We start from the raw sequence: 56,221 nt of genomic DNA on the forward strand, positions 1-56,221 counted from the left end.
GGCGGTCACCGATCGGTGACCGCCCCGCTTCGTCGCTACCGCTAGTCGTTCTGGAAGAAGCTCAGCAGCCGCAGGATCTCAACGTAGAGCCAGACCAGGGTGATGGTCAGGCCGAAGGCGACGCCCCAGGCCGCCTTCTCCGGCGCCTGCGCGCGGATCAGCTGGTCCGCGGCGTCGAAGTCGAGCAGGAAGCTGAACGCGGCGATCGCGATGCAGACCAGGCTGAAGATGATGGCGACCGGGCCGCCGTCGCGCAGGCCGAGGCCGCCGTCGATGAAGAAGCTCGCGACCAGGTTGCCCAGCGCCAGCACCACGACGCCGATCAGGGCGCCGACGATCATCCGGGTGAAGCGCGGCGTCACGCGGATGGCGCCGGTCTTGTAGACCACCAGCATGCCCGCGAAGACGCCGAAGGTGCCGAGCACCGCCTGCCCGATCAGCGCGCTACCGCCCGCACCGCCGAACTCGACATTGGTGAACATGAAGGACAGCGCGCCGAGGAAGAGCCCCTCCGCGACGGCGTAGGCCAGCACGATGGCCGGGTTGTCCATCTTGTTGCCGAAGGTCGCGACCAGCACCAGCACCAGCCCGACCAGGCCGCCGCCGATCACGAAGGCGGGCGCGAGCGCGGTGTTCGCATTGGTCAGGACGTAGGAGATGACGGCGGAGACGGCGAGCACGGCGAGCGTGATGCCGGTCTTGGTCACCACGTCGTCGATGGTCATCGAGCGGGTGGCCTGCGGCGCCTGGTACTGCGGTGCCTCGCCGTACTGCTGCGGCGGGTACTGCCCGTACTGCTGCTGCTGGCCGTACTGCTGCTGGCCGAACTGGCCGGCGCCGGCTACGCCGGAACCGAAGTTCGCGTAACCGCCAACACCCTCCTGCCGGGGCAGGCGCCGGAAAACTGGATTGGAGGAGGTACGCAAGGGATCCCTTTCTCGAGTCCGGATCGCGTCTACTGCTGTCCGTACAACGCCCGCCCCCCGGGAACAGTTCCCGGTCAGCGGACAAATCGGACTCTACCGTTCTACGTCCCGCAAACCACGTACCGATCTAGTCACCGTGAATTTCTGGTTGCGGGCGATGACTTCGGTCTGGCCGACCAGCCGCCCGGTGACGCCGCGGTGGTTGAGGTGGCTGTTGTACACGGTCCACAGTTCACCACCGGGGCGGAGCACCCGGCCCGCGGCGGCGAACATCTTGATGGCGGAGCCGGTGTGCACCGCCGCGCCGATGTGGAAGGGCGGGTTGCACAGCACCAGGTCGGCGCTCTGCGCGGGCAGCGAGGACATGGCGTCGTCGCGTACCACCCGCACCCGCTCGGCCACGCCGTTCGCCGCGGCGGTCGCCACCGCCGAGGCCACCGCGGCGGCGGACTGGTCGGTGCCGGTGACGGTGATCCGCGGCCGCGAGCGGGCCAGCGCCACCGCGAGGATGCCGGTGCCGCAGCCGAGGTCGATGGCGTCGCGGGCGTCCGGCTTCATCCGGTCCAGGTGTCGGAGCAGGAAGCGGGTGCCGATGTCGAGCTTGGGGCCGGAGAAGGCGGCGCCGTGCGCGACCACCTCCAGCCCCAGCTCGGCCAGGTGCTCGCGCACCGGGAAGCGCGGCTCGCCCACCGGCTTCGGCCCGGACGCCAGCAGCGCGCGCGACTTCTGCCGCCCCCGGCTGGCGCGGACGTCGGTGAAGAACTCGCCGAGCACCTCGTTCATGGCGGGGGTCAGGTACTTGTCCCGGCCCGCCGCGAAGACGCGGACGCCGGGGTCGGCGTAGCGGGCGATGGCGTCGGCGATCTCGGCCAGCCCGGCCAGCCCGCGCGGCAGCCGCAGCAGCACGACGGTGGCGCCGGTGAGCAGCGCGGCGTTCAGCGGGTGGCCGCGGTAGCGCCCGGCCAGGTCGAGCGCGCGGGCATTGGCGGCGAGCGCCAGTTCGCCGGTGAGCACGTCCTGGTGCACCCGGATGCCGTGCAGGTCGTGCGAGACGGCGGCGCCGAGGGTGAGCGCGCCGTAGCCGTCGTCGAGCACCGCGACCTGCCCGGCGCCCGCCCCTGCGAGCGCCTCCGCCGCCACGTCGAGCAGCAGGCGGTCCGCGGCGTCGACGGCGTAGAGATTCGCCGCCTCCACATCCGGATACCGGCGCAGCCTGCCCAGCACGTCGTCCACATCGCCCACGGCTCAAGTGTGCTGGATCGTTGCCCTCGCGTCGCACCGACCCCGCCCGCGCGCACCGCGACGCGCGCCCAAATCCCGGATTCGACCCGCTCGCGGGCATAGCATCGGCCGATGCGGACTCCGATGCTGCTGACGATCCTCGCCGCGGCCACCGTGCTCGCGGGCTGTGACGACAGCGGTTCGGCGGGGCTCGCCCCGTCGCCCAACGCCGTCACCAGCACGCTCGGCGCCGCCTCGACCACCGCCGACCCCGAGCCGGTCCCGGTCGACGCGGCACCGAAGCGGGGCGCGGAGAGCCGCGACGCCATGCTCACCGTCACCGGGGTCAGGATCGGCCACCACCCCGGCTTCGAGCGGGTCGTCTACGACCTCGGCGGCACCGGCGAGCCGGGCTGGGTGGTGGAGTACACCGACCGCGCGGTGCAGGACGGCAGCGGAACGGTGCTCGACGTCCAGGGCGGCTCGATCCTCGAGGTGCGAATCCTCGGCTCCGCCTACCCCTTCGACACCGGGGTGGTGCCGTTCGACAACTCCGAGCCCGCGCGGGACCCCGAGGCGCCCGGGGTGCTCGGGGTGTACCGCACCATCGTGTTCGAGGGCGAGACGCAGTCCTTCATCGGGGTGCGCGGCGACCGGCCGCCCTTCGAGGTGCGCACCGCGGCCGACCCGACCCGGCTGATCGTGGATATCGCCACCTCCTGACCGATATTGATCTTCACCGCCGGAGCGGCGCCGATCGGTTCCCCCCGCCGGGCGGGAGCCAGCACAGTACCCCGGGTGAAGATCATCGTCCGCCTGCTCGCGGCCGCGCTCGTCGCGGCGGCCGCGCTGGTCGCCACCGGGTGCGGTGGCGGCGATTCCGGCCCCGCCCCCGCCACCACCACCGCGCGGAACGGGTTGGAGCGCGGGGATATCGAGTTCCTGCACGGGATGGCGGCGCAGCAGGAGCAGTCGGCGCAGATCGCCGGGCTCGCGGTGGAGCGCGCGGCTGATCAGCGGGTTCGGGACCTCGCCGTCGCGCTGCGGGCGGAGCGGGCGGCCGAGTCGGAGCGGATCACCGCGCTGCTGAACGGTTTCGGGGCGCGGGCAGGCGCGGAGGCCGGGCAGCTCGCACTGCTCGACGCCGAGCGGATCAGCGCGGTGGGGGCGGCGGCAGGCGCGGAATTCGACCGGCAGTGGCTGGATCTCGTGCTCGAGCACCACGGCCGGGCGCTCGCGCTGGCGCAGTCCGAGCTGGCCGCGGGGATCGACCCGGAGACCCAGGCGCTGGCCAGGGATATCGTCGCCGCGCGGCAGGCGGGGATCGCCGCCGCGCGGGCGCTGGGCTGACGGGTCAGACCCGCGGCGGGACCCGCTGGCGCCACACCTCGCTGTTGAGCTCCTGGCTGCGTTCGCGCTGCCGCTGCTTCCTGCGCTGCTCGAAGACCAGGGCCGCGCCGGTCAGCACGGCGACCACCGCGATCACGACCAGGAACAGCGCGGTCTGGCCCCACCCCGCCAGCGAGGCGGCGGCGGCGAGGACGGCGGCGATCCCGCCGATGCCGAGCAGCCCGAAGCCCGCCCAGTTCCTGGAGTCCGCGAGCGTCGAGCCCGGCCCGCGGCCGCCGCGGGCGATGTCGGCGGCGCCGTCGAGCGGCGGGATCTCCCATTGCGCTTCGGTCATCACACACACCTTCGTTCGTCGAGCCGTACCGGCCGGGTGCCCGCGCCCGAGACGCCGAAACGGACGCCTTTCCCTTGACGAAATGCGCCCCGAACACCGTTCGGCACGCCCATTCGGAAATGTCCGAATAGCACGGCGAATTCCTGGCTACATATCGAACGGCTATGAGAATGATCATTGCCTCAGCAAACTGTCCGCGTCGGGGAATGCGGCACGCAGTGGCGGGCGCAGGTCGACGGCCGTAGTATTCGGCCCGTTTCCGCTTCGCTCGACAGGACGTTCATCGTGACCAGCAGTACCCGGCACACGCCACCGTCCGCGCGTCGCGCCCGGAGCAAGCGGGCGCCCGCCGCCCGCGCGGCCACGCTGACCGCCCTGCTCGCCGCCGCCGCCGAGCGCAATCCGGACGGCCTCGCCGTGGTCTGCGGGGACGAGTCGCTGACCTACCGCGCGCTCGACGACCGCTCCACCCGGCTCGGCCGGGTGCTGCTGGCCCGCGGCGCGGCACCGGAGGCCGCCGTCGCGGTGGCGCTGCCGCGCTCCGTCGACGCCGTCGTCACGCTGTGGGCGGTGGCCAAGACCGGCGCCGCCTACGTCCCGATCGACCCGGCGCTGCCCGCCGCCCGCCTCGACTACCAGGTACGGGACTGCGGCGCGCTGCTCGGCGTCACCGACCGGGCGCACGCCGCCGCGCTGCCGGACCACCTGCCCTGGCTCGCCGTCGACACCGCGGAGACCGCCGCGCTGGTCGCCGCCGAGCCCGCCGACCCCATCTCCTACCTGGACCGCCCGACCGTGCTCCGGGCCTCGAACGCGGCCTATGTGATCTACACCTCCGGCTCCACCGGGCAACCCAAAGGCGTCACCGTGACGCATGCCGGGCTCGCCGGGCTCTGTGTGGAGCAGGTCACCCGCTTCGGCCTCACCCCGACGGCGCGGACGCTGCACTTCGCCTCGCCCAGCTTCGACGCCTCCGTGCTGGAGCTGCTGCTCGCCGTTGGCGCCGCCGCGACCATGGTGATCGCGCCGCCGGCGGTGCTCGGCGGCGCCGACCTCGCCGCCCTGCTGGCCGGGCACGCCGTCACGCACGCCTTCCTCACGCCGTCCACGCTGGCCACGCTCGATCCGGCGAGCGTGCCCGAGCTGCGGGCGCTGGTGGTCGGCGGCGAGCCGTGCCCGCCCGCGCTCGCCGACCGCTGGGCGGCGCACACCGCCATGTTCAATGCCTACGGCCCCACCGAGGCCACCGTCGCCGCGACGCTCGCGGGGCCGATGGCGCCGGGCACCCCGGTGACCATCGGCGCCGCGCTGCCCGGCGTGCACTGCCGGGTGCTCGACGCCAAGCTGCGCCCGGCCGGGATCGGCGTCGCGGGCGAGCTCTACCTGGGCGGCCCCGGCTTGGCCAGGGGGTACCGCGGGCGGGCCGGGCTCACCGCGCAGCGCTTCGTCGCCGACGCGAACGGCGCGCTGCTCTACCGCACCGGAGACCTGGTGCGCCGCACCGGGACCGGCGACTTCGAGTACCTGGGCCGGTTGGACGGGCAGGTCCAGGTGCGCGGGTTCCGGGTCGAGCTGGGCGAGATCGAGGCGGCGCTCGGCGCGCAGCCGGGGGTGCGCGCGGCGGTGGTCGTCGACCGGCGCTCGACCGCGGGCGACACCGTGCTGGCCGGGTACGTCGAGCCCGCGCCCGGCAGCGTGCCGGAGCCGGCGGCGCTGGCCGACGCGGTCGCCAAGGTGTTGCCCCGGTACATGGTGCCGAACTCGATCACGCTGCTCGACCACATCCCGCTGACCACGTCGGGCAAGGCGGACCGCGCCGCGCTGCGCGCCCGCCCGGTGGACGAATCGCCCTACCGCCCGCCGTCCGGCGCGGGCGAGGAGCTGGTGGCGCAGGCCTTCCGCGCGGTGCTCGACCTGCCGCGGGTCGGCGCCGACGACGACTTCTTCGCGGTCGGCGGCAACTCGCTGCTCGCCACCCAGGTCGCGGCCCGGCTCGGCGACGCGCTGAGCGCGCAGGTCCCGCCGCGGCTGGTCTTCGACCACCCGACCGTGGCCGGGCTCGCGGTGGCGGTGCGCACCGAGCTCTTCGACCCGGCGCGCCCGCCGCTGCTGGCACGGGCGCGGCCGGATCGGATCCCGCTCTCCCCCGCGCAGCTGCGGTTCTGGCTGCGCAACCAGTTCGACACCGCCTCCGCGGTGGACAACCTCGGCTTCGCGCTCACCCTGACCGGCGCGCTCGACGTCCCCGCGCTGCACGCCGCCTTCGCCGACGCCGTGATCCGGCACGAATCGCTGCGCACCAGGTACCCGGCCGACGCCGACGGCCCGCACCAGGTGGTCATGGAGGCCGACGCCGCGCTCGCCGCGCTCCGGGTGCACGAGGCCACCGCCGAGCCGGACTCCCCCGCCGTCGCCGCCTGGGTGGACGAGATCCTGTGGCGCGGCTTCGATGTCGCGCGGGAGGTGCCGCTGCGGGTCGGGCTGCTGCGCACCGGGGACCGGCACGTGCTCGTCTGTGCCATGCACCACATCTGCGCGGACGGGTCGTCGCTGGCGCCGCTCGCCCGCGACATCGCGGCGGCCTACGCGGCGCGCAGCGCGGGCGCCCCGCCCGCCTGGACGCCGCCCGCCGTGCAGTACGCCGACTACGCGCTGTGGCAGCGCGAGGTGCTCGGCTCGCGCGACGACCCGGACTCCCCGCTCGCCCGCCAGCTCGCCTACTGGAAGCGGGAGCTCGCGGGTATCCCGGACGACCTCGAGCTGCCCGCCGACCGCCCACGCCCCCCGGTGGCCTCGCTGCGCGGCGCCTCGGTGCAGCGCGAGGCATCGGCCGCGCTGCACGGCGCGCTGCGCACGGTGGCGCGGCGGCACAACGCCACCGTCTTCATGGTCATGCGCACCGCGCTCGCGGTGCTCATGGCCCGGCTCTCCGGCGTCACCGACGTGACCATCGGCGTGCCGATGACGAACCGCGCCGAGGCCGCGCTGGACGACGTGGTCGGCATGTTCGTCAACACCACCGTCTCGCGCACCAGGGTCGACCCCGGCGAGAGCTTCGGCGCGCTGCTCGGCCGCACCAGGGAGCGCGACCTGGTCAACTTCGCGCACTCCGAGGCGCCGTTCGAGCACGTCGTCGATGCCGTCGACCCCCTCCGCTCGCCCGGCAGGCACCCGCTCTACCAGGTCGGCTTCGCCTTCCAGAACTTCTCCGACCCGCGGATGACCATGGCGGGGGTGGCGTTCTCCGGGTTCGACCTGGAGACCAGGACCTCCAAGACCGACCTGCACATCGCCGTGGTGGAGTCGCGCACCGAGGACGGGGCGCCGGGGCCGGTGATGATCCGGTTCACCTACGCCACCGACCTCTTCGACGCCGCGACGGTGGAGCGGTTCGTCGGCGGGTACCTGCGGGTGCTGGAGCAGGTCGCCGCCGATCCTGGCCGGGTGGTCGGGGAGCTCGACGTCATCGAGCCGGGCGAGCTGCGGCTGCTGCGGGCCTGGTCGACCGGGCCGGTGCGGCCGGTGCCCGCGGAGTCGCTGCTCGCCCCGCTGCACCGGTTCGCCGCGACCAGCCCGGAGGCCGTTGCGGTGACCGGGGCCGGTGGGTCGCTCAGCTACGCGGAGCTGTCCGGTGCGGTGAGCCGGCTGGCGCGCTGGCTGATCGGGCGCGGGGTGGGGCCGGAGGCGGTGGTCGCGGTGGCCATGCGGCGCTCGCTCGCGCAGTACGTCGCGCTCTGCGCGGTGGTCGAGGCGGGCGGGGCGTGGGTGCCGATCGACCCGGACCACCCGGCCGAGCGGATCGGCTACGTGCTGGAGTCGGCGCGGCCGGTCTGCACGCTCTCCACCAGCGCGGACGGGTTCACCGCCGCTCCGGCCGAGCTGGTCGACACCCTCGACCTCTCCGGCTTTTCCGCGAATCCGGTGACCGACGCCGAGCGAGCCCTGCACCCCGACAACCCCGCCTACCTCATCTACACCTCCGGCTCGACCGGGAAGCCCAAGGGCGTGGTGATCACGCACCGCGCGATCGTCAACCAGATCGAGTGGATGCGGCACGAGTACCGGGTGACCGCCGCCGACGTCTACCTGCAGAAGACGCCGGGCACCTTCGACGTCTCGCTGTGGGGGCACTTCCTGCCGCTGCGCTCCGGCGCCACGCTGGTGCTGGCCGGGCCGGACGAGCACCGCGACCCCGGCGCGCTCTCCCGCCTGATCGCCGAGTACCGCTGCACGCTCACCGATTTCGTGCCCTCCATGCTGGCCGCCTTCGCCGCGCACTGCGAACCGGCCGAGCTGGGCACGCTGCGCGACATCTTCGTCATCGGCGAGGCGCTGCCCCCGGAGACCGCCCGCGCCTTCGCGCAGCACAGCGCCGCCGGGATCCACAATGTGTACGGGCCGACCGAGGCGGCGGTGAGCATCACCCAGCACCGGGTCGGCCCCGGTGACGATGCCGCGCTGCGGGTGCCGATCGGGGTCCCGGAGTGGAACTCGCGGGTGCTGGTGCTGGATTCGCGGCTCTGCCCGGTGCCGGTCGGCGCCGTCGGCGAGCTGTACCTGGCCGGTGTGCAGCTGGCCCGCGGGTACCACGGGCGGGCGGCGCTGAGCGCGGACCGGTTCGTGGCGAACCCGTACGACCACGCCGGGACCAGGATGTACCGCACCGGCGACCTGGTGCGCTGGAGCCCGCAGGGCACGCTCGACTACCTCGGCCGCAGCGACTTCCAGGTCAAGCTGCGCGGGCACCGGATCGAGCTGGGCGAGATCGAGGCGGCGCTGCTGGCGCTGCCCGGGGTCGGCCAGGCCGCGGTGGTGGTGAAGACCGGCGGCACCGGCGACCACCTGGTCGGGTACGCCGTGCCGGTGCCGGGCGCCGCGCTCGACCCGGACGCGCTGCGCACCGCCGTCGGTGCCGCGCTGCCCTCGTACATGGTGCCGTCGGCGGTGCTCACGCTGGCCGAGCTGCCGGTGAACACCAGCGGCAAGCTGGACCGAGCCGCGCTGCCCAGCCCGGTCTTCGCCTCCCGCTCCCTGGTCGCCCCGCGCACCCCGCTGGAGGCGACCGTCGCCGCCGCCTTCGCCGACGTGCTCGGGCTGCCCGAGGTCGGGGTGACCGACGACTTCTACGAGCTCGGCGGCTCCTCGCTGCTCGCCTTCTCGCTGCACCAGCGGCTGACCAGGGACCTCGGGCGGCGGGTGCCGATGGCGGCGCTGCTCGGCGACCCGACCGCCGCGGGCGTGGCGCGCTCCGTCAGCGGCGCCGAGAGCGCGGCCACCGCGAGCCCCGCCGACGACGCCCTGCTCGACGACGACATCTCGCCGTTCACCATGACCCCGCGCGCGGTGCTGCTCACCGGCGCCACCGGCTTCCTCGGCGCGCACCTGCTGCGCGCGCTGCTCGACCGCACCCCCGCCACGGTGTACTGCCTGGTCCGGGCGGGTTCCGAGGCGCAGGCGGTCGAGCGGGTGCTCGACGCGCTGCGCCGGTACCGGCTGCGCGAGGACGGCTTCGAACGGGTCAGGCCGGTGGCCGGGGACCTCGCCGCGCCGCGGCTCGGGCTCGCCCCCGCCGAGTACGAGCGGCTCGCCGCCGAGATCGACGTGGTACACCACAACGGGGCCAGGGTGAACCACATCGAGCCGTACGCCCGGCTGCGCACGGCGAACGTCGACGGCACCCGCGAGGTGCTGCGCTTCGCCAGGACCGGGCGGATCAAGCCGCTGCACTTCGTCTCCACCATCAACACCGCCGTTCGCGGTGCCGACCGGCCGGTCACCGAGGACACCCGGCTCACCGCCGACGAGCTGCCGTCCAGCGGGTACATCGCCTCCAAGTGGGCGGCCGAGGAGCTGGTCCGGCAGGCCGCCGAGCGCGGGCTGCCCGCCCGGATCTACCGGCCCGGCACCATCAGCGGCACCGCCGACGCGGGCATCAACAGCACCTCGGACGCGCTGTGGAATCTCCTGCGCGCCACCGCTGTTCTCGGCATCGCCCCCGACCTCGGGGACGCCGCCGTCTCGCTGGTGCCGGTGGACTACGTCGCCGACGCCGTCGTCACCATGGCAGGCCGGGCGGGCACCCGGACCGTCTACCACCTGGTGAACCCGGAACCCGTTGCGGTGCAGACGATCTACGAGATCCTGCGGGAGCAGGGCATCCCCGTCGCCACCGTCCCCCTCGAACAGGTGCGCGACGCGCTGGAGCGGGAGTCCCGGCTCCGCGAAGCGGCGGGCGACGACACGCTCACCCGGGCCGCCCTGCTCGCAGGCGACTTCGCCGGGCTTCCGGTGCATCTCGACTGGCGCGACGAGCACACACAGGCGATGCTGGCAGGCACCGGCGTACGTCGCCGCCCCGTCGACCGGGAAGTTCTGGCAGGGTATGTCCGGGAATTCCTGGCGTCGGGGTTCATTCCGGCCCCGGCAGGGATACCCTCGTAGTCCACATACCGACCAGGTTTCTCACCCGGACGATACGGATACCCCGACGGTGTCACCGACTGCGAGCGCCGACGAGAAACGGAGTTCTACCCGATGTCCACCGGCAGGAACGCGCCCCGCGGGGTGACCAAGCGCGCTATCGCGGCCTTGATGTTCTGGAAGAAGGATTCTTCGGCGGGGGACGGTTCCCCTGGCACCGGATCGGTGGCCGCGGGGTCGGGCGGGACCGGCGCACCGGCCGGGGCACCCGTTGATACCGCGGGTGTCGGCGACGCGCCGGTGACCGAGTCCGCGAGTTCCGCGGGCGACCCGGCCGTCGTGGCCGAGACCAAGAACTCTGCCGCCGCGCCGACCGCAGCCGAGCCCGCGAGTCCCGCGGGCGAGCCTGCGAGTCCCGCAGCCGAGCCAGCAGCCGGCGTGGCCGAGTCGACCAGTTCCGCGGCCGAGCCGACTGCCGCCGCGAGCAAGTCGACCGTTTCTGCGGCCGAGCCGACTGCCGCCGCGACCGAATCGACCAGCTCTGCGGCCGAGCCGAGTGCTCCCGTCGACGCGCCCGTGACCACGGCCGAGCCCGCTGACGCCCCGGCTGCCGCTTCATCCTCGGTGCCGGTTGCGGCTGCTGGTACCGAAGCCACCGAGACCGCACCGGCAGAGGTCGCGCCGACGAAGTTGGCTGACAGCGCCGCCGAGACGGACAAGGTCACGTCGACCAACGGCTCCGGCGCGGCTGCCGAGCCCGCCGGTGACATCCCCGCAGCGGATGCGCCGAGCACCCCCGCGACCGCGTCGACCGAGGCCGACCGCACGCCTGCGGATACGACCCCTCCGGCCGAACAGGCCGAGCCGACTCCGCCCACGGCGGTCGAGCCCGCCCCCACCACCCCGGCCAAGAAGGCAGCTCCGCGCAAGAAGGCGGCGGCGAAGACGGCCGAGCCGAGCGCACCGGCCAAGAAGACAGCAGCCAAGAAGACGGCGGCCGCGAAGGCCACTGCGCAGGACACGGTGACCGCCCCCGAGGCGACCGCGGCGCCAAGCGAACCCGCCGCGACCAAGGCACCTGCGGCCAAGGCGGCAGCCAAGGCCCCGGCGAAGAAGGCACCGGCGAAGAAGACCGCGGCCGCGAAGTCCACCACCCCGCGCAACACAGCGCGCAAGACCGCCGCCCCCAAGGTCGAGGAGCGCACCCTCACCCCCCGCCGCCTGGCGGACAGCACCTACCGCGAAGAACAGTTCGCGGCCCGCTACGAGGGCCCGATCGCCCCGTTCAACCACCTGGTCGACAAGCTCATCGAGGAGAGCGGCGAACCCCTCCCCTACCTCGCCCCCATCTACGGCGGCACCGAAGCCCGAGTCCTCTCCCTGTTCCGCGACCCGGGCCCCAGGTCCCGCTCCGGCCAGGAGAGCAGCGGCCTCCTCTCCCTGGAGAACGACGACCAGGCCGCCGAGCGCTACCTGGAGTTCTTCCAGACCTCCGGCCTGCGCATCACCGACCTCATCACCTGGAACGCCTACCCCTGGTACACCACCCGCAAGCCCTCCACCGCCGACATCGACCGCGGCATCGCCCCCCTCGAGCAGGTCATCGCCCTGCTCCCCAAGCTGAAGGTGATCCTGGCCCACGGCCTCGACGCCCAAGCCGCCTGGCGCCGCTTCGAACGCCGGCACCCCGACATCGCGGGCAAACTCACCGTCATCCCCACCTACCACACCAGCAAGCAAGCCCTCTTCACCCAGGACGAAGCGGTCCGCGCCCAGCGCGAGGACAAGCTCCGCACCGACTTCGCGCAGGCCGCGGGGCATCTCGCCGAGTGACCGAGGATCTGATCGGTACCTGGAGCTCCGACTACGGGTACCACTCCTCCATGCAGGACGAAGAGCTGGTGTTCCACCCGGACGGTGCGGGTTCGGTGGCGTACGCGCGGCCCAGCTCCTCGGACTGCGTCCTGTTCCGCTGGTCGCCGAGCGGCCCGGACTCGGTGCTGCTCACCCCGCACCGCTGGTACCGCGACGAGAACGGCGAGATCACCGAGCAGGACACGCCCGTCGCCGCCGAACTCCGCTACCGCGTGGAGCAGGGCATCCGCCCCCTGCTCGACCACCCGCTGCCGGTACTGGTCGTGATCGAGCACCGAGGTTTTCTGGTCGCCGATTCTTATGCCAGGATCACCCGGCCGACTGTCCCGAGTTCTGCGAATACCCCGAACCGATGACAATTCCAGGACAGCCGAGGGCGTTGGCGAGCGGGAGCCTCCGCATGGCCCGCGCCCAAGAGGCTCGCACGGCAGGCCACGTCAAACCATTGAACGATTTGATTCAACGAATCGAGTCCGAGCAGGGGGTCGCGAATCTTCCGATGATCGATCCGACCTTCGGTGGAGTGAACGCGACGGTGCTCTTCGTTCTGAAGGCTCCCGAAGGTGACGCCACGCCGGATCCTTCTCGCCCTCAGCTGCTGAGCCTGGACAACGACGATCCGACCGCAGCCGACCTCTTTCAGGTGACCCAGGCCGCGGGCCTTGACCGAGCCCTCATTACACCGTGGAACATCTCCCCTTTCCCACCGAAAGCTGGGGGCGATCCCCGCGTGAGCGATGTACGGATCGCCAACCGGTACCACCGCGAACTGTTTGCTCTTCTACCTCGCCTGCGGACCATCGTTCTCCTGGGGAAACCCGCCCGCGAGCTATGGCCGGAAGTTCCCTTTCGGGGAGACGCGACGATACTCAGGTGCGGCATGCCTTCGTCGTGGAACAGGCCGAACAGCGCCGGCGTCTCCCGGCGGCCCGAAGCCTGGTCCGAGATCGTCGATACCATGCACGCCGCCGCACATTCGGCTCGAGGCTGATCCGCACAAGCGCTTCCGGCGAATCGACCTTCGCTACCGATGCCTGCGCGGCCGATCACACACATGCCGCGCAGGCCCCGGCGTGATCCCCGCGTAGGCCCGCAGCGCCTCCGCGATCCGCCCCGCCGCCCGCTCCAACTGCTCGGGCGAGAGCTGCTTGCCGAACGCGGCCGCGTCCAGCAGCTGCCGCTGCGTCTGCCGCAGGTTCTCGGTGGCCCGATCGAGTGGCGATGGCTCAGGCATGGCACGACGCTACACCCTGGCGAACATATGTTCGACTCGATCAGGTGATCAGTTTCGCAGGAGCCGACCTGTGTACCCCGCCGCGACCAGGGCGTCGAAAGCGCTCCGGACGCCGACGGGCACCTCCTGCTCGACCGCCAGCCCCCGCTCCGCGTACACCCAGACCCGCTGTGCCTCGCCGACCAGCGAGGTGAGCACCAGATCCGGGTCGCCGATCGACTCCACGTACTCGTCGAAGGGCAGCGCAACGAACGAACACACCGCCTCGACCTCCGGCCATACCTTGCGGCACGTGGCAAAACTCCGCCTGGCCTGCTGCGGTTTCGTGATCAGCGTGACCGATCGAATACCGCGCCCGACCAGCAATTGCCGAGAGAACTCGATGTTCTGCCCGGTATTCGTCGCCGCCGGCTCCACCAGAATCGCTTCGTCCGGCACACCGAGCCCCAGCGCGATCTCGCGATAGTGCACCGCCTCCCCGCGCGGGAACCTGCTCACGGTAATCGGCGTGGTCGCCCCGGTAAAGACGATCAGAGGGATCAGCCCGCGGTGGTACAGCTCCGCGGCATGACTCGCGACGCTCGGGTCATGGCTGCCCAGCCCGACCCCCACATCGGTCGCACGCGGTTCGTGCCGGAGCCGGTTGTACTCCCACAGCGTCTCCGCCGCCCGCCTGATCGACTCGGGACTACTGCTCACAAAATCCCTCACCTGCGCTTGACGGTCAGTCCGCTACGTCCTCGAGATCCTGCGGAGCGTCTTTGGGGGAGACCGGAGCCGGTGCGACGGGTGCACCCAAGCCGATATCTGCCAGGGCCTCGTGGAGTTTGCCTCGCAGCGCTGTGTTGGCGGCGACGAGTGCTTGCTGGTAGCCCAACTGCGCCGCTGCTCCGCCGGCATGACCTGCCATTCGATACCCTCCCCACCATTCGACGTACTTGTAGTCGCCTCCCGACGGGTCAATGCGCACAACCCAGTAGGTGCGGCCCTGCTTGCGGACGGTCCAGTACGTACCGTCTGCGGTGTAGTTCCGGTATCCGGTTGGACGTGGTTTCGCCGTCATGAGCCGCATTTTGTCAGCAATCATGTCGCGGCACTTGTTCATTCCGGATTGCGAAGCCCGAACCGTCTCTGACCACTCCTGGATGGCACGGCCGTGGCGCAAGATCCCGTCGGATTGTGTGTAGGAGTGCGTGGGTGTGCGCAGAAACATTGCAGCACAGAGGTTCTGAAGGAATTCCTGTGCATGCTGAACGTGCGCATACGGGGCCGATCATGTGGGGTACAGGGAGGTCTACGCGACGGTCGGCCGCGAGGGTGCCGCGGCGCGGTCACCGCCCCACAGCCCGACGGCGAGCAGCGCCAGGAGCAGCACGAGGACGGTCGCGAACAGGATCACCGGCGCTCCAGCGGCCACGGCACCGGCGGTTGTCCGTCGACCACCTCGGCGACCAGGTCGGCCCACTGACACGCCAGGAAGCCGACGTCGAACCAGGCGGCGTGCAACTGCTCTGGGCTCACCGGCGGCTCGGCGCGCAACATGCGCTCAGCGGTGACGTGCGCCGCCGCCATATCATCAATGGCCGCCGCGCAAGCCGCTGCAGCCGCGGGGCGGGCGCCGGTGTGGCTGGTGATCCACTCGGCAATCCGCGCCCGAAGCGCCGCGCGGCCGGCCTCGAAGACCGCTTCGCGGCCGGGGTGCAGCACACGCACCTGGTGTACCCCGGCCAGCATCCGGGCTCGCCGCAACAGAGCGGTGTCGTGCGGGCGGACCGGGGTGCGGAACACCGTGGTGAGCTCGCGCCAGTGCGGGAGGCTGGGGCGGGCAGTGGTCATGCCAGCGGAGTAGACAGACGGGCGAGTGCTGTCGAGTAGGGCAAGCAGCGCGCCGGGTCGTGGCCCGCGTGCCGGGTGAGTACCGCGGCGGCGTCCCAGCGCTCCAGCTCGCCGGGGTGCTTGTCGCACCCGCGAACGTGCGGTCTGTCGTCCTGATCCCGACGCCGCGCTCCGGCGGCACCGTCCAGCTGGCTTCCCATTGCTCTCCCCTGCGATCGAGCACCCCGGCGCCGGTGGCCCGGGAGGACGAACGGCGGGCCGCGCAGAACGGAAGCGGCATCGGCCGCGGCGGTCCGGCGCGGGGTGCGTTCTCAGGCAACCGCTGCCGGGTGCTTGCCGGAAAGGCGCGAGCGGCGGGCGGGTGTGTGCACAGGGGGTGTGCGCGGACCAGAATCCGTGGCCCATGCTCGATCTGCGTGCCACACTGCGGAAATGGGACGCCAGCCCAAGCAGCCGAACCAGCAGCTCGCTGACCTCGTGGCCGAAGCACGGCTGAGCCGAAAAGGGCTCGCGCGCCGGGTCGTCGAGCGCGGGAGCGCCGTCGGGGTAGAGCTCGCCTACGACCACACCTCGGTCGGCCGGTGGCTGGCCGGCGAGCAGCCGAACCCGCCGGGGCCGGAACTGATCGCCGAGGTACTGACCGAGGTAACGGGCCGCCGGGTCACCGCTGCCGATTGCGGCATGGTGGCCGGACAGGCTGCCGCGGATATCGGACTGGAGTTCTCGTTGAGCATCGCGGAGGCGACCACCGCCGCGACCACCCTGTGGAGGAGTGACGTGGAGCGCCGCCGGTTCCTCGTGGGTGCGTCGTACGCGGTCGCGGTCTACCCCGCGGCGTCCATGCGCTGGCTGACGATGCCCGGACCCGAGCACCCGGCGTCCGGGCAGGGATACCGGCGCATCGGGCAGACCGATGTCGATGCGGTGCGCACCATGACCGCGGCATTCCGCGACCTGGACAACCGGGTCGGCGGCGGGAAGGTCCGGCCGACCATCGTGCAGTACCTGCACAGCTCGGTCGCGCCGCTGCTGCAGAGCAGCTACCCCGAGCCGATCGGCCGCCAGCTCTTCGCCACCGCCGCCGAGCTGACCAAGCTCGCCGGGTGGGCCGCCTACGACCTCGAAGAGCACGGGCTCGCGCAGCGTTATCTGATCCAGGCGCTCCGACTCTCACGCGCCGCCGGAGACGCCGGACTCGGCGCGGAAATCCTCGCGGCCATGAGCCACCAGGCCACCTACGTAGGGCGGCCGGGTGACGCGGTCGACCTCGCCCGCGCCGCGCAGATCGCGGCGCGCACCGCCGGGCTGGCCGTGCTGGAGTCCGAGTGCCACATGGTGGAGGCACACGGGCACGCAGCCCGCGCGGACGGGGCGATGTGCGCCACCTCGCTCAACGCCGCCGAACGCGCCTACGACCGGGCCGGCAGCACACGCCCGCCGTGGCTGGACTACTTCGACGGCGCCTATCTGTCGGCGAAGACCGCGCACTGCTTCCGCGACCTCGGCGACGCCGCGCGTACCGCGCAGTTCGCCGAGGAGTCGTTGAACATGTCCGACGGCTACACCCGCGGCCGCGCGTTCAACCTCTGCCTGCTGGCATCGGCGCGCGCCGACGAGGACCCGCTCGAGGCGGTGCGGATCGGCGGGGAAGCGCTGGCGCTGGCGGCAGGGCTGGAATCCCGCCGCAGCCTGGCCTACCTGCGCGAAGTCCGCCACCGCCTGGCTGCGCACGCTAACCTGCCCGACGTCGCTGAGTTCCGGCACCGCGTGCTCGAGGTGGCTACGCGGGCAGACTGAGTGCCCGGTACACCGCGACGACCGTCGCCGCGCCGACGATATCGCCGCGGTCGATCATCCGGACCGCCTCGTCGAGCGGGATCCACCGGATGTCCTCGGCCTCGTTGATATCGGGCGCGGTCTCGGTAAGTTCGGCGCCACGCGCCAGGTAGATCTCCTGCGGCTGATCGAGCGTTCCGATGGCGGGCTGGTAGGTGACCAGGTGTTCCATGGTGCGCGGGCGCCAGCCGGTCTCTTCCTCTACCTCGCGGGCCGCGGCGGTGGCTACGTCCTCGGCGTGGTCGACGTAGCCGCCGGGCAGCTCCCAGACCCAGCGGTCGATGATGAACCGGTGCCGGTACATCAGCAGCGCTTCGCGGCGCTCGTTGAGTACCAGCGTCATCGCGCACCGGGGCATCCGTGCCACGTACTGGGTGAAGTGCACGCCGTCGGGCAGCTCGATATCGACGGTGGACAGCCGGATGTGTCGGTTCTCGTCCACCACGGTCTCACCGTGGACAGTCCACTGAGTTCGGCTCACGCACCGACCGTAGCGGCTCTCACTCGGCCGAGCGGACCGGCTCCGAACAACGCCACGTCGGCGCGAATGCACAGCGCCGCGGTGTCGCCGGTGCCGAACTCGGCGACGTTGTCGGCGGTGGCAAAGCCGGTCTACTCGCGGTCGTCGATCGGGCTGTCCCAGTAGGCGAGTAGACGGTGCCCCGGAAGACGTTGGCCGCACGTCAGCCCCTAGAACTCGGTGCCCCCAGTCGGACTCGAACCGACACTGGGCGGATTTTAAGTCCGCTGCCTCTGCCAATTGGGCTATGGGGGCGCCCGGAAGAAGGGTACCGGACCCGTACGCCTGTACCGGAATTCGACCGCTGGGTCCGATACCGAACTCACACCGCCGGGTCGGTGCGGATGAAGTAGCAGGAGTCGACGATGACGGCGGCGGCGGGGAGGCCGTACACGTCGGCGACCTCGCGGAGGTCGGGGCTGAGGCGGGGATCGGTGGTCAGGGCACATAAAGCGATCTGCAACGCTTCGCCGAGGCCGGAGAGGTGCTCGGCGATGCTCACCGCGTCGGCGGGGCCGAGTTCGTCCCAGCCGAGGGGGGTGCGGGTCTGGACGCGGTGGCGACGCAGGGTGTCCTCGCCGAGGAGCTTCATGAACTCGATGGCGCCGGTGAGGCAGCGCTGGTGCACGGCGCGGTACTCGGGGCACGGCTTGCCGCGCTCGACCATGACGGCGGCGACGGTGGCGGCGGTGAAGAGCGCGTCGCAGGCGCGGGCGGCGGCGGCCTCGGGTTCGCGGCGGCGGTCGCAGAGCCCTGCGGCGACGGCGTCGATCCAGTCGTTGACCTGCGTGACCCCGGGGAGACGGCGCACAGCGGGTTTCGGTTCGCGGGTGCGCCGTCGCCACAGGTTTCGCATGATGCCTCTATTCCGAAGCCGGACTCGATGTCGCCGTGCGGTTGAGCAGGGAATGCCGTCGTCCGTACGCAAAATACACCAGCACGCCGAGCGCCATCCAGACCAGGAACCGCACCCAGGTCTCCACCGAGAGGTTGACCATCAACCACAGGCAGGCGAGCACGCCGAGGATCGGGATGAACGGCACCAGCGGCACCCGGAAGCCGCGCTTCAGGTCGGGGCGGGTGCGGCGCAGCACCAGCACGCCGACGGAGACCAGCACGAACGCGAAGAGCGTTCCGATGTTCACCATCTCCTCCAGCGTGCCGAACTGCACGAAGCCGGCGAGCAGCATGCACACCACGCCGATCAGCACGGTGAGCCGGGCGGGCGTGCCGAAGCGGCCGGTCTTGGCGAGGCCGCGCGGCATGAGGCCGTCGCGGGACATGGCGAAGAGCACCCGGGTCTGACCCAGGAACATCACCATGACCACGGTGGTGAGCCCGGCCAGCGCGCCGATGGAGATCACCGTCTGCGCCCAGTCGGCGCCGCGCAGCGCGAAGGCGGTGGCGAGGGTGGAGTCCTCGCCTGAAAGCTCGGTGTAGGGGACCATGCCGGTGAGCACCAGCGAGACCGCCACGTACAGCACGGTGACGATGGCCAGCGAGCCGAGGATGCCGCGCGGGACGGCGCGCTGCGGGTCCTTGGTCTCCTCGGCGGTGGTGGCGACCACGTCGAAGCCGATGAAGGCGAAGAACACCAGGCTGGCCGCGGCGAGCAGCCCGTACCAGCCGAAGTTGCTGCTCCCGGCGCCGGTGACCCAGGAGAAGAGCGACTGGTGCAGGCCGCCCTCACCCTCGCCCGGCTGCGATGGCGGGATGTAGGGCGAGAGGTTGTCCCGGTCGAAGTAGGTCAGCCCGACCACGACCACCAGCGCGATCACGCCCAGCTTGATGGCGACCGCGATCGCCGAGACCCGGGACGAGATCTTGGTGCCGATCACCAGCAGCACGGTCAGCACCGCTAGCAGAACCACCGCGCCCCAGTCGAATTCGACCGAGCCGAGGTGGATCACCGGCTCGATCCCGGTGAACACCTCGCCCAGGTACTGCGACCACCCCTTGGCGACGACGGCGGCGGCGAGCGCGAACTCCAGGATCAGGTCCCAGCCGATGATCCAGGCGACCAGCTCGCCGAAGGTGGCGTAGGAGTAGGTGTAGGCGCTGCCCGCGACCGGGACGGTGGAGGCGAACTCGGCGTAGCAGAGCGCGGTCAGCCCGCAGGCGATGGCGGCGAAGACGAAGGCCAGCGAGGTCGACGGCCCGGCGACATTGCCCGCGGTGCGCGCGGTCAGCGTGAAGATGCCCGCGCCGACCACGACGGCGACGCCGAAGACGGTGAGGTCCCACGCGGTCAGGTCTTTGCGGAGTTTGGCGTCGGGGTCGTCGGTGTCGCGGATGGACTGCTCGACCGACTTGGTCCGGAACAGCCCGCCGGTGCGGGTCGTGGTCATGGTGACTCCCATCCTCGAATCAATGCACGCCCTCCATGTGCCTGCGCACCCACGGTGCGAGCGCGGCCATGATCAGGCCCGCGACGACGGCGACCGCGCCGATCAGCCCGAAGTACAGGAACTCGCGGTCGGTCTCGTAGTACCCCGCCAGCACGCCCGCCATCGAGGTGCCGAAGCCGACCGAGAAGAAGTAGAGCGCCATCATCTGCGCGCGGAACGCCTCGGGTGCCAGCTGCGTGGTGACCGCCAGCCCGATCGGCGAGATCAGCAGCTCGGAGACGGCGAACCCGGCCATGATGAGCAGCACGAACAGCGCCGGGGTGCTGCGCCCCTCCCCACCCGCGAACGGCAGGAAGAGCAGGAACGAGAGCCCCATGCCGATCACGCCGAGCGCGAACTTGAACGGCGTGCTCGGCGCGCGGCTGCCGAGCCGGGTCCAGAGCGCGGCGAAGAGCGGGGAGAGCGCGATGATCCACACCGGCTCGACCGAGCCGATCCAGCTGGAGGGCGCGGTCCAGCCGAAGATGGACCAGTTCATCCGCTCGTCCGAGTACACCGCGAGCACGGTGAAGATCTGCTGGAACAGCGACCAGAACACCGCGTTGGCGATGAACAGCGGGATGAAGGCGCGCACCCGGGTGCGCTCCACCGAGGTCACCTTGGGGCTGCGCAGGATGATCGCGAAGTAGACCACCGAGGCGACGGCGATGACGCCGGTGGTGACGTCGGCCAGGTTGCTGAGCCGCACCCAGCCCAGCACCCACACCAGGACGACCAGTACGACGACGCCGATCAGCACCCCGGCGATCCGGCCGATCGAGCCGCGCGGCAGCGGGTTCGGGACCTCGCGGCCCGCGGTGCCGAGGTTGCGCCGGAAGACCACGTACTGGGTGAGGCCGAGCGCCATGCCGATGGCGGCGGCGCCGAAGCCGTAGTGGAAGCCCCACTCGCGCTGCAGCAGCCCGGTGAGCAGCGGGCCGGTGAAGGCACCGATGTTGATGCCGAGGTAGAAGAGCGTGAAGCCGCCGTCCACCCTGGCGTCGCCCTTCGGGTAGAGCGTGCCGAGCAGCGACGAGGCGTTCGCCTTGAGCGCGCCGCTACCCAGCGCCACCAGCACCAGGCCGACGCCGACCCCCGCCAGTCCGGGCAGCAGCGCGAGCGCGATGTGGCCCGCCATGACGACGACGCCGCCGTAGAAGACCGTCCGCTCCATTCCCAGCAATCGGTCGGCGATCCAGCCGCCGAGCACCGTGGAGAGGTAGACCAGGCCGCCGTAGGCGCCGACGATGCCGACGGCCGTGTCCTGCGCGAGCCCGAGCCCACCATCGGTGACCGAGTAGTACAGGTAGTAGCCGAGAATGGTGAGCATGCCGTAGAAGGAGAAGCGCTCCCACAGCTCGACGCCGAAGAGGTTGGTCAGGCCGATGGGGTGCCCGAAGAATGTGCGCTCCGGAATCTCCGCTTGCTCGATATTCGCTGTCTCGGCCATGTGCCACACCTTCCCACACCACCGGACTCGGGTCGGGAGCCACTCCGGCGAGGTTTCGGCCGGTCGGGCGGGGGCATTCGGAGCCCGTGATCGAAGTCGGTGTCACCGTTGAGGTACCCATCGAGGAGGCGTTCGCCACACTTTCCGATGGATGGCTCTATTCGTCCTGGGTGGTCGGCGCCTCGCACATCCGCGCGGTCGACCCCGAGTGGCCCGCGGTCGGTTCGCGCATCCATCACAGCGTGGGGCCGTGGCCGCTCACCATGCAGGACCACACCACCGTTCGCGCTGTTCAGCAGCCGTACCGACTGGAGCTGGAGGCCCGGCTGTGGCCGTTCGGCGCCGCCTACATCCGGCTGACGCTGCGCGAGGAAGGGCCGGGGCGGACCCGGATCGAGATGGCGGAGAAGGCGGTCAAGGGGCCCGGCGTGCTGGTGCCCGACCTCGCCCAGGGGCTGCTGCTGGTGCCGCGGAACCGGGAGTCGCTGCAGCGGCTCGCCGATCTGGTGCACGGGCGTGCTGACAAGGGGTCCGGGGTCCGGTAGAGCTGGGGTTATCGGGGTAGTCGGCCGATATGACGACCAGCGTTCGCACCCGTCTCGCCCTGCCGCGTGCCCGGGGCGCCCTTTCTTCAGCCGTGCTCACCGCGCTGCGCTCGGAGCCGGGTACTCCCGTTTCCCTGCCTGCCGGTGATGTCGATCCGTACGGCGATGATCTGCACCTCGCTTTGTACACGCTGTACGAGCTGCATTACCAGGGTTTCGACGGGGTCGCGTCCGGCTGGGAGTGGGATCCCGGGCTGCTCGCGTTCCGCGCGGAGTTGGAGCGGCGGTTCCTGGCCGCCATGCGGGCCGATGTACCCGGCGGTGCCGATCTGGACGCGGAGTTGAACGCGCTGCTGGTGCAGCCAGGGGAGCCTGCCGGGGTCGGCGCCTTCCTGCTGGATGAAGCGGAGTGGTGGCACGTGCGCGAGTACTTCGTGCACCGCTCGATCTACCACCACAAGGAGGCCGACCCGTACGCGTGGGCGATTCCGCGATTGCGGGGGCAGTCGAAGGCCTCGCTGGTGGCGGTGGAGTTCGACGAATACGGGGGTGGGCACGCGGACCGGGTGCACGCCCGGCTCTACGCGGACCTCATGGCCGCCGCCGGGCTGAACGACGAGTACCTGCACTACCTCGACGTGGTGCCCGCGCCGATGCTGGCGCTGGTGAACATGATGTCGCTGTTCGGGCTGCACCGGGAGCTGCGCGGGGCGCTGGTCGGGCACTTCGCGACGGTGGAGATCACCTCGTCGCCGGGGTCGCGGCGGATGGTGTCGGTGCTGGAACGGCTGGAGGCCGATCCGGCTTGTGTGCGGTTCTATGCCGAGCATGTCGAGGCGGATGCGGTGCACGAGCAGGTCATGCGGCATCAGGTGATCGCGCCGCTGGTGGCCGAGGAGCCGGAGCTCACGGAGTCGGTGGTGTTCGGGATTCAGGTGACGAACCTGCTCGAGGAGCATGTGGACCGGGTGTTGCTGGAGGCGTGGGGGGCGGGGAAGAGTTCCCTGCTCGAGCCGCTGGAGTAGGGCAGAGGTATCTACGGGCTCATATCCGGATCCACCCGGCGGAGTGCGGAGGCCAGCCACTCGGTGCGGCGGTGTGCGTCGGGCATCTCCGACAGACCTTCCGACGCTTCCTCTACCGCACGCACCTTGTCTCCCAGTAGCGACAGCACCCCACCGCGCTGCACCGCGGCGAATCCCGGTGTCCACCAGTACATCGCCGCCGGGGGCTCCAGGCCGTTCGCCTCGGTCGTGGCGGCGTCCGCCGCGAGCAAGGTCCGGTGGGCGTCCTGCGTCTCACCGCGTGCGGCCAGTAGTTCGGCACGGCGCATCTGTGCGTAGGCGACGAGTGCGGGGTGCGCACCGCGAACCGCCAGCGCCGCGTCCGAGAGGCCGATGACCGTGTCGTAGTCCCCCGTCGCGCTCCACTCCACGTATCCGGCGAACCCGAGTCCGTGGATCAGCCGGTCCCGATCGCCGGACTCGGCGGCGAGTTCGACCGCGGTCGTCAAGCTGCGCCGGGCCGCGGTATCCGCGCCGAGTGCGTGCTCGAGCCAGCCGCGGTACTGGGTCACCTCCGATGCCAGTGCCAGCGCATCGGCACGGACCGTGCGCGCCTGCTGGGCGAACTGTTCGGTCATCGCCGACATTCCCCGTACTGCGGGGAGTACCGCCAGTGCTCCGGTGGCGTCCTCGATTCGGCGGGTGGCTGAGAGCATTGCCGCCACATCGGCGAGCGCGCTCGCATCCACGCTCGCGGGCGACTTCGCCGCGGTGGTCAGCCTGCCGAGATCTGTTGTGCCGAGAACTCGTTCGTAAGCGGCCGTGACCCCTGCGGGGACTGGTCGCTGCCCGGTTTCGATGAGGTGCAGGTAGGTCCGGCTGTAGAAGGTCCGTTCGGCCATCCCCCGCAGTGAAATCCGCGCGGCCTGCCGGGCCGCGCGCAATAGAGCCCCGGTCTCCATACCCGAACGGTAGCGCGATCGCGTGGCCGTTGTGGACGGCTGCGGACACCGGAGCACGCCGGGATCGGCTGTTGCCGGGACAAGCTGAACCGGCATTCGACGCCGGGGGGATCGCCCTCGATTCCGGATGCCGACACACGACAGGGGAGAAGGCATGAGGCTGCGCGGGGACAGAGCAATCGAGGATTCGCAATGGTCATATCGGTGCGACGAGCACCCCGATGAGCTGGAGCGTTGGGACGCCGCGAGCGTGCTGACCCGGCACGCCGGGCGTGATCCTGCGTACTGCTTCCCCTATGCGGCGGCGCTCGTCCGGCTGTCCACCCCGCTGTCGTGACCGTCGGCCGCCCGGCCATGCCACACTGGCGCGAACTCACCACGGCCTTCCGGTTCCCGGTCGGCCGGCACGGCACCAGGCTGCTCGAGCGGGCCAGGACGCTGGCTACGCTGCACCGCGTACGCGGCCACCACCCCGGCCGCGAAGCCGTATTCGAGGCGAACCGGATCGCGCTGCGGCGCCAGATCGCGGAATGGATCATCGAGCACACCGAGGCCCGGTCGGGCACCGCCGCGCTGTGCGCCACCGTCATCGACGACATGGCGGCCGCACACGTGGCGGCGGAACGGCTGTTGCGCGCCGATCCACCGCCGAGTACCGAGGAGTTGCACGCCGCCTGGTACGACGTCGGATATCTGGCGACGCACTGGGCAGATCTGGTCGAGGAAGTGGTCCACGGACAGCGGCCGGTGCCGAGGCCGCCGGAGCGCGCGTGAGTCTCAGTCGTCGGTGCGGCGGGCGCGGCGGCGGTGGCTGGTGTCGCAGAGGGGGTAGATGTCGCTGCGCTTGCAGCGGCAGAGGGCGACGAGGAAGCGGTCGGATTTTACGATCGAGCCGTCTTCGCCGACGATCTCTACCGGGCCCTCGATCAGCGCCGGACCGCCCCGTTCCAGGGTGACCCGACGCCGATCGGGCTCACTGTTCGATGCGGTCGGCACGGATCACCACCAGCTCCTCCACCCGCTGCCCGGGCGCGATGAGCCCGGCCTCTTCCAGCCAGTCGGCGCGGCCGCGCATGACCGGGCCGAAGGGGGTGAGGGTGCGGGCGACGGTGGAGGCTTTGAGGCCGGTTTCGCGGAGCATGCGCAGGGTGCGTTGCTCGTCGCAGAGTTCGGAGTGGACCATGAGGGCGACGCCGTTGGGGGCGAGCAGGGTGGGGAGCGTCGCGCAGAGGTCGTCCAGGATCGAGCGGCCGTCGAAGCCTGCGTCCCAGGCGCGGTCGGCCCCGCGGGCCGGGTCGGGGTCGGCGCAGGGGACGTAGGGCGGGTTGGAGAGAACCACGTCGAAGGTGCGGTCGCGGAGCACCTCGCGGTAGTCGCCGCGGAGCAGTTCGACGGGGAGGCCGCGGGCCCGGCTGTTGAGCCAGGCGGTGGCGACGGCTCGGCGGGAGATGTCGACGGCCGTCACCTCGGCGGCTCCGGCGCGGGCGGCGGTGACCGCGAGCGCGCCGGTTCCGGTACAGATGTCGACCACTCGGGGGTTCCGGGGCAGGGCGGCATCGGCGAGGGCCCGGGCCAGCAACCAGGTATCGGCTTGCGGGCGGTAGACGCCCGGGAGTCGGAGGAGGCGCACGAGCCGCGAATACCTCCCATGATCAGGTCGAAACCCGGGGCGTTTCAGCTGGTCAGGTGGGTGCGGTCGTCGTAGGCGAGCAAGCGGAAGCCGGTGCGGGGGTCGCGCTGCCACGAGGTGACGGAGCCGTTGCCCGCCAGACCGCGCTCGGCGAGGGCGAGGATCTCGGCGTCCGGGAGGTGCTCCAGGACCTGGCGGAGCATGAGGACCACGGCGTCGTGGGCGACGATCAGGACCCGCTCCGGGCCGGTGTCGAGTAGTTCGGTGACGACGGCGCCGACCCGGTCCGCCACGTCGCGGAACGACTCGCCCTCGGGAGGCCGATAGCCGAGCGGGTCGCGGTCCTCCGCGGCGGCCTCGTCGGGGTGCAGGAGCCGGGCCCGCGCCTGCGACAGCACCCGGAACCGCCCGCGGTCGCGGTCGTGCAGGCGGTCGTCGATGCGGAACTCGGGCGCCGACCGCAGCTCGGCCACCGCGAGTTCCCAGGTGCGGCGGGCGCGCGGGTACGGGGAGCAGAGCACCAGGTCCGGGAGCTCGTTCTCCGGGAGCGCGGCGAAACGGCGGCCGACGTCGGTGGCCTGTCGCTCGCCGCGCTCGGTCAGGAAGACCTCCGAGTCCGGCAGGTACGGCCGCGCCACAGCGGGATTCGCGCCCGCCGCGTTGACCGGCGTCTCGCCATGCCGGACGGCTTCGAGGTAGCGCAACATGCCCGGGTAACGGCCGCGGCCTGCCGCACGTTCCGCGGGACGCGACCGGACCTACGCGATGGAGAGCGCGATCCCGTCGAGGATGTCGTGCTCGCTCACCACGAGCTCGGTGATCCCCGCCCGGCGGGACAGCTCGTCGGCCAGCGCCCGGACGATGACCGCACCGCCGCCGATCACATCCACCCGCCCGGGGTGCACGGGGCCGAGCGCGGCGCGCTGGTCGTGGTCGAGCGAGGTGAGCCGGTCCGACACCGCGTACACCTGGTCCAGCGAGAGCCTGCTCAGGTGCACCTTCGAGGCGTCGTATTCGGGCAGTTCGAGCGCGACGGCGGCGATGGTGGTCATGGTCCCCGCGACCCCGACCCAGGTGCGCGCCTGCTCCACCGGCACCGCGGCGAAGGCGGCGGCCAGCCGCTCGCGGGCGAACTCCGTGGCGGCGGCGACCTGCTCATCGGTGGGCGGGTTGCCGGGCATGGCCCGCTCGGTGATCCGCACGCAGCCGATATCGGCGGAGAAGGCGGCGCGCACCCCGTCGGCGTCGCCGAAGACCAGCTCGGTGGAGCCGCCGCCCAGGTCGACCACCACGTACGGCGCCTCGTCGGCGGCGAGCTCGCCGATGGCGCCGGCGAACGACAGCCGAGCCTCCTCGTCCCCGGTGATGACCTCGGCCTCGGCGCCGGGCACGACGGTGCCGAGCAGCTCACGGGTCATCCCGAAGAACTCCTCGCGGTTCGAGGCGTCGCGGGTGGCGGAGGTGGCGACCATGCGCACCTTGTCGACCTTCGCCTCGCGCATGGCGGCGACGTAGTCGGCGAGCGCGACCCTGGTGCGCTCGATCGCCTCGGGGGCGAAGGCGCCGGTGGCATCGACGCCCTGGCCGAGCCGGACGATCCGCATCTCGCGGTGCACGTCAGCCAGGGTGCCGTCCGCCTGGACGTCGGCGATCAACAGCCGGATGGAATTGGTGCCGCAATCGACGGCCGCTACCCTCATGCCTCGTTCTCCTCTCGCAGGTCCCGGTACTCGGGCCAGTCGGCGGGCACCGCGGTGCCGCGCAGGCCGTGCTCGGCGGCGAGCGCCACCGACTCGTCGCCCAGCGGGTTCACGCCTGGCCCCTTGGCCAGCGCGTGCGCGATCAGGACATGCAGGCACTTGACCCGGTCCGGCATGCCGCCGCCGGTGAAGTCGGTGCCGAGCGGCTCGATCTCGTCGCGTTCGGCGAGGTAGCTCTCGTGCGCGGCGCGGTAGGCGGCGGCCAGCGAAGGGTCGGTGCCGAGCCGCTCGGTCATCTCGCGCATGACGCCCGCCGACTCCTGCCTGCTCGCCTCGGCAGTGAGCCGAGGGTCGGTCAGGTAGTAGAGCGTCGGGAAGGGGGTGCCGTCCGGCAGCTTGGGGGCGGTGCGCACGACCGCGGGCAACCCGTCGGGGGTGCGGTAGGCGATGCCGAGCACGCCGCGGGGCTCCCGGCCCAGCTGCCGGGCGACGATCTCCAGGTCGTGCTGGGTGGGGGCGGTCACCGGGGTCCTTCCGGGGTGGGGGCGGGCTGGTCGAGGCTGCGCCAGAGGTCGGTGTACCAGGGGTCGGGTTCGCGCGGGCGGGTCGGCGCGGCGGCCACGGGCGGCGCCTCGATGCCGGGCACCTGGACGATGTAGGGGGTTTCGCCGGGGAAGACGAGCCGCAGCCGGTCCCTGGCCTCGGCGCGGATGTAGGCGGGGTCCTGCTGCTGCACCCTGCGGTCGCGCAGCTCGGCGACGTCGTCCTCCAGCCGCTGCCGCTCGGCGGCCAGCTGCACGGCCTCGGCGCGCTGCGAGAAGTAGGTGCGCATCGGCACCGCGAGGGTGAGCGCGAGGCCGCAGACCACCATGGCGAGGATCACCGCGCGGCCGGTGGAGAGCCCGAGAAAGGTGCGCTCGGGACGGTCGGAGCGGCGGGAGCGGCGGCCGCCCTCGCCGATCTTCTGCGCGCGCTTCTTCTCCGCTTCGGCGCGCCTGCGCGGCGCGCGGCCCGCGGTCGCGTGATCGGCGGCGGGGCGGGAGCGGGCGGACCGCGACGTGCGCCGACCACTCGGGCCCGCGCCGCGCGTCCGCCGCTCCGTCATCCCTCGCCGCCGATCACCGGTCGTCAGCCCTCGAAGGCGAACCGCGGGAAGGCGACGTCGCCCGCGTACCTGGCGGAGTCGCCGAGCGCGTCCTCGATGCGCAGCAGCTGGTTGTACTTGGCGACCCGCTCGCTGCGCGCCGGGGCACCGGTCTTGATCTGGCCGCTGCCCACCGCGACCGCGAGGTCGGCGATGGTGGTGTCCTCGGTCTCGCCGGAGCGGTGGCTCATCATGGTCTTGTAGCCGTTGCGGTGCGCGAGCTCGACCGCGTCCAGGGTCTCGGTCAGGGTGCCGATCTGGTTCACCTTCACCAGCAGCGCGTTGGCGGCGCCCTTGACGATGCCCTCCTCCAGCCGCTCCGGGTTGGTGACGAAGAGGTCGTCGCCGACCAGCTGCACCTTGTCGCCGATCAGGTCGGTGAGCGCGACCCAGCCGTCCCAGTCGTCCTCCGACAGCGGGTCCTCGATGGAGACCAGCGGGTAGGTGGTGAGCAGCTCGGCGTAGAACTGCGCCATCTCCTCCGCGGTGCGCGCGGTGCCCTCGAAGGTGTAGCCGGTGGCGGAGTTGTAGAACTCGGTGGCGGCGACGTCGAGCGCGAGCGCGACATCGCGGCCGAGGGTGAGGCCGGTCTTGCCGATGGCGGTGGCGATCAGGTCCAGCGCCTCGCGGGTGCCCGCGACGTCGGGGGCGAAGCCGCCCTCGTCGCCGAGCCCGGTGGCCAGCCCCTTGCTCTTCAGCACCGACTTGAGCGCGTGGTACACCTCGGTGCCCCAGCGCAGCGACTCCTTGAAGGTGGGCGCGCCGAGCGGGGCGACCATGAACTCCTGCACATCGACGCCGGTGTCGGCGTGCGCGCCGCCGTTCAGGATGTTCATCATCGGCACCGGGAGCACGTGCGCGTTCGGGCCGCCCAGGTAGCGGAAGAGCTCCAGCCCGGAGGACTCCGCGGCCGCCCGCGCCACCGCCAGCGAGACGCCGAGCAGGGCGTTCGCGCCGAGCCGGGACTTGTCCGGGGTGCCGTCCAGATCCAGCAGCACCTGGTCGACGGTGCGCTGCTCGACCGCGTCCAGGCCGATCACGGCCGGGGCGATCTCGTCCAGCACGCCCTCGACGGCCTTCTGGACGCCCTTGCCGAGGTAGCGGTCGCCGCCGTCGCGCAGCTCCACCGCCTCGTGCTCACCGGTGGAGGCGCCGGACGGAACGGCCGCCCTGGTCAGGGTGCCGTCGTCGAGAGCGATCTCGACCTCGACAGTGGGGTTACCGCGAGAGTCAAGGATCTCGCGTGCTCCGACCTGTTCGATGATGGCCACGAAAACGAACTCCTTCGGCAGCTGACAGGCATGGTCACACGGGCATGGCCCGTGCGCTGCGAGCCTATCGTTCCGGCCCGGACCTCGGTAATCGGCACTCCGGGCGGATCACACCCGGCGGCCGATGCTGTAGGCGGCGGCGCGGTCGCGCACGGTGAGCAGGTAGCTGTTGGACTGGTTGTAGGTCATGAGCGCGCGCTGCCAGCCCAGCTCGGAGGTGAGGTCGCCGCCGCTCGCGCAGAGGTAGCGGGCCGCGGTGAGCGCGGCGTCGTCGATGTTCTGCGGGTCGACGTTGTTGTCGCCGTTGGCGTCGACGCCCCAGCGCTTCCAGGTCTCCGGGATGAATTGCAGCGGGCCGACCGCGCGGTCGAACTCGCGGTCGCCGTCGAGGGCGCCGCGGTCGGTATCGGTGATCCTGGCGACGCCGGGGGCGCCGTCCAGGGGGATGCCGATGATCGGCGGGTGCACCCGGCCGTCCTCCGCCACCTGCGAGCCGCGGTAGGTGCCGTGCTTGCTCTCCACGCTGGCGATGCCCGCGAGGGTGGTCCAGGCGATGCCGCAGTCCGGGCGGGAGTTCGCCATGACCGCCGCCGCGTAGCCGTACGCCTCCAGTGCCTGCAGCGGGATCGCCATCCGCTCCGCCTGCTCCTCCGCCCAACCCCGGAGTTGCAGCGCCGCCCGGCCGGGGGCGTTCACATCGATCGCCGGGAGCGGGGTTCCCGGGCCCGGCGGAATCCCCTCCGGGAGCGGCTCCCGCTCCTTGCCGAACCCGCAACCGGCGAGCACCAGGGTCGCCACGATGGCCGCCGCCGCGCCCGCTCTTCTCCACACCACGTGGTCCATTGTGCCGGGGGCGCTCGAATACCCAGTTCAGCGTGGAATCAGTCGTAGAAATACGCGGGTTGATCGTCGAGGATGGTGGTGAACATCTGCTCGAGCAGCGTGAGGTCGCCGTTCGCACGGGCCGTGTGGCAGGCGGTGTGCAGCTCGGTCTTGTCGATCAGATCCCAGGCCAGGCCGCGGCCGGACTCGGAGAGCAACTGGTCGAAGAACTCGCGCTGCGCGCGGCCATTGCCTTCGCGGAACGGGTGGGCGAAGTTCACGTAGTCGTACAGATAGGCGAGCAGGCCGGGCGCGTCGCGGTCGTTCACCGCTCGCAACCGATCGAGTTCCCTGATCCGGTCGGCCACGTGCGATACCGCTCGCCCGGCTTCGATTGGCGTGCAGAATGATTCGCCGCCCTTTTCGAGACCGACGGTCCGCAGATCTCCGGCCCACTCGTAGACGTCCTGAAATAGGAACCCGTGCACTGCTCGCAGGTGGGCGAGGTCGTAGGTCCGCTCGACGAGCTCCGGAGCTTCGCGCAACTCGGCGACGCGGATTTCGACGAGATCGTTTTCCGCGTCGGCGAGATCGTCCCTGTTCGTCGCTCCGACTCGGTTCCGCAACACCTCGGTGCCGGGCAGGAAGTAACCGGTCCAATTCACGTCGGCATCGCCCGTATCCCAGGGCGGACGTGTTTCACCGCTGGACACGGTGTGCCGCTCGTGCGTCAGTCCAGGTTGTAGCGGGCGCGCACCCGGGCGCCGAGCTGAGCGATGTCGATCTCGCCGCGGACGTAGGCATCCTGATCAGCCCGGGTCGCGTCCGTGCTCCGGGCACCTTCCAGCTTGCTGGTCGTCCGGGCAGCGCGAATGACGCGCGCACGACGTGTGCGCTCGTCGGCTGGTCGCTCGGCCATCGGGTCACCTCCGCCATTACTCCCCCTCGATTTTACCGGCTCGTCCCCCGCCGGGATGACCATCTTCGCTCAGCCCAGCAGGGCCCGCGTGGCGGGGTGCGTCGCAGCGGCGAGGAGGGCGGCGGTGGGGCCGGATTCGACGACCTTGCCCGCGTCGAGGACGAGGGTGTGCGGGCAGAAGGTGGCGATGAGGGGGATGTCGTGGCTGATGACGAGGAGGGTGGTGCCTCGGGTGCGGAGGCGGGCGAGGAGGGTGAGGACGGCGGTGGCGGTGGTGTGGTCGAGGGCGGCGGTGATCTCGTCGCAAATCAGCACCGCGGGGTCGGCGGCGAGGGCGCGGGCGAGGGCTACGCGCTGGCGTTGGCCGCCGGAGAGTTCGTGGGGGCGGCGGGGAGCGAGGTCGGCGGGGAGGTCGACGGCGGTGAGGAGGTCGGTGATGCGGGAGGGGAGGTCGGCGCGGGGGACGCGGGCTACGCGGCGGAGGGGGCGGCCGATGATTTGGGCGACGGTGCGGCGGGGGTTGAGGGCGGAGCGGGGGTTCTGGGTGACGATCTGGATTCCGCGGGGGCGGCGGCGGGGGTCGAGTGGGATCGGTTCGCCGTGCAGTTCGAGGGTGCCGCTCGCGTCGGGGTGCAGGCCTGCGAGGACTCGGGCGAGGGTGGTCTTGCCCGCTCCGGAGGCGCCGACGACGGCGAGCGCCGAACCCGCGGTCAGTTCGAGGTCGATGTCGGTGAGCACCTGGACGCCGCCCGCGTGGGCGGTGAGACCCGTTGCGCGGAGCACGATCTCGCCGGGCGGAGCTTCGTCGGTGAGAGCGACGGCAGCAGGAACGGTTGTGGCGGAGTCGAGTTCGATCACCTGGTCGGCGATGCTGTGCACGGTTGCGGTGTCGTGGCCGGAGAGCAGGACGGCTACCCCGCGGTCGCGGGCGATCCGCTGGATGAGCGCGGCGATCTCGGTGCGCAGGGCACCGTGCAACCCGGCGAATGGTTCGTCGAGAACGAGGACGTCGGTGCGGCGGACCAGGGCGCGGGCCAGGGCGACGCGGCGCTGCTGGCCGCCGGAGAGGGTGCCGGGGCGGCGCGGCAGGAAGGTCTCGTCGAGGCCGACGGCGCGCAGGGTCTCCGGGATGCTCGCGCTCTCAGCCGCTACCTCGCCGAGGAGGGTGCGGACCCGGAGCAGCGGGTTCAGCGCGGAGCCGGGGTCCTGGGCGACGTAGGCGATGTGCGTGCGGCGGAATCGGCGCAGGGCAGGCGGGTCGAGGGTGCGGACGTCGTGGCCCGCGACGGTGAGCGTGCCCTCGACGGTCGCGCCGGGCAGGCGTTGGCCGAGCAGCAGCCGCATGAGCGTGGTCTTGCCGCTGCCGGAGGGGCCGGTCAGAGCGGTGACCGTGCCCGGTTCGATGTCGAAGTCGCGCGGCCCGAACAGTTTCCGGCCGTCAGCGGCGATCAGGGCGAGGCCGCGCGCCCGTACCCCGCTCACGACCGCTCCGTCCGGCCGAGTGCGCTCGCGGCGAGGTTGACGCTCACCGCGATCACGGCGATGGCGAGCCCGGGGGCGAGCACCGCCCACGGGTTGAGGACGATGCCGGAGCCGTTGTCGCGCACCATGACCGCCCAGTTGGTGGCGCCGAGGGTGGCGGGGAGTTGGAGGAACGAGGCGGTGCTCACCAGGTAGACGGCGGCGACGAAGCGCAGGCCGAGCTGGGCGGCGATCACTTCGCGCAGGTTGGGGAGCACCTCGGCGAAGACCAGGTGCGGGAGCGTCTCGCCGGAGGCGCGGGCGACCTCGACGTAGCCGGTGGCGGCGATGCCCGCCGCGGCGGCGGCGAAGACGCGGGCGCAGTACGGGACGCCGAAGAGCAGGGCGACGAGCAGGAGGCCGGCGATACCCGCGGTCGGCCACGAGGTCAGGACCAGCAAAATACCGAGGACGGCCGGGATGAGAATGGCGAAGTCCGCGCTGCCCTCGATGAGCCTGCCCCAGGCGGGGCGCAGGGCGGCGAGCGCGCCGAGTACCGCGCCGAGCAGCGTGGTGCCGATGGCGATCGCCGCGGCGAGGAGCAGGAGTCCCCAGCCGCCGTGCAGGAGCCCGCTGAGGACGTCGTGGCCGAGGCGGTCGGTGCCGAGCGGGGCGCCCGCGGCGGGGTCGGCGAAGGGCATGCCGACCGGATGGTCGACCGGGTGCGGGGCCAATGCGGGTCCGGCGGCCGCCAGCAGCACCACGACGAGCGCGGGCAGCACCGTGAGCAGGACGCGCCACCGCCGCGCGAGGCCGGGCACCCCCGCACGCCCGCTGTCCGGCCGGTCCCCGCGCAGGCGCGGCAGCACCCCGCCGAGCAGCCTTTTCACCATGCCGCCAGGCGCCCCCGAGCCGGAACCGCGTGCGTCGGGCACCACGTCGTGCGCCGCCCGCGCACCACTGCGCGCCTCCGGCGCGTTCATGCCCGCCCCCGCACCGACCACGCCCGCACCGCGTCCGCGACCGCGAGCATGGCGAGCACGCTCACCGCGGTGAGCGCGACGACGGCGGCGACGAGCGCGGCGTCCCGGTCGGCGACCGAACCGGCCAGTAGTGCCCCGACGCCGGGGTAGTTGAAGACGGCTTCGACGACCAGCGCACCGCCGAGCAGCATGCCGACGCTGGTGGCGAACCCCGCGACAATGGTCGGCAGCGCGAAGGGAAGCACATGCCGCAGCAGCACCACCCGCTCGGGCAGCCCGTCCAGCACCGCGGTCTCGACGTGCGGCTCGCGCGCGGCGTCGGCGAGCGCGGCGCGCACCACCCTGACGTTCCAGCCGATCTGCGGCACCGCCAGCGCCAGCACCGGGAGCACCAGCATGTCCGCGCGCACCGGGAACCCGGAGCGCCCGCTCACGGTGACCGCGGGCAACCACCCGAGCAGCAGCGAGAACACCGCGACCAGCAGCACCGCGAGCACGAACTCGGGCAGCGCCGCCGCCACCGAACTCCCCGGCTGCAGCGCCCGCCCGAGCAGGCTGCCCGGCCGCAGCGCCCACCAGGCGCCGAGCAGCAGCGAGCCGAGCACGGTGAGCAGCAGCGCGAGCCCGCCGAGCAGCAGCGTCTGCGGGAAGGCGCCCGCCAGCAGCTCGCCGATCGGCCGTCCCCGCGCGGTGGCGCCGAAATCACCGGTGAGCACCCCGGAGATCCACGCACCGAACCGGACGAGCAGCGGCCGGTCCAGCCCGAGCTCGTGCTCCTTGGCGGCGACCTCCGCATCGCTCGCCTCCCGGCCGAGCACCGCGCGGGCCCCGCTGCCCGGCAGCAGCTCCACCGCGACGAAAACCGCGGCGAGCAGCGCGAACAGCAGCGCGACCCGCTGCGCCAGCAGCAGGCCGAAGACGGCGGGAGCGGACCGGCTCAACCCGCCAGCCATGTGCGTTCCAGCTGCACCCTGGCGTACCCGCCGAGCGTCGGCAGGTCGCGCACGGTCGCCGCCGCCACGTCGATGCCGTCGGCCATCCCCCACACCAGGTAGCCGCCGCGGTCGTACTCGATGCGCTGCAGCGTGCGGATGGCGTCGGCATCGTCCGGCGCGGCCAGCGCCCGCGCGGTGGCGGCGTCGAATTCGGCGTCTCTGAAGGCGGTTTCATTGCGGTTGGAGCCGGAGGCGAGCAGGGTGCGCGCGTAGAAGAGCACGGAGTCGTTGGTGCCCCAGGAGACGGTGTAGAGCGGCGCCCGCAGCCAGCTGCGGTCGTAGAAGACGCCGGACTCCTCGGTCACCACGTCCAGCTTCAGCCCGATCTCGGCGAGCTGGGTGGCGAGCACCCGCGCCGACTCCACCTCGCCCGGCGCCTCGGCCTTGGTCACCAGCGGGTACCGAGCGCCGGTGTCGAAGTTCGCCTCGCGCAGCAGGGCGCGGGCCCGGTCCAGGTCGCGGCTGCGCTGCGGCAGCGCGCGGTCGTAGCGCGGGTCGCCGGTGCCGAGCACGTCGTTGGCGACCGTGCCGTAGCCGGAGTGCACCTGGTCGACCAGGGCGCCGCGGTCGACCCCGAGCCGGAGCGCGGCGCGCACCCGCGGATCGGCGAAGGGGCCGTCCGAGGTGCGCACGGCCAGCCCGAGCATGGTGTCGTTCGCCCGCCGGACCACCTGCAGGTCCGGCCTGCCCGCGGCGGTCCGGCCCGCGATGGCGCCCGCGTTGGAGGCCAGGTCGATCTGCCCGGCCAGCACGGCGTTGCCGAGCGCGGTGGTGCTCTCGAAGGCGGTGACCTCGATGGCGTCCAGCAGCGGCGCGCCGCCGTACCAGCCGTCGTTGCGCACCAGCCGGGTGGTGCCGCCGTCGCGGGACGCCAGCCGGAAGGGTCCGGTGCCGATCGCGGCGGTGAAGTCGGTGGTGTCCCGCTTGACCGTGAAGGTCATCAACCGGACCAGCAGCGGCAGTTCGCTGTTCGGTTCCTCGACGGTGAGCAGTACCCGGTTCGGGCCGTCCGCGGTGATGGCCTCGGCCGCGACCGGCAGCTTGGCGGCGCCCGCCACGGTGCGCAGCCTGCGCAGCGACCACACCACGTCGTCGGCGGTCACCGGGGTGCCGTCGTGGAAGGTGGCGTTCTCGGCGAGGGTGAAGGTCCAGCGCCGGTGCTCCGGATCGGACTCCCAGGAGCGGGCGAGCCGCGGCACGACGGTCGGGTCGGCGCCCGGCACCGTGAGCGGGTCGTAGAGCAGCGAGGCGATCAGGAAATCGCTGTCGTTGCTGAGGTTTCCGTGCGGGTCGCGCTCGGTGCGGGCCGAGGTGCCGAGCGCGCCGACCCGCAGCGTGCCGCCGCGCTGCGCGGGGCCGCCGGCCGAACCGCCGTTCCCGCACGCCGCGAGCGCGAAGAGCACGCTCAGCCCGGCTCCCGAGGCCAGCACCTGCCGCCGATTCCACCGCATCACGCCGCCTTCCCTCCAGGCCGCCCGGCCCGCGTCGTCGCGTAACCCGATGCGTCGCAACCGCCCTGATGGCACACACCGGCAAGGTCAGGCTAGCCTAATGATGGCGGGAACTCGGCACAGTCGAGGCAACCGGCGTGTGCGCGACTCGCCGCAGCCGGGATTCGCCCGGAAGTTGCCGAACGGGTATCGTCGGCGGCCGTTCCGGTCATGTCGTACCGCTATGTGTGGCCTTGCAAATTAGGCAAGCCTTGCTTAACCAACGCCCGACCCACTACCTTCGGACTCGAATCGTCTCATCCGCTTCCGGCTCGATCCGAAGAAGGGACCCCACTCGGTGAAAAGCGTTCTCTCCGAACGTTCGACGTTTCACCCGCAGGCCGTCGAGCGCCGCGAGATCCCGCCCGCGGCGGGCGCCGCGATCCGCGCCGCCGCTGATGCGATCTGCGTCACACTCGGGCTCGACGGCGACACCACCGCAGCCGCGACGCTGACCGACCCGCGCATCGTCGCCGCGGTGCGCCGGTACGTGCCGGGGCTGCCCGGCTCGGTCGCGGCCGCGGTGCGCCCGCCGAGCACCTCCGCCGGTGCCACAATCGTCGGCGGACTGCCGGTGCGCGACGCGGAAATCGGCGCCACACCGCAGGATTGGCGCGCCGCCGCGGGCCGGGACGGCGCCGCCGCGCCGACCGCCGCCTCGCTGCGGCTCGACATCTCCCTGCTGCTGCTCGCCGCCGCGGCGGGTGAGCCCTTCGGCTGGCGCGGCCAGCAGGGCGGGCGGCTGGTGAACAACATCGTCCCGGCGGCCGGGCACGAGCACGAGCAGTCCGGCGCGAGCAGCAGCACGCTGCTCACCCCGCACACCGAGGACGCCTTCCACCCCGAGCGCGCGCACCTGCTCCTGCTCGGCTGCCTGCGCAACCACGACATGGTCGGCACCACCGTCTCCTCGGTGCGGCAGGTCGAGCTCACCGCCGCCGAGCGCCGCACGCTGGCCGAGCCGGTGCTGCCGATCCTGCCCGACGTCTCCTACGGCGACGCGCACGACCGCGCGGCCGCTCCGGCGCTGCCCACGCTCTGGCACCCCGGCGACATCGAATCCGACGGCGCCGCAGCCGAACTCACCACCCGCTACGACCCGGCCTACACCCCCCTGGACGACGCGGGCGCCGAGTACCGCCGCGCCTACGCCCGGCTCGGCGCCGAGCTGGAGCGGGTCTGCCGGGTGGCCGCGCTCGCCCCCGGCGAGCTGCTGCTGGTGGACAACGATGTCGCGGTGCACGGCCGGGTACCGTTCACCGCGCGCTACGACGGCACCGACCGGTGGCTCAAGCGCGTCAATATTCGTCTTCCCGAGCGGCGCAGGCGCGCCGCCGAGAACCGTGAGAATGGATACGGGCAGCAGATCGTTGCCCCGTTTCGCACGGTGACAGGACGGGACACCTCCGATGATCGAGGAAGCGATGAGCAACCGTGACCGGAGCACGCCGCTGCGCGTGCTGAGCCGGAGCGATCTGGCCGATGTGCCGATCACCCCCGCCGACGTCGTCCGCGCGGTGGAGGAGGCGTATCTCGCGCTGGCCGCGGGGGAATCGGACAATCCGCGCAAGCTCAGCGTGGCCAACCCGGACGGCTGGTCGGTCGCCTACGCCATGCTCGGCCGGGACGGCAGGCGCCGGGTGGTCGCCATGAAGACCTCGTACAAGTTCGATCCGGGGCACGACCGCAGCACCAAGCGGTACTACACCACCATCACGCTCTACGACGACAGCACCGGCGCGCCGATCGCCATGATGGACTGCGCGCGGGTCGGCGCGCTGCGCACGCCCGCGGTCTCGGCGCTGCTGGTCCGCGAGACGGTGCGCCGCGGCGCGGAGAGCGTGCTGCTCATCGGGACCGGCACCCAGGGCCGCAATGCGCTGCCGCACCTGCTCGCGGCGAATCCGCAGCTGCGCAAGCTCATGGTCTACGGCACGCACCCGGAGGGGCTGGCCGCGGTCAAGGAGAACCTGGCGGCGCACCAGCCGCACGCGCTGCTCGAGGTGGTCGAGGACCCGGTGGCCGCGGCGGGCGGGGCCGACGTGGTGCTCGCGACCGCGGGGCCCGGCACCGAGGTCGCGCTGGAGGCCGACGACCTGCCGCCGGGCTGCACCGCCGTCCTGGTCGGGTACGGGCTGGCGCCGTCGGCGCTGGTGGAGGCCGATCGGGTGATCGCGACCAGCGCCGAGCAGATGGCGCTCACCGGCACCGACATGGCGGGCCCGGACGGCGTGCTGCGCGCGGTCGACGCGGAGCTGCCGCGCATCCTGAGCAGGCGCGCGGTCGCCAGGCGCAGCGACGACGAGAAGATCTTCGTCTACAACAGCGGGCTCGTGCTCACCGATGTCGCGGTGGCGCACGCGCTGGCCGAGCGGGCGATCGCGGAGGGCCGCGGGGTCGAGGTGCCGCTGTGGGACTGACCGGGATCGCCGCCGCGCCGCTGCCCGCCCACCGCGACCGGTGGGAGCAGCGGCTACTGGCCGATCCCGGGCTGCTCGGCGAACTGACCGACATCGTCGGCGGCCCCTTCCACGTGCTCTTCCCGGAGCGGGTGGTGCGCGCGGTGCGCGAGTTCAGGGCGGCCTTCGAGGCCGATGGCGTCACCGGCGCGATCTACTACGGCAAGAAGGCGAACAAGGCGGCCTGCGTGGCGCGGGCCTGCGCCACCGCGGGCGCCGGGATCGACGTGGCCAGCACCGGTGAGCTGGTCGCCGCGCTGGCCCAGGGCGTGCGCGGCGGCGAGCTGATGGTGACCGGCCCGGCCAAGTCCGGCGAGCTGCTCTGGCTGGCCGCCAGGCACGGCGCGCTGATCGCGGTGGACGCGCTGGACGAACTGGACCGGCTGCCCGCCGCCACCGACGGGGCGCCGCCGCCGCGCATCCTGCTCCGCGCCCTGCCGCCCGGCTCGACCAGCCGGTTCGGGCTCACAGCCGAGGAGCTGGACGAGGCGCACCGAAGGCTGGACCGGCTCGAAGGCCGGATCCGCTGGGAGGGGCTGAGCTTCCACCTCTCCGGCTACGACGCCGAGCAGCGCGCGGAGTTCGCGCACACGTTGCTGGACCGGCTGGCGGCCGCGGCGGCGAGCGGGCACCCGGGCCGCACGCTCTCCATCGGCGGCGGCTTCGGGGTGGACTACGTCCCGGCGGCGGCATGGGCCGAGTTCACCGCGTCGGCCGGGCCGCACTGGTTCCACGGCGACACCGAGCCCGGCTCGTACTACCCGTACCACTTCCCGGAGCCGGGCGCGGCCATGCTCACCGCCATCCTGCGGCACCGCGGGCTGGGGAAGCGCCTCGTCGCCACCGACACCGTGCTCGCCATCGAGCCGGGGCGCGCCCTGCTGGACCGGGCCGGCTGTACCGTGTTCCGGGTACAGGGCCGGAAGACCCGGCTCAGCGGCGGCGAGCCCTACGACCTGCTGACCGTCGACGGCACCAGCCTGAGCCTGTCCGAGCAGTGGTTCGACAGCGAGTACCTGCCGGACCCGGTGCTGTGGCCGCCGCGACCCGGCGTCCGCACCCCGACCAGCGTCGGCGCGGCCACCTGCCTCGACTCCGACCTGCTCAGCAGGCGCCGGGTGCCGCTGCCCCGCCGGGCCGAGCCCGGCGACCTGCTGGTCTACCCGAACACCGCCGGGTACCAGATGGATTCGAACGAATCCGCCTTCCATGAACTCCCCGTCCCGCCGAAGATCGTGCTCACCGAGCGCGAGGGGACGCTGCGCTGGCGTCTCGACGCGGCGCCCACCTGAGATCAAGAGGAGAAGATTCCATGCCGCTCGTCACGCGCGTGACGGACCTCATCGGCCGTACCCCGCTGTTCGAGCTCGCCCGCACCGCGACCGGCACCAGGCTGCTGCTCAAGCTGGAGACCTTCAACCCGACCGGGACGGCGAAGATCCGGATGGCGCGGGAGATGGTGCTCGATGCCGAGCGGCGTGGTTTGCTGGGAGTTGGCGGGCATATCATCGAGTCCACGTCCGGCAATACCGGGCTCGGGCTCGCGGTAGTGGCCGCCGAACGTGGGTACCGCTTCACCGCGGTCGTCGACCACCACGCCTGTAAGGACAAACTGCGCGCGATGCGAGCCATGGGAGCGAATCTGGTGTACGTCGCCGACGAGGGCGACGATAGCCTCGCCACCTCGGCGCGGGAGGACCTCGCCGAGGCGATGGCGGCCGCCGAGGACGGCGCGTACTTCACCGAGCAGCACAACAACGACGCCAACGCCGTCGGCTACCACGCCGTCGCCGACGAGTTGCTCGCCGACGTCGAGCGGGTGGACATCCTGCTCTCCGCGGTCGGCACCGGCGGCTCGCTGTTCGGCACCGCGACCCGGCTGCGGCAGCTCGGCCACGTGCCGTACGTGGTCGGGGTGGAGCCGGAGGGCTCGATCGCCTTCGGCGGCGAGGGCGGGCCGTACTGGCAGTCCGGCACCGGCACCCCGCCCGGCGCCACCATCGGCACCGCGGTCGACTACTCGCTGCTGGACGAGGGCGTGAAGGTCACCGACACCGACGCCTTCGCCACCGCGCGCGCCGTCGCCGCCAAACTCGGGTTGCTGATCGGCGGCTCGGCGGGCGGCTCGGTGCACGCCGCGCTGGTCCGGCTGGAGCAGTTCCCGCCCGGCTCGACCGTGGTGACGCTGGTCTGCGACGGCGGCGAGAAGTACCTGGACACGGTCTTCGACGACACCTGGATGGCCGAGCGAGACCTGCTCGACCCCGCCGCCGAGCAGTCGGTGGGCGCCATGCTCGACAGCTGGTCGCCCGCGCTCGCGGGCGCGAACCTCGTGGAGGCGCGGTGATCGACCGGATGCGCAGCTCGGACGCGGGGCGGCTGGCCGCGCTCGCGACGCCGATCGCGAGCACCCAGCTGGCGCAGATCGCCGTCTCCACCACGAATATCGCGATCATGGGCTCGCTCGGGGTCGGCGCGGTAGCGGCGGGCGGGCTGGCGCTGGTGCTCTTCAACCAGATCCGCACCATGGGCGTCGGGCTGATCACCGCGAGCGGCAACCGGGTCGCGAGCGCGGTCAGCGCCGCGGGCAAGCGCGGCGACTCGGCCGACGCCGAGGTGCGCGACATCGTGCGCGGCAGCTTCCTGATCGCCACCGTGGCCGGGCTGCTCGGCGGGGCGGTGCTGGTCGGGCTCGGGTACTCGCTGCAGTGGCTCGGGCAGGACGCCGAGGTACTCGCCGCGGCGCGGCCGTTCATGATCGCGCTGGCGCCTGGGCTGCTGCCCTGCCTGTGGTTCCAGGTGCTGCGGCAGTACACCGTCGGCATGCAGCGGCCGCAGGCGCTGCTGCTGGTGACGCTGGGCTCGGTGGCGCTGAACCTCGGGCTGGCGCTGACGCTCGCGCACGGCTGGCTCGGGCTGCCGAAGCTGGGGCTGACCGGGATCGGCATCGCGACCTCGCTGGTCTTCCTCGCCATGTTCCTGGCCTTCGCCGTGCTGGTGCGGCGGGATCGGCGGCTCGCCGCCGCGCTGCCGCGCACGCCGTGGCCGGTGCGGGCGCGAACCGTGCGCGCCGAGCTGAAGCTGGGCTTCCCGATCGCGCTCACCTACGGCTCCGAGGCGGGCATGTTCTCGGTGCTGGCGCTGGCCATGGGCAGTCTCGGGCCCGCGGCGCTGGCGGCGCACAATGTCGTCTACCAGATCATCTACATCGTGTTCCAGGTCGCCATCGGGATCTCGCACGCGGCGTCGATCCTGGTCAGCGAGGCCGCGGCCAGGGACGAGTTCGACCGGGCGCGCACCCAGCCGCGGCTGGCGCTGCAGGGCGCGGCGCTGGTCGCGGCGCTGACCGGGCTGGTGTACATCTTCGCCCCCGACCTGGTGCTCGCCCCGTTCCTCGACACCGGCGACGACACGACCGTGGCGCTGGCGCACACGCTGCTGCTGATCGGCATCGTGCTGCAGTTCTTCGACGCCGCGCAGAACATCGGCACCGGGCTGCTGCGCGGGCTCAAGGAGACCTCGGCCGGGTTCCGGCTCTCGCTCGTCGGCTACTGGGGCGTCGGGCTCCCCTCGGCGCTGCTGCTCGCCTTCCCGGTCGGCCTCGGCGCCGCAGGCATCTGGTGGGGGCTCACCGCGGGGCTCGCGGCCACCGCGGCGCTCATGCTGCACCGCTACCTCGCCCTGCTGGACCAGCGCGAACGCGAAACGGTGTCGCTGCACGCCCACACGCCCCCCTTGGGGCTCGCAGCGGGCAACAACTAACGCACCCCGCACGGGTTCGCGCCCGGCTCGCGTCCGAGTGGTCGAAGCGCCCGCGCCGCAGGCGCAAGTCTCGGCCGCTCGGACGCGAGCCCCCGAAGGGCGCGAACCCCGTCGCGCGGAGGCGCGACAATCAGATACGGACGCCGTAGTCGCGGGCGATGCCCGCGAGGCCGGAGGCGTAACCCTGGCCGATGGCGCGGAACTTCCACTCCGCGTTGTGCCGGTAGAGCTCACCGAAGACCATGGCGGTCTCGGTGGAGGCGTCCTCGGAGAGGTCGTAGCGCGCCAGCTCGGAGCCGGTCACCGCGTCGGTGACGCGGATGTAGGCGTTGCGGATCTGCCCGAAGGACTGCGCCCGCGCGTCGGCGTCGTGGATCGAGACCGGGAAGAAGATATTGGTGATGGTCGGTGGGGTGGCCGCGAGATCGACATTGATCACCTCGTCGTCGCCGTCGCCCTCACCGGTGAGGTTGTCACCGGTGTGCTCGATGGTCCCCTCGGGCGAGCGCAGGTTGTTGTAGAAGACGAAGTGCGAATCCGACAGCACCTTCAGGTTCGGCCCGGTGGCGAGCGCGCTCGCGTCCAGGTCGTAGTCGGCTCCGGTGGTGGTCCTGACGTCCCAGCCGAGCCCGACCGAGACCTTGGTCAGGTTCGGTGCCTGCTTGGACAGCGAGACGTTGCCGCCTTTGGCCAGCGTGACGCTCATGTCATCCTTCCGTTTTCGGGTTCTGCTGCTCCGCCCATTCGCGCAGCGTGGCCACCCGGCCGCGCAGTGCGTCCAGTTCGGCCTCGTCGAGCACCGTGCGCTGGATGCCCTGCGCGACCGTGAACGCCGACTGTCGATGGTCGTCGATGGTGTCGACATCGATCTGTACCGGAACATAGTCGCTCGCGCCCGGCATTCCGTCCGCGAGCACCGTCGCGGTGCCGCGCGCGCAGAGCGCGACATCGCCGCCGCCGAGGATGAGCAGCGCGACCTGCGGCTGCGCGCGGAGCCGCGCCAGCGAGCCCCGGTCGAACTTCAGGCTGATCAGAATCCGCCGGTCGCCCGCGCGCACCGGCCAGGAGACCGGGATGGCGTGCGGGGACGGGTCGGTCGTCACCAGCACCGCGATGGTCTCGGTCGGCCACACCGGCAGGACGTCGAGTTCCGGATGCTCGTCGGCGGAGTGGTCGTGCTCGGTCAGGCTCGCTCCTGCTGCCATTTTCGTCACCTCGTGGGGATCGCTGCGGCGCGGTGGGCTGTTCCCGCGCTTCCCCTGCAGTTTAAGACCCGGGCGACGGCACCGCTGGCGCCCGGTTCGATCGGCCGTGCGGCGGGCCGTGGCAGATGCGTTCAGGCCGTGGCGAGTTCGAAGCTCGGCAGCGCGCGCAGACCGCGGGCCCATTCCCCGGCCAGATCCCTGACCTTCACCTCGGTGGAGGCGTCGTGGCGCGCGTGCTCGCCCAGCTGGACGGCGCCGAGCGCGTTCAGCTGCTCGGCGATGATCTCGCCGCCGCGGTTGAAGGTCTCGCCGTAGACGCTGTCGCCGAGGCCGAAGACGGCGAAGCGCAGCCCGTCCAGCGCGGGCCGCTCGCGCTCCAGCGCGGCGGCGAAAGGCTCGGCGTTGGTGGGGAGTTCGCCGTCGCCGTAGGTGGAGCAGACCATGATGTGCAGCGCGGCGGCGTCCAGATCGGCGACGTCGAACTCGCCCATGTCGTAGAGCGAGACGTCGTGCGCGGCGAGCTCGCCCGCGATCACGTCGGCCGCCGCCTCCGCCGTTCCCATCTCCGACCCGAACAGGATCACGATCCGCACGAGCGTTACTCCTTCTCACCTGGAAATATGGTGAGGCTATCCTAACAGCGTTGCCGAGCGATTGACGGATCCGGGAAACGCCTGCATCATCGTGAACAGTTCCCTGCTCAGCAGGGACTTCTTGGTTTCCGGCCGATGGCCGTCCGGTAACAGTCACCTGATTCGAAGCGCCGTCCACGGGGTAGAGCCGTGGGGCCCGGCCGCCGCGATCAGTGGTGGCCCTTTGTTCGTCCCGTCCCGAGTGAGGTGAGTGCGCCATGGTCTTCTCGTCCGACCTGCCCCGTGAGGTGTCCCCCGACATCACGCCGGTGCCGATCGCCGCGCACCGCACCGCGCGCAACCTCGCCGTCTCCGACGCGACGCTGGCCGATCTGGTCCACCTGCGCACCGAGCTGGCCGCCGCCGAGGTGCCGTTCGTGCTGGTCCGGGACCGCGACCACCGGATGATCCTGGCCGCCGACGCGGCGCACGGCGCCATGGTGGAGCGGGTGGTCAGCTCGGCCGGCGCCGCGGGCTTCCGGGTCGAGCCGCTCGACCCCGCGGTGTTCCGGCTGGGCCGGGACGCCGACCCGGCGCACCACGTCGACCTGGAGCTGTGGGGCTACCACGGCGACACCGTCACCTGCCCGCGCCCCAACGCGCTCACCCGCACCGTCTTCGACCTCGCCGACGTGGAGTTCGGCCAGGTGCGGCTCTTCGACCGGACGTGGCCGACGCTCACCGGGATGTTCGCGCCGCAGACCACCGACGTCGAGTTCGACATCGACCTGGTCTTCTCCTGGGTGGACGGCTCCGACCCGGAGTTCCGCGCCCGCCGCGCGGGCATGCTCGCGCAGGTCGTGGTCGGCGAGGGCGACGACGCGGACGCCCGCATCCGACAGATCGACGAGCTGCGCTACGCGCTGCGCGCGGTGGCGAAGAACGCGCCCTGGATCCGCCGGATCTTCCTCTGCACCGACTCCACCCCGCCCGCCTGGCTGGCCGAGCACCCCGCGGTCACCGTGGTGCCCGCGCTCGCGCACTTCGCCGACACCGGCGGGCTGCCGACCTTCAACTCGCACGCCGTGGAGAGCCAACTGCAGCACATCGACGGGCTGGCCGAGCACTTCCTGTACTCCAACGACGACATGTTCTTCGCCCGCCCGGTGCGGCCGTCCATGTTCTTCACCCCGGCCGGGGTGAGCCGCTTCATCGAGGCGGACACCAGGATCGGCCCCGGCCGGAACACCGAGCGGCGCAGCGGCTTCGAGAACGCCGCCCGGGTGAACCGGGCGCTGCTCACCGAGCGGTTCGGGTACGTCATCACCCGGCACCTGGAGCACACCCCGGTGCCGCTGCGGCGCAGCGTGCTGCACGAGATGGAGCGCGAGTTCGCCGCCGACTTCGCGCGCACCGCGGCGAGCCGGTTCCGCGCCGCCACCGACATCTCGGTGACGAACTCGCTGTACCACTACTACGCCCTGCTCAGCGGGCGCGCGGTGCCGCAGGAGGCGGCCAGGGTGCGCTACGTGGACACCACCGCGGAGTCCGGGCTGGCGCTGCTCGACGAGCTCACCGCGGTCAGGGACGTGGACTTCTTCTGCCTGAACGACGGCAGCTTCCCCGAGGTCACCGAGGCCGAGCGGGTGCGGAGGGTCGCCGACTTCCTGCAGGGCTGGTTCCCCGAGCCCGCGCCGTGGGAGCGGGTCAGCGCACCGCCTCGCCACCCGATTCCGGAGTCCGCGCCGGGCGCCGCATGACGTGCGGGATGCGGGCCGCGGGCGGGATCACGATGCCCGCCGCGGCCAGCCGCGCCGCCGCCTGAGCCGGGGTGGCGGGCTCGCCCACCGTCGGGCCCGCATTGATCGGGACCACCGAGTGCACCACGGTGTCCGGGTAGACGTGCACGAAGTTGAAGGCTTGCGCGCCGTCCCGGCCGCGCAGCCCGCCCTGCTCGACCGCGAGGTCCTGGGTGTAGCAGGTGGCCGAGGCCACCGAGACCGGGATGCCCGCGAAGGTGGCGCTGGTGGAGAAGTGCAGGTGGCCGGCGAGGATGGCGCGCACGTCGGTGCCGTCCAGCACGGCGGCGAGGCGGCGCTGGTCGCGCAGCTCGACGGTGACGGCGAGGTCGAGCACGCAGGGCACCGGCGGGTGGTGCATGGTCAAAACGGTGCCGAAGGGGGCGGGCTCGGCGAGGACGTCGCGCAGCCAGCTCAGCTGCTCGTCGCGGAGTTCGCCGTGGTGCGCGCCGGGGACCGTGGTGTCGAGGGCGATGATGCGCAGGCCGTCGATCAGGTGCACCTCGTCCAGCGGCTCCGGTGACGCCGGGCGGTCCATGAGGTGGCTGCGCAGGGTGCCGCGGTCGTCGTGGTTGCCCGCGACCCAGATCACCGGGGCGCCGATCCGGGCGGCGAAGGGGTCGACCAGGGCGCGCAGCTTGGCGTAGGCGTCGGGTTCGCCGCGGTCGGCGAGGTCGCCGGTGAAGACGACGGCGGTGGGGACGATGCCGGTCGCCTCGGCGTGCGCGAGCAGGGCGCGCAGTGGGCGCTCGGCGTCGACGTCGCCGTAGAGGTCGCCGGCGGCGACCAGGTGGGTATCGCTGAAGTGGAACAACACGTGGTCCGGTCGCGGATACTCCGCGACCCTGTCGATGCGCACCGGCCCGAACGTCCCTCCCGGCGGACCTTCGCCCGCCCTCGCTTCGAGGTCGGGGTCAGAATAGCGAAGGAGGCTTAACGCGGCCTGGGACAGCGGCCGAGGTCACGCTGGGAGCGCAGGGGGCGGGCGGCCGCGGGCGCACCGTCGCCCTCGCGTCGGCGCGCGCCGCGCAGACAGCGCGCGACGGGCGGCTCGGTCGACAGTCAGCGGCGGTGCGGTGTCTCACAGCGGCCAGTGGGCGCGCCAGTCGTCGGCCGTGAGCGACAGGCGCGCCCCGCGGGCGCGTTCGGCGGCGTCCTCCGTGGCGCGGACGGTGTCGGCGAAGCGGAGCGTGGCCTTGCGCAACCGCTCCTCGGCGCTCTCGTCGCCGCCGAGGCGGACGGTCCGCAGTTCCTCGGGGACGAGTTCGTCCGGGAAACCGGCCCGCCCGGCCCGCGCGATCACCTTCTCGGCGAGCGCGAGCGCGGGCTGCGCGAGCGCGATCCCGTCCAGGCAGGAGCGCCGCGCCTTCTCGGCGGACTTCCGCTCCTCCCACGCCCGCTCCTGCGCGGCGATCCGCGCCGCGACGTCGGCGAAGGCATCGGGCGCGGCCAGGTGCGGGCTGCGGTGCTCCAGCTTGGCGACCAGCACCGCCGCCACGTCGGCGACGGTGAACTCCCCCGCCGCCTCGGCGATCCTGGCATGGAAGAGCACCTGCAGCAGCAGGTCGCCGAGCTCCTCCTTGATGGTCTCGACGTCGCCGTGCTGAATGGCGTCGAGCAGCTCGTAGGTCTCCTCCAGCAGGTACGGCCGCAGCGAATCGTGGGTCTGGGTGGACTCCCACCCGCCGAACCGCCACAGCCGGTCCATGAGCGCGACCGCACCGTCCAGATCGGTCACCGCGCGGTCGCCTCGGTGCGCACCCGCAGGTCGACCGCGCCCGCGGCCTTGCCGTCCAGCGCGAGCAGCAGGTCGGCGATGACCTGCAGCAGCTGCACGTCGCGCATGCGGTCGGCGCCGACGCTGTCCTCGACCCGCGGGATCGGCAGCTGCACGATGCCGGAGGCGGCGCGGTAGCTCGCGCTGGGGTGCAGCCGCTTGAGGCGGAGCTGCTTGGAGTCGGGCAGGGCGAGCGGCGCGATCTTGACCGTCGTCCCGGTGACCGCGATCTCCGTCACCCCGTACTCGCGGGCGAGCAGCCGCAGCTTCGCCACCGAGACCAGCCGCCCCACCTCGACCGGCAGCGGCCCGTACCGGTCGACCAGCTCCTCCATCACCCCGGCCAGCGTGGCGTCGTCCTGCGCGGCGGCGAGCTTGCGGTACGCCTCCAGCCGCAGCCGGTCGCTGGCGACGTAGTCCGGCGGGATGTGCGCGTCCACCGGGAGGTCGATCCTGACCTCCTTGACCTCCTCGGTGGTGATCGGCTTGCCGTCGGCCGCGGCCCGGTACGCCTCGACCGCCTCGCCGACCAGCCGCACGTACAGGTCGAAGCCGACCCCGGCGACGTGCCCGGACTGCTCGGCGCCGAGCACATTGCCCGCGCCGCGGATCTCCAGGTCCTTCATCGCCACGGCCATGCCCGCCCCCAGGTCGGAGTTCTGCGCGATGGTGGCGAGCCGGTCGTAGGCGGTCTCGGTGAGCGGCTTCTCCGGCGGGTACAGGAAGTAGGCGTAGCCGCGCTCCCGGCTGCGCCCGACCCGGCCGCGCAGCTGGTGCAGCTGGGAGAGGCCGAGGTTGTCCGCGCGCTCCACGATCAGGGTGTTGGCGTTCGAGATGTCCAGCCCGGTCTCGATGATGGTGGTGCAGACCAGCACGTCGAACTCGCGCTCCCAGAACCCCTGCACGGTGCGCTCCAGGGTGTCCTCGTTCATCTGCCCGTGCGCGATCGCGATCCGCGCCTCCGGGACCAGGTCGCGCAGGTGCTTGGCGGCCTTGTCGATCGAGGAGACCCGGTTGTGCACGTAGAAGACCTGGCCGTCGCGCAGCAGCTCGCGCCGGATGGCGGCGGTGACCTGCTTGTCGTTGTAGGCGCCGACGTAGGTGAGCACCGGGTGGCGCTCCTCCGGCGGGGTCAGGATGGTGGACATCTCGCGGATGCCCGCCAGGCTCATCTCCAGGGTGCGCGGGATCGGCGTCGCCGACATGGTGAGCACGTCGACGTGCGTGCGCAGCGCCTTGATGTGCTCCTTGTGCTCGACGCCGAAGCGCTGCTCCTCGTCCACGACCACCAGGCCGAGGTCCTTCCAGCGCACGCCGGTCTGCAGCAGCCGGTGCGTGCCGACCACGATGTCGACCTCGCCGTCGGCCATCCCGCGCAGCACCTCCTTGGCGTCGGCCGGGTCGGTGAAGCGGGAGAGCCCCTTGACGTTCACCGGGAAGCCGGCGACCCGCTCGGCGAAGGTCTGCAGGTGCTGCTGGGCCAGCAGCGTGGTCGGGACCAGCACCACGACCTGCTTGCCGTCCTGCACCGCCTTGAAGGCGGCGCGCACCGCGATCTCGGTCTTGCCGTAGCCGACGTCGCCGCAGACCACCCGGTCCATCGGGACCGCCTTCTCCATGTCCGACTTGACCTCGGCGATGGCGGTCATCTGGTCGACGGTCTCGGTGAAGGCGAAGGCGTCCTCCATCTCCTGCTGCCACGGGGTGTCCGGGCCGAAGGCGTGGCCGGGGGCGGCCTGCCGCGCGGCGTAGAGCTGCACCAGCTCGCCCGCGATCTCGCGAACGGCCTTGCGCGCCTTGCGCTTGGTGTTCGCCCAGTCCGAGCCGCCGAGCTTGGAGAGGCTCGGCAGCTCGCCGCCGACGTAGCGGGAGAGCTGGTCCAGCGACTCCATCGGCACGAAGAGCCGGTCGCCGGGCTGGCCGCGCTTGCCCGGCGCGTACTCGATGACCAGGTACTCGCGCCTGGCGCCGCCGACGGTGCGCTCGATCATCTCCACGAACCGGCCGATGCCGTGCTGGTCGTGCACCACCATGTCGCCCGCGCTCAGCGCCAGCGGGTCCACCTGGTTGCGGCGCTTGGCGGGCAGCCGCTTGCCCTCGCCCGCCGCGGCCACCCGGTTGCCGGTCAGGTCGGACTCGGCGACGACGACCAGCCCGGCGCCGCCGAAGACGACGCCGTCGTGCAGCGAGCCGCAGAGCACGCCGACCACGTCCGCGGCGGGCTCGGCGCCCGGAGCCAGTGCGGCGGCGGGCACCTCGGCGTCGGCGAGCCGCTCCAGCACGCGCTGCGCGGTGCCGTGGCCCGCCACCACCACGACGGCCCGGCCGCCGGTGGCGAGGTGCGCGCGCAGCGAGGCGAAGAGCGTGGCGACCAGTTCGTCCGAGCCGCGCGCGGAGGCGCCCGCGGTGATCGGCAGCTCTACCTCGGCGGGGTCGCCGGAGGCCAGCGGGCTCAGCGTCCACCAGGGCAGGTTGTTGCGGTCCGCGCTCTCCCGGATCACCGGGAGCGGGCGGTACGCGGAGGCGGCCAGGTCGAGGCCGTGGCCGCCGAGCGGCGCGGCGCCGCCGAACGAGGCCGCGGTCCAGGACGCCTCCAGGAACTCCTCGCCGGTGCGCACCAGGTCGGCGGCGCGGGTGCGGACCTTCTCCGGGTCGCAGAGCAGGACGTGGCTACCTTCCGGCAGCACCTCGGTGAGCAGCCGCAGCGCGCCCGGCTGGAGCACCGGGAGCAGCGCCTCCATGCCCTCCACCGGGATGCCGTCGGCGAGCTTGGCCAGCATCTCCGACAGCGCGGCGTCGGCGGCGTTGTCGATGGCGACCTCGGCCGCGCGCTCGCGCACCGCCGCGGTGAGCAGCAGCTCCCGGCAGGGCGGGGCGACCACGGTGTCCACCGTGAGCTCCGGGAGCGAGCGCTGGTCGGCGACGGAAAAGGCGCGCAGCTCGCTCACCTCGTCGCCCCAGAACTCGACGCGGACCGGGTGGTCGGCGGTCGGCGGGAAGAGGTCGAGGATGCCGCCGCGCACCGCGAACTCGCCGCGCTTGCCGACCATGTCGACCCGCGAATACGCGAATTCGACCAGCCGGGTGAGCAATTCGTCGAAGTCGAACTCGGCGCCGATGCGCAGCACCACCGGCTCGATGTCGCCGAGCCCGGCCGCCATCGGCTGCATGAGCGAGCGCACGGTGGTGACGATGACGCGCAGCGGCGGGCCGGAGACGGCGTCCTCCGGGTGCGCCAGCCTGCGCAGCACCGAGAGCCTGCGGCCCACCGTGTCGGCGCCGGGCGAGAGCCGCTCGTGCGGCAGCGTCTCCCAGGAGGGGAACTGCGCGACGCTCGGGCCGAGCATCTCGGTGAGCTCGACGGTCAGGTCGTCGGCCTCGCGCCCGGTCGCCGTCACCACCACCAGCGGGCGGCTCTCCTCGTTCGCCAGCGCGGTGGCGACGAACGGCCGCGCCGGGCCGGGGGCGACCAGCGCGACGGAGGACTTCCCGACCAGATCGGCGACGGTGCGCAGCGCCTGATCGGCACCGGCCGCCGCGGCCAGCCCCGCGAGGGGTGGACGTTGGGCAGACATGAAAAAAGTCTATCGGTGCTGGGTGACAGCACCGGGGTGCGGGGTGCCTACCCCCTAGGGGACATACCTGCGCAGGCGGCGGGCGGCGAACTCGCGGAAGTAGGAGAGCTTCTCGGTGGGGACGATGGCGGGGAGCAGGAAGTACCAGGCGCGCTCCATGCGGATCGCCATCTGGTCGATCGACTCGGTGCCGACGGCGGTGATGTGCACCCCCGCCATCATCTCCTGCAGCAGCAGCCCGATCACCTCGGCGTCGAGCCCCGGCTCCAGGTCGCCCTGGGCGATGGCCCGCTCGGACAGCACCCGGTAGGTCTCGCCCCAGGTCTTGGTGATGTTCTCGCCCTGCGCGCCGCGGTAGTCGCCGATCTGGTGCGTCAGCTTGAGCATGGCCCCGACCATCGGGTCGTTCATCGAGAGATCAGCCACCACGTAGGTGATGCCGATGCAGGCCTCGAGCGCGGGCACCCGGGAATCGAAGAACCCCTGGCAGGAACTGATCAGCCGCTCGTTGCCCTGGTCGACGACGGCGCGAGCCAGTTCTTCCTTGGAGCCGAAATGAAAGTACAGCGCGCCCTTGGTGACGTTCGACTGGGCGATGATCTCGCTCAGGCTCGCGTTCGCATATCCCAAGCGCAGAAAGACATCGGCAGCGCCCGCCAGAACGGAATCGCGGGTGATCTCCGCGCGCGCTTGCCTAGCCATCAGATCCGCCTGTCATCCAAAAACCAGCCATCCTGAAGTAGACCGACATCCCGAAGTAGACCGACTTACCACCCGAACAGCACTGAGAGGATGCGTGAACCGTACCACCCGGTGACACCGCCCCCGGCAATTCGCGCATTCGCCCGACCGCACCGCGCAATTCGCGAGCTAACACTCCACCGCGTCCCCGGCCTCGGCCCGCCGCTGCGAGGTGAGCCGCGGATCCGCCTCCAGGTGGCTCAGACCGTTCCAGCACAGGTTCACCAGATGCGCGGCCACCACTTCCTTCGATGGTTCGCGCACGTCCAGCCACCAGGTCGCGGCGGTGGAGACCATCCCGACCAGCGCCTGAGCGTAGAGGGTGGCGAGGCTGGTGTCGAAACCACGCCGCCCGAAATCGTTGCCGAGGATGTGCGCGACCTGGTTCACCGCCTCGTTGAGCAGGCTGGAGTAGCGGCCGTCCGCGGTTGCCGCAGGCTGGTCGCGCACCAGGATGCGGAACCCGTCGGTGCGCTCCTCGATGTAGGTCAGCAGGGCGAGCGCCACCTGTTCCAGCCGCTCCTGCGAGCGATTCCTGGTGAGCGAGGAGGTGATCATGTCGAGCAGCATCGACATCTCCCGGTCGACCACGACCGCGTAGAGCCCCTCCTTGCCGCCGAAGTGCTCGTACACCACGGGTTTCGAGACCTGGGCGCGCAGCGCGATCTCCTCGATCGACGTGCCGTCGTACCCCCGCTCGGCGAAGAGCGCACGGCCGATCTCGATCAGCTGCTGGCGCCGCTGGGTGCCCGTCATGCGCGGCCGTTGCGGCCGCTGGGTCTCACCCGATGGCATCGCTTCGCCTCCTGCGATGTCGTGGTACCGCGGTCACGGGTCTCGAACTTCCAGGTTTCAACTGTTCCAGACAGCCTTCCCCGCGTGCGGGCGGGGCAGGTACTCGCGGCCGCGCGGGTTCGACGGAAGCGAGGTCGGCATGCGAGGATTCATGCCGTGCCGTGGGCACAGCGGCGGGTCGTGCCGAAACGGCACAGCCGGCCGGTGTGACGATCCGCCGTAGTGTAATGGCAGCACCTCTGATTTTGGTTCAGATAGTTCAGGTTCGAGTCCTGGCGGCGGAGCACGCACATGTGACTATCGTGGGCCCCGCGTTTGGCCCAGCACGATGACAGGCAGCCGAGGGAGATCCATGCCACAGCAGACCGCCGTCGTCGTTCTCGCCGCCGGCGCCGGGACGCGAATGCGGTCGAAGACCCCCAAGGTGCTGCATTCGCTGGCCGGCCGGAGCATGCTCGCGCACGCGCTGCATGCGGCGAACGAGATCGACCCCGCGTTCCTCATCACCGTGGTCGGGCACGACCGCGAACAGGTCGGCGCCGCGGTCGCCGCGGTCGCCGCCGAGCAGGGGCGGGAGATCCTGCCCGCGCTGCAGGAGGAGCAGCTCGGCACCGGGCACGCGGTGCAGTGCGCGCTGCGCGCGGTGCCCGCGGACTTCGACGGCGACCTGCTGGTCACCTCCGCCGACGTCCCGCTGCTCGACGGCCACACCCTCGCCGCCCTGCTCGACGAGCACCGCAGCTACGCCGAGCGGCCCGCGGTGACGGTGCTCACCTTCGTCCCGGACGACGCCAACGGCTACGGCCGGATCGTGCGCGACGCGGACGGCCAGGTGCTGGAGATCGTCGAGCACGCCGACGCCACCCCCGAGCAGGCCGCGATCACCGAGGTGAACTCCGGTGTCTACGCCTTCGACGCCCAGGTGCTGCGCAGCACCATCACCCGGCTCTCCACCGCGAACGCCCAGCACGAGCTCTACCTCACCGACGTGCTCCGGCTCGCCCGCGAGGACGGCCACACCGTGCAGGGCGCCCGGCTGGTGGACGAGGCCAAGGTCACCGGGGTCAACGACCGGGTGCAGCTGGCCGCCGCCACCCGCACCCTGAACCGCTACATCCTGGAGCGGCACATGCGCGCCGGGGTCACCGTGATCGACCCGGCCACCACCTGGGTGGACGCGGGCGTGCGGATCGGCAGGGACGCGGTGCTGCGGCCGGGCACCCAGCTCTTCGGCAGCACCGTGGTCGGCGAGGACGCCGAGATCGGGCCGGACTCCACGCTCACCGACGTCGTGGTCGGCGACGGCGCGTCGGTGGTGCGCACGCACGGCACCGGCGCCACCGTGGGGGCGGGCGCCACCGTGGGCCCCTTCGCCTACCTGCGGCCGGGGACGGTGCTCGGCGAATCGGGCAAACTGGGCGCCTTCGTGGAGACCAAGAACGCCACCATCGGCAACCACTCCAAGATCCCGCACCTCACCTACGTGGGCGACGCGACCATCGGGGAGCACAGCAACATCGGCGCGTCGAGCGTCTTCGTCAACTACGACGGGGTGCGCAAGCACCACACCGTGGTCGGCTCGCACGTCCGCACCGGCAGCGACACCATGTTCGTCGCACCCATCACCGTGGGTGACGGCGCGTATACGGCAGCAGGTACCGTACTGCGCAGAAGCGTTCCGCCCGGCGCACTCGCGGTGTCCGGCGGAGCGCAGCGCAATATCGACAACTGGGTGCCGCGCTACCGGCCGGGAACCGCGGCGGCGCACGCGGCGACGGAGGCCAACGCGGCCAGCGACACAGCGAGTCAGGCAACAGAGCAAAAGGATGGCGAACAGCAGTGACCGCGTTCTCGACCGACAACCAGAAGAACCTCATGCTCTTCGCGGGGCGCAGCCATCCTGAGCTGGCCGAACAGGTCGCGAAGGAGCTGGACGTCCACGTCACCCCGCAGACCGCACGGGAATTCGCGAACGGCGAGATCTTCGTCCGCTTCGAGGAGTCGGTGCGCGGCTCGGACGCCTTCGTGCTGCAGAGCTTCCCCGCGCCGCTGAACCAGTGGCTCATGGAGCAGCTGATCATGATCGACGCGCTCAAGCGCGGCTCGGCCAAGCGGATCACCGCGGTGCTGCCCTTCTACCCCTACGCCCGCCAGGACAAGAAGCACCGCGGCCGCGAGCCCATCTCCGCCCGGCTCGTCGCCGACATGCTGAAGACCGCCGGTGCGCACCGGATCATCACCGTCGACCTGCACACCGACCAGATCCAGGGCTTCTTCGACGGGCCGGTCGACCACATGCACGCGCTCTTCCAGCTCTCCGAGCACGTGCGGGCCAACTACAGCCTGGAGAACGTCACCGTCGTCTCGCCGGACGCGGGCCGCGTGAAGGTCGCCGAGAAGTGGGCCGACGCGCTCGGCGGCGCCCCGGTCGCGTTCATCCACAAGACCCGCGACCCGCTGGTCCCGAACCAGGTCAAGTCGCACCGGCCGGTCGGCGACGTCGACGGCCGCACCTGCATCCTGATCGACGACATGATCGACACCGGCGGCACCATCGCCGAGGCGGTGCGCGTGCTGCGCGAGGCCGGTGCCGGTGACGTCGTGATCGCCGCCACGCACGGCGTGCTCTCCGCGCCCGCCGCCGAGCGGCTCGCCGCCTGCGGTGCCCGCGAGGTGGTGGTGACCAACACCCTGCCGATCACCGAGGACAAGAAGTTCCCGCAGCTCACGGTGCTCTCCATCGCGCCGCTGCTGGCCAGGACCATTCGCGAGGTGTTCGAGAACGGGTCGGTCACGGGGCTGTTCAACGGCAACGCGTAGGTCGCGCGCTCGAACGGGCCCGGGGTCGCAGGTGACCCCGGGCCCGTTCGGCGTTTCAGCCCCAGCCCGCTCTCAGCTACCGCACGTACAGTGGCGGCCCGAGTGGGTATCCCGCGGGTAGACCGACCGAACGGAGGCGTTGTTGATGAGCACACCGCAGAAGCGGGGACCGCACGAATCGGGGGCGCCCGATGCCGGTGGTGGTTCGGCGCAGCCGGTGCTCGTCGAGGACGGTTCGGTAGCGGAAGTGCCCGCTGCGCAGTCCGCGGAAGCGGTGGTGGAGGGGGCACAGGCCGAGGACGCCGCGAAGCCGGATGTCGCAGGCCCCGGGGACCGCGGAGCGGCGGACAAGACGCTCGCGGAGACCGTCGCGAGCGAAACATCCGCCGAGGATGCTGCGA

At 72.0% G+C, this 56,221-nt stretch carries 54 protein-coding genes and 2 tRNA genes (1 of these 56 cut by a window edge); 20 read left to right on the forward strand and 36 right to left on the reverse strand.

Annotated elements, in window-relative coordinates:
• Positions 1-41: 41 nt before the first annotated feature.
• Both ACFUUZ_RS18490 and ACFUUZ_RS18495 read right to left on the reverse strand, forming a co-directional pair.
• Positions 42-926 carry a Bax inhibitor-1/YccA family protein gene (locus ACFUUZ_RS18490; RefSeq protein WP_378697678.1) on the reverse strand — a complete coding sequence of 295 codons (885 nt, stop codon included), beginning with the start codon at positions 924-926 and terminating at the stop codon, positions 42-44.
• Between the two features lie 93 nt (positions 927-1,019).
• Entirely contained in the window at positions 1,020-2,168 is a 1,149-nt protein-coding gene (locus ACFUUZ_RS18495; RefSeq protein ID WP_378697680.1) for a class I SAM-dependent methyltransferase, read from the reverse strand.
• Positions 2,169-2,279: 111 nt separating this feature from the next.
• On the opposite strand from ACFUUZ_RS18495, the gene ACFUUZ_RS18500 reads away from it, so the two are divergent.
• Both ACFUUZ_RS18500 and ACFUUZ_RS18505 read left to right on the forward strand, forming a co-directional pair.
• Complete coding sequence (locus ACFUUZ_RS18500; protein WP_378697682.1) at positions 2,280-2,870, forward strand: hypothetical protein; 591 nt, start codon at positions 2,280-2,282, stop codon at positions 2,868-2,870.
• A 75-nt stretch (positions 2,871-2,945) separates the two neighbouring features.
• Complete coding sequence (locus tag ACFUUZ_RS18505) at positions 2,946-3,497, forward strand: DUF305 domain-containing protein (protein ID WP_378697684.1); 552 nt, start codon at positions 2,946-2,948, stop codon at positions 3,495-3,497.
• Between the two features lie 4 nt (positions 3,498-3,501).
• Here ACFUUZ_RS18505 and ACFUUZ_RS18510 read toward each other — a convergent pair whose 3' ends face one another.
• Positions 3,502-3,831 (reverse strand): hypothetical protein, encoded by a 330-nt coding sequence (locus tag ACFUUZ_RS18510; protein WP_378697686.1) that lies wholly within the window; start codon positions 3,829-3,831, stop codon positions 3,502-3,504.
• Positions 3,832-4,116: 285 nt separating this feature from the next.
• On the opposite strand from ACFUUZ_RS18510, the gene ACFUUZ_RS18515 reads away from it, so the two are divergent.
• Positions 4,117-10,272, forward strand: a complete 6,156-nt coding sequence (locus ACFUUZ_RS18515) for an amino acid adenylation domain-containing protein (protein WP_378697688.1) — start codon at positions 4,117-4,119, stop codon at positions 10,270-10,272.
• Positions 10,273-10,358: 86 nt separating this feature from the next.
• On the opposite strand, the gene ACFUUZ_RS18520 is transcribed toward ACFUUZ_RS18515, so the two are convergent.
• Positions 10,359-10,976 (reverse strand): hypothetical protein, encoded by a 618-nt coding sequence (locus ACFUUZ_RS18520; protein ID WP_378697690.1) that lies wholly within the window; start codon positions 10,974-10,976, stop codon positions 10,359-10,361.
• Between ACFUUZ_RS18520 and ACFUUZ_RS18525 the strand changes: the two genes are divergently transcribed.
• Genes ACFUUZ_RS18525 through ACFUUZ_RS18535 form a run of 3 tightly spaced genes read left to right on the forward strand, consistent with a single transcriptional unit; the run spans position 10,942 to position 13,117 of the window.
• Positions 10,942-12,084, forward strand: coding sequence for a hypothetical protein (locus ACFUUZ_RS18525; RefSeq protein ID WP_378697692.1), 1,143 nt, complete (start codon positions 10,942-10,944; stop codon positions 12,082-12,084). The two genes, ACFUUZ_RS18520 and ACFUUZ_RS18525, sit on opposite strands and share 35 nt — an antisense overlap.
• On the forward strand, positions 12,081-12,482 hold the full coding sequence (locus tag ACFUUZ_RS18530) for a hypothetical protein (RefSeq protein ID WP_378697694.1): 402 nt from the start codon (positions 12,081-12,083) through the stop codon (positions 12,480-12,482). The genes ACFUUZ_RS18525 and ACFUUZ_RS18530 overlap by 4 nt, the downstream gene beginning before the upstream one ends.
• 44 nt (positions 12,483-12,526) lie before the next feature.
• On the forward strand, positions 12,527-13,117 hold the full coding sequence (locus tag ACFUUZ_RS18535) for a hypothetical protein (RefSeq protein ID WP_378697696.1): 591 nt from the start codon (positions 12,527-12,529) through the stop codon (positions 13,115-13,117).
• A gap of 33 nt (positions 13,118-13,150) precedes the next feature.
• On the opposite strand, the gene ACFUUZ_RS18540 is transcribed toward ACFUUZ_RS18535, so the two are convergent.
• From ACFUUZ_RS18540 to ACFUUZ_RS18555, 4 genes are all read right to left on the reverse strand, one after another.
• On the reverse strand, positions 13,151-13,360 hold the full coding sequence (locus ACFUUZ_RS18540; RefSeq protein WP_378697698.1) for a DUF6374 family protein: 210 nt from the start codon (positions 13,358-13,360) through the stop codon (positions 13,151-13,153).
• Between the two features lie 48 nt (positions 13,361-13,408).
• Positions 13,409-14,059, reverse strand: coding sequence for a YdcF family protein (locus ACFUUZ_RS18545; RefSeq protein ID WP_378697700.1), 651 nt, complete (start codon positions 14,057-14,059; stop codon positions 13,409-13,411).
• 25 nt (positions 14,060-14,084) lie between these two features.
• A complete protein-coding gene (locus ACFUUZ_RS18550; RefSeq protein WP_378697702.1) occupies positions 14,085-14,447 on the reverse strand; it encodes a hypothetical protein in 363 nt (120 codons plus the stop codon).
• A 308-nt stretch (positions 14,448-14,755) separates the two neighbouring features.
• A complete protein-coding gene (locus ACFUUZ_RS18555; RefSeq protein WP_378697704.1) occupies positions 14,756-15,196 on the reverse strand; it encodes a hypothetical protein in 441 nt (146 codons plus the stop codon).
• Between the two features lie 432 nt (positions 15,197-15,628).
• Here ACFUUZ_RS18555 and ACFUUZ_RS18560 point away from each other — a divergent pair, with 432 nt between their 5' ends.
• Positions 15,629-16,993: a hypothetical protein gene (locus ACFUUZ_RS18560; RefSeq protein ID WP_378697706.1), complete on the forward strand. Its 1,365-nt coding sequence runs from the start codon at positions 15,629-15,631 to the stop codon at positions 16,991-16,993.
• On the opposite strand, the gene ACFUUZ_RS18565 is transcribed toward ACFUUZ_RS18560, so the two are convergent.
• The 5 genes from ACFUUZ_RS18565 to ACFUUZ_RS18585 all read right to left on the reverse strand — a co-directional run bounded on the left by ACFUUZ_RS18565 (position 16,977) and on the right by ACFUUZ_RS18585 (position 21,389).
• On the reverse strand, positions 16,977-17,513 hold the full coding sequence (locus ACFUUZ_RS18565) for an NUDIX hydrolase (protein WP_378697708.1): 537 nt from the start codon (positions 17,511-17,513) through the stop codon (positions 16,977-16,979). The genes ACFUUZ_RS18560 and ACFUUZ_RS18565 overlap by 17 nt on opposite strands.
• A gap of 220 nt (positions 17,514-17,733) precedes the next feature.
• A tRNA-Leu gene (locus tag ACFUUZ_RS18570) sits at positions 17,734-17,807 on the reverse strand.
• A 67-nt stretch (positions 17,808-17,874) separates the two neighbouring features.
• Positions 17,875-18,363, reverse strand: coding sequence for a hypothetical protein (locus ACFUUZ_RS18575; RefSeq protein ID WP_378697710.1), 489 nt, complete (start codon positions 18,361-18,363; stop codon positions 17,875-17,877).
• Positions 18,364-18,415: 52 nt separating this feature from the next.
• Positions 18,416-19,900, reverse strand: a complete 1,485-nt coding sequence (locus ACFUUZ_RS18580) for an amino acid permease (RefSeq protein WP_378697712.1) — start codon at positions 19,898-19,900, stop codon at positions 18,416-18,418.
• A 19-nt stretch (positions 19,901-19,919) separates the two neighbouring features.
• A complete protein-coding gene (locus ACFUUZ_RS18585; RefSeq protein ID WP_378697714.1) occupies positions 19,920-21,389 on the reverse strand; it encodes a peptide MFS transporter in 1,470 nt (489 codons plus the stop codon).
• 86 nt (positions 21,390-21,475) lie between these two features.
• On the opposite strand from ACFUUZ_RS18585, the gene ACFUUZ_RS18590 reads away from it, so the two are divergent.
• Positions 21,476-21,934 carry an SRPBCC family protein gene (locus ACFUUZ_RS18590; RefSeq protein ID WP_378697716.1) on the forward strand — a complete coding sequence of 153 codons (459 nt, stop codon included), beginning with the start codon at positions 21,476-21,478 and terminating at the stop codon, positions 21,932-21,934.
• Between the two features lie 29 nt (positions 21,935-21,963).
• The gene (locus ACFUUZ_RS18595; RefSeq protein ID WP_378697718.1) at positions 21,964-22,959 is read left to right on the forward strand and encodes an iron-containing redox enzyme family protein; all 996 of its coding nucleotides are present in this window, start codon (positions 21,964-21,966) and stop codon (positions 22,957-22,959) included.
• A gap of 11 nt (positions 22,960-22,970) precedes the next feature.
• Here the strand turns inward: ACFUUZ_RS18595 and ACFUUZ_RS18600 are convergent, their stop codons facing one another.
• Positions 22,971-23,900, reverse strand: coding sequence for a helix-turn-helix domain-containing protein (locus ACFUUZ_RS18600; protein WP_378697719.1), 930 nt, complete (start codon positions 23,898-23,900; stop codon positions 22,971-22,973).
• Between the two features lie 333 nt (positions 23,901-24,233).
• Here ACFUUZ_RS18600 and ACFUUZ_RS18605 point away from each other — a divergent pair, with 333 nt between their 5' ends.
• Positions 24,234-24,674, forward strand: a complete 441-nt coding sequence (locus ACFUUZ_RS18605) for a hypothetical protein (protein WP_378697720.1) — start codon at positions 24,234-24,236, stop codon at positions 24,672-24,674.
• A gap of 3 nt (positions 24,675-24,677) precedes the next feature.
• Here the strand turns inward: ACFUUZ_RS18605 and ACFUUZ_RS18610 are convergent, their stop codons facing one another.
• From ACFUUZ_RS18610 to ACFUUZ_RS18675, 14 genes are all read right to left on the reverse strand, one after another.
• On the reverse strand, positions 24,678-24,896 hold the full coding sequence (locus ACFUUZ_RS18610) for a CDGSH iron-sulfur domain-containing protein (RefSeq protein WP_378697721.1): 219 nt from the start codon (positions 24,894-24,896) through the stop codon (positions 24,678-24,680).
• The gene (locus tag ACFUUZ_RS18615) at positions 24,874-25,530 is read right to left on the reverse strand and encodes a HemK2/MTQ2 family protein methyltransferase (RefSeq protein ID WP_378697723.1); all 657 of its coding nucleotides are present in this window, start codon (positions 25,528-25,530) and stop codon (positions 24,874-24,876) included. The genes ACFUUZ_RS18610 and ACFUUZ_RS18615 overlap by 23 nt, the downstream gene beginning before the upstream one ends.
• A gap of 44 nt (positions 25,531-25,574) precedes the next feature.
• Entirely contained in the window at positions 25,575-26,237 is a 663-nt protein-coding gene (locus tag ACFUUZ_RS18620; RefSeq protein ID WP_378697725.1) for a histidine phosphatase family protein, read from the reverse strand.
• A 51-nt stretch (positions 26,238-26,288) separates the two neighbouring features.
• Positions 26,289-27,230 carry an exopolyphosphatase gene (locus tag ACFUUZ_RS18625; RefSeq protein WP_378697727.1) on the reverse strand — a complete coding sequence of 314 codons (942 nt, stop codon included), beginning with the start codon at positions 27,228-27,230 and terminating at the stop codon, positions 26,289-26,291.
• Positions 27,227-27,754: a DUF501 domain-containing protein gene (locus tag ACFUUZ_RS18630; protein WP_378697729.1), complete on the reverse strand. Its 528-nt coding sequence runs from the start codon at positions 27,752-27,754 to the stop codon at positions 27,227-27,229. Before ACFUUZ_RS18630 ends, ACFUUZ_RS18625 begins: the two co-directional genes overlap by 4 nt.
• Positions 27,751-28,335, reverse strand: a complete 585-nt coding sequence (locus ACFUUZ_RS18635) for a septum formation initiator family protein (RefSeq protein WP_378697731.1) — start codon at positions 28,333-28,335, stop codon at positions 27,751-27,753. The genes ACFUUZ_RS18630 and ACFUUZ_RS18635 overlap by 4 nt, the downstream gene beginning before the upstream one ends.
• Before the next feature lie 23 nt (positions 28,336-28,358).
• A complete protein-coding gene (gene eno / locus ACFUUZ_RS18640; RefSeq protein ID WP_378697733.1) occupies positions 28,359-29,645 on the reverse strand; it encodes a phosphopyruvate hydratase in 1,287 nt (428 codons plus the stop codon).
• A gap of 108 nt (positions 29,646-29,753) precedes the next feature.
• The gene (locus ACFUUZ_RS18645; protein ID WP_378697735.1) at positions 29,754-30,488 is read right to left on the reverse strand and encodes a lytic transglycosylase domain-containing protein; all 735 of its coding nucleotides are present in this window, start codon (positions 30,486-30,488) and stop codon (positions 29,754-29,756) included.
• 38 nt (positions 30,489-30,526) lie between these two features.
• Entirely contained in the window at positions 30,527-31,180 is a 654-nt protein-coding gene (locus ACFUUZ_RS18650) for a Fic/DOC family protein (protein WP_378697737.1), read from the reverse strand.
• Between the two features lie 17 nt (positions 31,181-31,197).
• Positions 31,198-31,386 (reverse strand): hypothetical protein, encoded by a 189-nt coding sequence (locus tag ACFUUZ_RS18655; RefSeq protein ID WP_233020420.1) that lies wholly within the window; start codon positions 31,384-31,386, stop codon positions 31,198-31,200.
• 69 nt (positions 31,387-31,455) lie between these two features.
• Positions 31,456-32,868 carry an ABC transporter ATP-binding protein gene (locus ACFUUZ_RS18660; protein WP_378697739.1) on the reverse strand — a complete coding sequence of 471 codons (1,413 nt, stop codon included), beginning with the start codon at positions 32,866-32,868 and terminating at the stop codon, positions 31,456-31,458.
• Positions 32,865-33,851, reverse strand: coding sequence for an ABC transporter permease subunit (locus tag ACFUUZ_RS18665; protein WP_378697741.1), 987 nt, complete (start codon positions 33,849-33,851; stop codon positions 32,865-32,867). The genes ACFUUZ_RS18660 and ACFUUZ_RS18665 overlap by 4 nt, the downstream gene beginning before the upstream one ends.
• Positions 33,827-34,783: an ABC transporter permease gene (locus ACFUUZ_RS18670; RefSeq protein WP_378697743.1), complete on the reverse strand. Its 957-nt coding sequence runs from the start codon at positions 34,781-34,783 to the stop codon at positions 33,827-33,829. The genes ACFUUZ_RS18665 and ACFUUZ_RS18670 overlap by 25 nt, the downstream gene beginning before the upstream one ends.
• Positions 34,768-36,276 carry an ABC transporter substrate-binding protein gene (locus tag ACFUUZ_RS18675; protein ID WP_378697745.1) on the reverse strand — a complete coding sequence of 503 codons (1,509 nt, stop codon included), beginning with the start codon at positions 36,274-36,276 and terminating at the stop codon, positions 34,768-34,770. Before ACFUUZ_RS18675 ends, ACFUUZ_RS18670 begins: the two co-directional genes overlap by 16 nt.
• 337 nt (positions 36,277-36,613) lie before the next feature.
• Here ACFUUZ_RS18675 and ACFUUZ_RS18680 point away from each other — a divergent pair, with 337 nt between their 5' ends.
• Genes ACFUUZ_RS18680 through ACFUUZ_RS18700 form a run of 5 tightly spaced genes read left to right on the forward strand, consistent with a single transcriptional unit; the run spans position 36,614 to position 42,536 of the window.
• Complete coding sequence (locus ACFUUZ_RS18680) at positions 36,614-37,753, forward strand: TauD/TfdA family dioxygenase (RefSeq protein ID WP_378697747.1); 1,140 nt, start codon at positions 36,614-36,616, stop codon at positions 37,751-37,753.
• Positions 37,740-38,735: an ornithine cyclodeaminase family protein gene (locus ACFUUZ_RS18685; protein ID WP_378697749.1), complete on the forward strand. Its 996-nt coding sequence runs from the start codon at positions 37,740-37,742 to the stop codon at positions 38,733-38,735. The genes ACFUUZ_RS18680 and ACFUUZ_RS18685 overlap by 14 nt, the downstream gene beginning before the upstream one ends.
• Complete coding sequence (locus tag ACFUUZ_RS18690; RefSeq protein WP_378697751.1) at positions 38,726-40,066, forward strand: alanine racemase; 1,341 nt, start codon at positions 38,726-38,728, stop codon at positions 40,064-40,066. Before ACFUUZ_RS18685 ends, ACFUUZ_RS18690 begins: the two co-directional genes overlap by 10 nt.
• 20 nt (positions 40,067-40,086) lie before the next feature.
• The gene (locus ACFUUZ_RS18695) at positions 40,087-41,121 is read left to right on the forward strand and encodes a PLP-dependent cysteine synthase family protein (RefSeq protein WP_378697753.1); all 1,035 of its coding nucleotides are present in this window, start codon (positions 40,087-40,089) and stop codon (positions 41,119-41,121) included.
• Positions 41,122-41,129: 8 nt separating this feature from the next.
• Complete coding sequence (locus ACFUUZ_RS18700) at positions 41,130-42,536, forward strand: MATE family efflux transporter (protein ID WP_378697804.1); 1,407 nt, start codon at positions 41,130-41,132, stop codon at positions 42,534-42,536.
• Positions 42,537-42,666: 130 nt separating this feature from the next.
• Here the strand turns inward: ACFUUZ_RS18700 and ACFUUZ_RS18705 are convergent, their stop codons facing one another.
• The 3 genes from ACFUUZ_RS18705 to ACFUUZ_RS18715 all read right to left on the reverse strand — a co-directional run bounded on the left by ACFUUZ_RS18705 (position 42,667) and on the right by ACFUUZ_RS18715 (position 44,334).
• Positions 42,667-43,242 carry a TerD family protein gene (locus ACFUUZ_RS18705; protein ID WP_378697755.1) on the reverse strand — a complete coding sequence of 192 codons (576 nt, stop codon included), beginning with the start codon at positions 43,240-43,242 and terminating at the stop codon, positions 42,667-42,669.
• A gap of 1 nt (position 43,243) precedes the next feature.
• Positions 43,244-43,741 (reverse strand): pyridoxamine 5'-phosphate oxidase family protein, encoded by a 498-nt coding sequence (locus ACFUUZ_RS18710; protein WP_378697757.1) that lies wholly within the window; start codon positions 43,739-43,741, stop codon positions 43,244-43,246.
• Between the two features lie 131 nt (positions 43,742-43,872).
• Positions 43,873-44,334, reverse strand: a complete 462-nt coding sequence (locus tag ACFUUZ_RS18715; protein WP_378697759.1) for a flavodoxin domain-containing protein — start codon at positions 44,332-44,334, stop codon at positions 43,873-43,875.
• 257 nt (positions 44,335-44,591) lie between these two features.
• Here ACFUUZ_RS18715 and ACFUUZ_RS18720 point away from each other — a divergent pair, with 257 nt between their 5' ends.
• Positions 44,592-46,073, forward strand: coding sequence for a stealth family protein (locus ACFUUZ_RS18720; RefSeq protein ID WP_378697761.1), 1,482 nt, complete (start codon positions 44,592-44,594; stop codon positions 46,071-46,073).
• On the opposite strand, the gene ACFUUZ_RS18725 is transcribed toward ACFUUZ_RS18720, so the two are convergent.
• The 5 genes from ACFUUZ_RS18725 to ACFUUZ_RS18745 form a co-directional block, all read right to left on the reverse strand.
• Positions 46,021-46,971, reverse strand: coding sequence for a phosphodiesterase (locus ACFUUZ_RS18725; RefSeq protein ID WP_378697763.1), 951 nt, complete (start codon positions 46,969-46,971; stop codon positions 46,021-46,023). The two genes, ACFUUZ_RS18720 and ACFUUZ_RS18725, sit on opposite strands and share 53 nt — an antisense overlap.
• Positions 46,972-47,193: 222 nt before the next feature.
• On the reverse strand, positions 47,194-47,820 hold the full coding sequence (locus ACFUUZ_RS18730) for a MazG nucleotide pyrophosphohydrolase domain-containing protein (RefSeq protein ID WP_378697807.1): 627 nt from the start codon (positions 47,818-47,820) through the stop codon (positions 47,194-47,196).
• Between the two features lie 26 nt (positions 47,821-47,846).
• Positions 47,847-51,464 (reverse strand): transcription-repair coupling factor, encoded by a 3,618-nt coding sequence (mfd, locus tag ACFUUZ_RS18735; protein WP_378697765.1) that lies wholly within the window; start codon positions 51,462-51,464, stop codon positions 47,847-47,849.
• Between the two features lie 54 nt (positions 51,465-51,518).
• Positions 51,519-52,166, reverse strand: a complete 648-nt coding sequence (locus tag ACFUUZ_RS18740) for a TetR family transcriptional regulator (RefSeq protein ID WP_378697767.1) — start codon at positions 52,164-52,166, stop codon at positions 51,519-51,521.
• A gap of 168 nt (positions 52,167-52,334) precedes the next feature.
• The gene (locus tag ACFUUZ_RS18745; RefSeq protein WP_378697769.1) at positions 52,335-52,961 is read right to left on the reverse strand and encodes a TetR/AcrR family transcriptional regulator; all 627 of its coding nucleotides are present in this window, start codon (positions 52,959-52,961) and stop codon (positions 52,335-52,337) included.
• 252 nt (positions 52,962-53,213) lie between these two features.
• On the opposite strand from ACFUUZ_RS18745, the gene ACFUUZ_RS18750 reads away from it, so the two are divergent.
• From ACFUUZ_RS18750 to ACFUUZ_RS18765, 4 genes are all read left to right on the forward strand, one after another.
• Positions 53,214-53,284: transfer RNA gene (locus ACFUUZ_RS18750), tRNA-Gln, on the forward strand.
• Positions 53,285-53,352: 68 nt separating this feature from the next.
• Positions 53,353-54,843, forward strand: a complete 1,491-nt coding sequence (gene glmU, locus ACFUUZ_RS18755; RefSeq protein ID WP_378697771.1) for a bifunctional UDP-N-acetylglucosamine diphosphorylase/glucosamine-1-phosphate N-acetyltransferase GlmU — start codon at positions 53,353-53,355, stop codon at positions 54,841-54,843.
• The gene (locus ACFUUZ_RS18760) at positions 54,840-55,820 is read left to right on the forward strand and encodes a ribose-phosphate diphosphokinase (protein WP_067653112.1); all 981 of its coding nucleotides are present in this window, start codon (positions 54,840-54,842) and stop codon (positions 55,818-55,820) included. Before glmU ends, ACFUUZ_RS18760 begins: the two co-directional genes overlap by 4 nt.
• A gap of 145 nt (positions 55,821-55,965) precedes the next feature.
• Positions 55,966-56,221 carry the beginning of a hypothetical protein gene (locus ACFUUZ_RS18765; RefSeq protein WP_378697775.1) on the forward strand. Its footprint extends 1,643 nt past the window's final position, so only the first 256 of its 1,899 coding nucleotides appear in the window; the start codon lies at positions 55,966-55,968; its stop codon lies off the right edge, out of view.

The sequence above is a fragment of the Nocardia sp. NPDC057353 genome (assembly GCF_042667085.1).
GTDB lineage: Bacteria > Actinomycetota > Actinomycetes > Mycobacteriales > Mycobacteriaceae > Nocardia.

Bases quoted from the DNA above. Each gene is read 5' to 3' on its own strand.
- ACFUUZ_RS18500 (WP_378697682.1), top strand. From the start codon at position 2,280: ATGCGGACTCCGATGCTGCTGACGATCCTCGCCGCGGCCACCGTGCTC.
- ACFUUZ_RS18510 (WP_378697686.1), bottom strand. From the start codon at position 3,831: ATGACCGAAGCGCAATGGGAGATCCCGCCGCTCGACGGCGCCGCCGAC.
- ACFUUZ_RS18535 (WP_378697696.1), top strand. From the start codon at position 12,527: ATGGCCCGCGCCCAAGAGGCTCGCACGGCAGGCCACGTCAAACCATTG.
- ACFUUZ_RS18540 (WP_378697698.1), bottom strand. From the start codon at position 13,360: ATGCCTGAGCCATCGCCACTCGATCGGGCCACCGAGAACCTGCGGCAG.
- ACFUUZ_RS18550 (WP_378697702.1), bottom strand. From the start codon at position 14,447: ATGATTGCTGACAAAATGCGGCTCATGACGGCGAAACCACGTCCAACC.
- ACFUUZ_RS18555 (WP_378697704.1), bottom strand. From the start codon at position 15,196: ATGACCACTGCCCGCCCCAGCCTCCCGCACTGGCGCGAGCTCACCACG.
- ACFUUZ_RS18560 (WP_378697706.1), top strand. From the start codon at position 15,629: ATGGGACGCCAGCCCAAGCAGCCGAACCAGCAGCTCGCTGACCTCGTG.
- ACFUUZ_RS18580 (WP_378697712.1), bottom strand. From the start codon at position 19,900: ATGACCACGACCCGCACCGGCGGGCTGTTCCGGACCAAGTCGGTCGAG.
- ACFUUZ_RS18585 (WP_378697714.1), bottom strand. From the start codon at position 21,389: ATGGCCGAGACAGCGAATATCGAGCAAGCGGAGATTCCGGAGCGCACA.
- ACFUUZ_RS18595 (WP_378697718.1), top strand. From the start codon at position 21,964: ATGACGACCAGCGTTCGCACCCGTCTCGCCCTGCCGCGTGCCCGGGGC.
- ACFUUZ_RS18600 (WP_378697719.1), bottom strand. From the start codon at position 23,900: ATGGAGACCGGGGCTCTATTGCGCGCGGCCCGGCAGGCCGCGCGGATT.
- ACFUUZ_RS18620 (WP_378697725.1), bottom strand. From the start codon at position 26,237: ATGTTGCGCTACCTCGAAGCCGTCCGGCATGGCGAGACGCCGGTCAAC.
- ACFUUZ_RS18625 (WP_378697727.1), bottom strand. From the start codon at position 27,230: ATGAGGGTAGCGGCCGTCGATTGCGGCACCAATTCCATCCGGCTGTTG.
- ACFUUZ_RS18635 (WP_378697731.1), bottom strand. From the start codon at position 28,335: ATGACGGAGCGGCGGACGCGCGGCGCGGGCCCGAGTGGTCGGCGCACG.
- ACFUUZ_RS18645 (WP_378697735.1), bottom strand. From the start codon at position 30,488: ATGGACCACGTGGTGTGGAGAAGAGCGGGCGCGGCGGCGGCCATCGTG.
- ACFUUZ_RS18655 (WP_233020420.1), bottom strand. From the start codon at position 31,386: ATGGCCGAGCGACCAGCCGACGAGCGCACACGTCGTGCGCGCGTCATT.
- ACFUUZ_RS18670 (WP_378697743.1), bottom strand. From the start codon at position 34,783: ATGGCTGGCGGGTTGAGCCGGTCCGCTCCCGCCGTCTTCGGCCTGCTG.
- ACFUUZ_RS18675 (WP_378697745.1), bottom strand. From the start codon at position 36,276: ATGCGGTGGAATCGGCGGCAGGTGCTGGCCTCGGGAGCCGGGCTGAGC.
- ACFUUZ_RS18685 (WP_378697749.1), top strand. From the start codon at position 37,740: ATGAGCAACCGTGACCGGAGCACGCCGCTGCGCGTGCTGAGCCGGAGC.
- ACFUUZ_RS18695 (WP_378697753.1), top strand. From the start codon at position 40,087: ATGCCGCTCGTCACGCGCGTGACGGACCTCATCGGCCGTACCCCGCTG.
- ACFUUZ_RS18700 (WP_378697804.1), top strand. From the start codon at position 41,130: ATGCGCAGCTCGGACGCGGGGCGGCTGGCCGCGCTCGCGACGCCGATC.
- ACFUUZ_RS18705 (WP_378697755.1), bottom strand. From the start codon at position 43,242: ATGAGCGTCACGCTGGCCAAAGGCGGCAACGTCTCGCTGTCCAAGCAG.
- ACFUUZ_RS18710 (WP_378697757.1), bottom strand. From the start codon at position 43,741: ATGGCAGCAGGAGCGAGCCTGACCGAGCACGACCACTCCGCCGACGAG.
- ACFUUZ_RS18720 (WP_378697761.1), top strand. From the start codon at position 44,592: ATGGTCTTCTCGTCCGACCTGCCCCGTGAGGTGTCCCCCGACATCACG.
- ACFUUZ_RS18730 (WP_378697807.1), bottom strand. From the start codon at position 47,820: ATGGACCGGCTGTGGCGGTTCGGCGGGTGGGAGTCCACCCAGACCCAC.
- mfd (WP_378697765.1), bottom strand. From the start codon at position 51,464: ATGTCTGCCCAACGTCCACCCCTCGCGGGGCTGGCCGCGGCGGCCGGT.
- ACFUUZ_RS18740 (WP_378697767.1), bottom strand. From the start codon at position 52,166: ATGGCTAGGCAAGCGCGCGCGGAGATCACCCGCGATTCCGTTCTGGCG.
- ACFUUZ_RS18745 (WP_378697769.1), bottom strand. From the start codon at position 52,961: ATGACGGGCACCCAGCGGCGCCAGCAGCTGATCGAGATCGGCCGTGCG.
- glmU (WP_378697771.1), top strand. From the start codon at position 53,353: ATGCCACAGCAGACCGCCGTCGTCGTTCTCGCCGCCGGCGCCGGGACG.